Genomic DNA, 57671 nt, shown 5'->3' with positions numbered 1-57671 from the left:
ATTTAGGAATTAAAGAATTTCAAAGAGAGAGAAAAGCTTATAGTTGGTTACTAATTGGGGTATTTTTATTTTCAGTATATGTATCTATTCAAAGTTTGGTATTGTAAATAAAGGAGTGGTTATAGATGGCTACTACCATTACGGATCATGGAAATCAAAGGCTCCGAGGTTATGGGGCGTTGCATCGATGGATATACAATGTCGTTGTATACGATTTACATGGTCAATGGAAAGTTGCCAGAGTACCGTAGAGGCAAGGATTACATGGATGATACGTACCAAAAGCAATTAGCTGCTCGAATCGATGCTTATGTGTGACTTAGGGCTAACTTACGGCAAGCTTTTAACAAAGCTTATAAACAGGTAAAGCTGCCAAGTGTTGCAGTGCCGTTCATTAGTTATGAGGACTGGAGAAAAAAATCTAGTGGAGAGGGAAAAAAGCAAAAGGTGTTAATCTTCCTTTTGCTTAATTTCTAAAAATATTGAGAAACTAACTGCAATAATCATTACTATAGAAAAAATAATTGAAGAAGTGGATTTAAAAGAGACTGATGTAATCAATAAAGCAAGAGAGCAAATGATAATGGCTATACGTAATAAAATATTTGTACTTTTACTAGGTTTAAAAAAATCATCCAATACACCAAGTATAATAAAAAGTCCTATAAATATAAGATATTCATATAGAAGTATGGGTTCTAAATATTCTGGACTGAACCTAGTTAACTGAATCGCAGAAATGAATATAAGAATGTATTTTGTAAATTTAAAAATGCCTGACAAAGTATCACCTCATTTTTAATGATAGGTAACTAAATAATGTAAGTCTAGATGAATTTAGGAAAAATTCGGTCCAAGTCACTACATTATTTTTTTGAGTGACTTTTTTCTTTTTTATCCTTTGCACCTGCCCGGTGTTATATAATTTTATATTTTTTGTACCCAGTGAACCCCAATTTGTACCCCAATTAAGCGGGGTGCAACGGGCAAAAACAGAAACTAACATTTATTACCAAATTAATTTTTAAATAGAACTTCAAGATTTTGTGAAATTAAAATTTTGTTATTTTCTTAATCAATAAAGCAAAAACACCGCCAAATCAATATTTTTACGCTATAATGTAGGACGAGGTGAAGAAAATGTTTGTTAGTGAAAAACAAATCGAAATTCGATATGCTGAGACCGACCAAATGGGCGTGGTGTATCATGCGAACTTTATCATTTGGATGGAGATAGGCCGTTCTCAGTTAGTTAATGATGCAGGCTTTGAGTATGCTGAATTAGAGAAAGACGGTTATGTATCGCCAGTGATGGATTTATCCATTTCTTATAAGGCTGCTATGCATTATGGCCAAGTGGCAACGGTCCGTACATGGGTGGAAAAACACGATCGTTTACGTACAACATATGGCTATGAAATTTTACATGAAGATGGCACGATTGCAGCTACTGCTCAGTCCGTACATATTCTAGCTCAAAAAGATACGTTACGTCCGGTATCCTTAAGTAAAATTGATCCTGCTTGGGATGCGAAATATAAAGAAATCGCACGCGAAACGAAATAGGAGAATCATACATGGAACTTTTATTGGCAATCGGTGCAATTATGGCTTGTCTTGGTGTCGTGCTAGGCGCTTTTGGAGCACATGCATTAAAAGATAAATTTGCGTCACCATACTACGCTACCGTTTGGGAAACTGCGGTGCAATACCATATGTATCATTCAATAGGTTTACTTGTACTTGGTATTTTATCGAGTGAAGCCCTTTTAGGAGCTTCTAGTATGCTTTCTTGGGCAGGCTATTTAATGTTGGCAGGTATTGTGTTTTTCTCAGGTAGTTTATATGTATTAGCTGTTACAGGTGTGAAAAAGCTTGGAGCGATTACCCCAATCGGCGGTCTGTTATTTATCGTTGCCTGGGTGCTTGTGGCTATTACCGCATTATCTTAAGAAACGCTAAGATTCACTAAAAAAACGATATAGTATTTACAATACGATAGAGGTAGTTCCTTTGGAGCTATCTCTTTTTATAGAGAAGTTTAAAAAAAATGAAACAAATTATCCTTTTTATGCGTACTACATAATGATTAGATTAATTTTAACTTCTTTCGGCGAATGTCACTGATTCGGAAAGGAGTTCATATTGGATGATTGCCTAAAATAATCGCGTTCATGAGATAATGGCTAACTGGCCTGCATTGGTAAAAACGCTACACTCCTGTGGCAATACCGAAATGACCGATATCGTGTCAGCCCTCATGCAGGTCTAAGGACAAAGCCGAATCCGGACGTAATTAAGCCGAGGCATAATTGATATGATAAAATAAATCTTAAGTATATAAGTTGAAGGTGGGAATAAATATGGGTTTATTAAAAGCAGGAGTTGGCGCATTAGCAGGTGTTCTAGAAGATCAATGGCGTGAATATTTCTATTGTGAGTCACTGTCAGCGGATGTTCTAGTGGAAAAGGGTCATAAACGTACTTCAAAACGAGGTTCAAATAAAGGCAATGACAACATTATTAGTAATGGTTCTATTATTGCTATTAATGAAGGGCAATGTATGATGATTGTCGAGCAAGGGAAAGTAGTGGAGTTTTCTGCGGAGTCTGGTGAGTATGTTTATGATACATCCACAGAGCCTTCGATAATGTATGACAATGATTTGTCCGAAGGTATAAAGGAAACATTCAAGCAGATTGGTAAACGCTTCACATTTGGCGGAGAACCTGCAAAGGATCAGCGTGTGTACTATTTTAATAAAAAAGAAATCGTAGGCAATAAATATGGGACACCAGCACCGATTCCTTTCCGTGTTATCGACCGTAACATCGGCCTAGATATTGATATTGCTATTCGTTGCCATGGCGAATATTCATATAAAATTGTTGATCCATTACTATTCTATACAAATGTATGTGGAAACGTGGAGCGTGAATTTACAAGAGATGCAATCGATAGCCAATTAAAAACGGAATTAATGACTGCGTTACAGCCGGCTTTCGCACATATTTCAGCAAGCGGGGTACGCTATAGTGAAATTCCTGCACATACGGTTGCTCTAGCAGATGCCCTTAATAAAGTGTTATCGGAGAAATGGCTAGCAACTCGTGGTTTAGCAATTGTATCCTTTGGCATTAGTTCTTTAAAAGCATCAGAAGAAGATGAAGCAATGATTAAACAACTACAACGAAATGCAGTGATGCGTGACCCGGGTATGGCTGCAGCTCATTTAACAGGTGCTCAGGCGGAAGCAATGATTGCAGCAGCCAATAATGATGGCGGAGCAATGGCAGGATTTATGGGCATGAACATGGCGACACAAGCAGGAGGAGTTAATGCAGGACAGCTTTACCAAATGAATGAGCAAAATAAACAGGCAGCTCAGCAAGCTCAAACACCGAATTCAGATACATGGAAATGTGCATGTGGCAATGAAAACACTGGTAAATTCTGCTCAAATTGTGGGACACCAAAACCTGCTGAGGAAGGATGGACTTGTACTTGTGGTGCTGTCAACAAAGGCAAATTCTGTAGCGAATGTGGTGCTAAAAAACCATCAGGAGCATTACAATACGTTTGCGATAAATGTGGTTGGCAGTCAGAAGATCCTGCAAACCCACCAAAATTCTGCCCAGAGTGTGGCGATGTGTTTGACGAGAATGATATTAAGTAAGGAGATGACTAATGATGCCAACGCAAGATGCTGAAAATGCTAAACAAGTAAAGCTTGATTTTGACGCTGAGTGTCCATCATGTAGTGCATCCATTGAATTTAACCCAGCAACTGGAAAGCTGACATGTCCTTATTGTGGCTATGAAACTGAAATTGCAGCCCCAGAGAAGCAAGAGGAAAAAGTTGCCCAGGAAATGGATTTTGCAATGGCTGAAGAACGTGGGAATTTTAACTGGGGTGTTGAGAAAAAAACAGTCATTTGTAAATCCTGTGCGGCAGAAACGATTTATGATGCATTACAGGTAGCTGATAGTTGCCCATACTGTGGTTCTAATCAGGTTATGGAGGCTAGTGCTGAAAATACGCTAGCCCCGAACGGAGTATGCGCATTTGAAATAACAGATAAGCAAGCGGGAGAGAACTTCAAAAGTTGGATTAAGGGAAAATGGTTTACACCGAGAGCAGCAAAGGATAGTGCAAAGCCTGATTCATTTAAAGGGGTTTATCTTCCTTATTGGACCTTTGACACGAAAACAAGCTCAAGGTATTCTGCAAGATACGGTAGACATCGCACAGTTACAGATAAAGATGGAAATACTCGAACTGAAACAGACTGGTATTCTACAAGTGGTTTTTATCAGGAATTTATTGATGATCATTTAATAAGTGCGACAATCCGTTATGATCGTAATATGATGAGAAAAATAGAACCCTTTAATTTACTCAATAATAAAGCCTATAAGCCGGAATATGTATCAGGATTTTTATCAGAACGCTACAGTATTGGTTTACAGGACGGGTGGAGTCAGGCGAAGAGGGAAATTTCTAATCATCTGAATGCACAAATTACCTCAAAAATACGTTGGGAACATAATGCGGATGTAGTATCCAATTTACATTTCTCAACAACTCATGATGATATTACATACAAATATCTAATGTTGCCGATTTGGCTTTCTTCATTCCGTTACAAAGAGAAAATTTATCGATTTATGGTAAATGGACAAACAGGTCGAGTAGGTGGGGATGCCCCAATTTCACCACTTCGTGTAACAATTGCTGTTATTCTATCTTTAATTACAATTGCGATTATTTGGTATTTCTTTATGTCAGAATAGTCATGAGCAGTATTCCTGTAGGGTATAATCCATACTTTGGAATACTGCTTTTTTACTGTAGTGGGTGAACGGCTGAATTATTTTAGGATATAGGATGAAAAACTTTAGTTATCTTGGCTTTCACATTGAATTGTTGCATAAGTTATAATGATAAAGGAATTCTGAGGGAGTTTTTTTACACAGCAATACATGAAAAATTTAGTGAATGCATAAAGAGTGACGCTAAATAAAAATAAGCGTACTTAAGCAACCTATTTTGCGAGAAAATCGTTATTAGTGATGAATTGTCAGAAAAAAATAAATCAGTTAGGTGGAAGTTTGTTAAATTTCAGAACAGATTTATTCCATAAAATAACGCCATGTGAAGTTGCCAATTTTCTTTAAACAAATTATTATACAGACAGAGAGCTTTTTTCATGTAATGAGCTGTGAATGTAATGTTATTCTTGGATAACATCATGTATGGAGGTTTCGACAATGGATGCAATTGAAGTTTTAACAAATTTAGATCAAATACATGGGTATTTTCAACCTATTTTTAGCGCGGATGCGCATACGGTGATTGCCTACGAAATTTCCGGACAGTTACAAATCGAGGATCAACAAATTAATTTAAAAGATTTTGTGAATAATGAGGATATTCCAGAAGAGTATCGTATTGATATGGAACATAAAATTCTACATGCTGCATTAGCCAAAGTAGAAGAAATCGGGCAAGATATTGATATTTATATTCCTAGTAATCCGAACTTATTGATGCAGGATTTTGGTGAAAGTCATTTTAATATTATTCAACAATATATAAGTGAAGAGGATTTACATCGTATTGTATTAGTTGTTTCTGAGCATCGTTTTTTAGGTGATATTCAAAAGCTGCACCATGCAGTACGTTACTTTACGACTTTTGGTGTCAAAATTGCCGTTCAGGAAGTGGGAGCGGAGAGTCATTTAGAGCACATTGCTTTATTATCACCACAAATTTTAAAGGTCAATATTCAAGACTTAAATTATGATTCTTGGTCTGCACAGTCTGATATGATATCAGCAATAGGTAGTCTTGCTTATAAAATTGGCGCAAATCTTTTATTCGAAGGAATCGAAACTGTGTATCAATTGCAGTTTGCTTGGAAGAATGGAGGCCGATTTTATCAGGGGCGATACTTGGCAAACCCTGCAATAACATTCGTAGAGAAGGATATTTTAAAGGAACGTTTTAAGGAAGAGTGCCAGCAGTTTATTACCTCTGAAAAGAAAATTCTAGAGGCGCAATATTTCGAGTTGAAAAAGCTGAGAGAGGAGCTAGAAGCGATTGTCCATCGTGTCAAACCTTCTAGTGACAACACCACACTTTTAGAGCATTTAGCGCAGCTATTGGATAGTTATTCGTTCCGAGTATATATTTGTAATGAAGACGGCTTCCAACTTTCTCCAAACGTAATGCGTATAGATGGACAGTGGGAATTGCAGCCAAGAGCCATCAATAAAAACTGGAGTTGGCGCCCATACTTCCTACAAACAATCATTAAAATGCGCAACGATCAAAGCGGAGAAATCTCAGAGCTATATCGAGATATCGAGACAGGGGAAATTACAAGAACATTTTCTATTGCTATTAACGAGCATGAATATTTGTTTGTCGATCTTTCGTATGATTACCTATACGAACATAATATATTTAGATAGTACTACAAATGCTTATATATCAAGGTTTAATGGGTACAAGATTAACTTGTACCCCACTTTGTACCCGAAATTTGAGTAAAAAGAGAATCACAATGATGAAAGAATTTTAGAACTCTAATCGTTTTGATTTTGTTCAAGAATGGAAGATCAGATATGCAATAGAACATATTATGATAGCAGAACTAGAAAATGTTTTGATTCTTGTTAGTAATAATCGTGTTATTCATATACATACAGATAACGTTAAAAAAAATTAAAGAAAAGCCACTCATTTTAAAAATAATGAGTGGCTTTCTTCTGTTAATTATTGTAAATTAATCATGCCTGTTTCAGTGCCGAAAATACCTGTTTGCACTTGTAGTTGTAGATCTTTCATAATAGAACCATTACTAATAATGTTGTCATTGCCTTTATTTGACCCTCGTTTTGAAGTACGTTTATGACCCTTTTCCACTAGAACATCCGCTGACAGTGACTCACAATAGAAATATTCACGCCATTGATCGACTCGTTTTCTTCTGGAGGCTTTGTTTTTACAAATATATTTAAGGGGTACAAAAATAATTTGTACCCCTGTTTAGTCTCTTATTATTTTAAAGGAATTCCAAGTCCTAAAGCAGAAGCGATAGATACAATAGAGCTAATAACACCTAGTATACTAGTTAATTTCTCTAATGGTTTTTTAGCTTTCTCTTTATCTCCATTTTCTATATGAGTTTGAAGGAGTTCAAAATTAGCTTCTGCAATCTCTCGTTGTTCTTCAGCTAGGTGTTGAATTTCATCGTGAAGCTGTTGTAAAGCATTGATAATGTCATTAGGCAAGCTAGCTATCCCTTGATTGAGTGTACCATTGTTTTCAATAGTTATATTACCTTTGTTTTCTCCAAAAGTTAAACCACCATATTTACTAGAATCACCCATATAACCATCTCCTAAGATAATAGTAACTTTCCCAAGCTTGGATACTTTCTCTAATAATTGATCGGAATTTTCTTCGGCTAAAATATCGATAATTTCTCTTAAACTCTCAGGTTTATTTTGTTTACTTAACCCGACATTTTCCGTTTTGTTATTAATTTTTTTTTTGAAAAACTTTGTCTGAAATCATCACTTAATTCGATTATTGGAATAGCGTTTAAAGGATCGAAGTAATTTTCTGTACCACAATACTTGCAAGGAATGGAATCAATATTTTCAAGTTCAGATTTATTAGCAGTTAAAATACTTCTACTACATTCCTCGCATTGAAATTCTAATTTTATAACGAGCGCTTCTTTTTTTTCTAATTCAGATAATGTATCAATAACTACTCCAAGAGGTAAGTTAGTTATTTTTGCAATATAACTATGGTAAAATTTTTCAATCTTACTGATAGCAATTGCCTCAAGTGCATTATCTATTTTTTGAGAAATTTCCCATGGCTTTAAATTGCTCAATACTTTTACCTCGCAGAATAAATTTGGTAAATCAATTTTTCTCTAATATAATCCAATACAGGTTCAGACGCAAATACATTGAACTTAAATGTTTTTGTATTAACGCCGATTCGAATAGAATATTCTTGTTTGACTCCACCAATACTATGTTCAAATAGTATAGATCCTTTTTGTTTGGATAGGTAAGGTTCTAAATAATTGTATAATGGTAAACCTCGTAGTTCTCTAATACTACCTAATCCTATTGTTTCAAGTCCACTTAAAAGTAACAACGTAAAAGGTGTTGTTTCTAAAATGCCAGTAATATCTTCGCTATTTAAATTTTGCTCTAGAACTGATAATTCACCACTAGTATAGTATTCGTCAATTGCAGAAAGTATACTCACAATTGATTGACCCTGTGTTTCTTCAAATGTATTTACTGATCCTGCTGGTCTTCCTGTAGCATCAATAAGCCTTCCTTGAAGGTTATCAGCTAAAGACTCAAGAGTACCCCCGTATTTCTCTAACAAATCATACTGTTTGAATTCGTATTCATCCTCGACAATTTTAGTTAACAAAGCAATAATTTTTTTGGCAACAGCTGAACTTGCTCGTACTTCAATTATTCCCGTACTTTCATCTATATAAACTGTTGTAATTTCATGCTTAATGTATTCTCTTCGGTTAGTTAAATAGTAATCAACATTAACCCCAGTTCTATGAATAAATCTTAAATAATATGCTTGTGAATCTTGGATTTCAGCTGCAGCAATAATGGTAGGATCAGTAGGAACATTTTTGCTATTTGGTGTAACTACTGTTTCGAAAGGGTTAAATGGCATTTTATTAATTATACTTTGTTTAAATCCTGTTAAATCAGTTTTATTTGTTGCCTGGTACCAAGCTAAAGAAACTGCTCCAGAGAAAATATTATTGCTTATCATTTTAAGAACATCGCCTTCAATATGCTCAAAAGAGTCCCAAACTCTACTTGCTAATTCATTTACATTGCCGGTTGTTTCTAAAGTCATTTTATTACAAATCTCTTTGAGATGAGTTTTGCTTAATTTATGCAAGTCTTGGGGGAAAATTAAAGATTTAATTGTATTCATTTAACACCCTCCAGAATTATATTCTGTGTTCGATGAAATTATGTCATTTTATTAATAAATATAATAGTATATGTATTGAATACCCAAAAAATAACATAAAAGTGTTGATTGACATGGAAGTAAGAATGAAATGGAACTTTTATGCGTCGAAATGAATAAAAACATTATAGTTCTTTATTCTCATTTGTTGTCTGAGGTTTTTAAAAGAAATAACTACTACTGATTAGGGAGTAGTTGGTATTAGTTTTCAATTCATTTTGTACGGCTTCCAAAAAGTGGGTGCTTTTATTAAGTGCTCTCATCTTTTTTTAGGCTGTTTTCGAAATGATTGCGCTATTCAACTACGGGGTAGGTTAGTTTAACAGTGTTGTTTAAGTTGTGTTCAACAATCGGGCCATTTAATTGAATAACTCCTTTGATAAAATTAATGAATTTATGTTAAAATTTAGGTTAAATTATAAACTGATGTACATAAACTAATGACGCAATTTAGTGGAGGAGGGATTATATGTATGAGTGAAATATCTTTTAATGAGTTAGAGAAGAAAGTGAAGAAGATTAAAATTGAAGGTTTTGTCATTTATAAAGGAAATACACGGATCTTTGAATATTTAAAGAATAAAAAAGTCGTAAAAAATCCGACAAAGGTTTATTCCATTACAAAAAGTATTGTGTCTATATTAATTGGAATTATGGTCGATAAAGGGCTAATATAAAACATTCATGAACCTATTTATAACTACTTTCCGGAAATATTAGAGTTCAATGACCCAATGAAAGAGGAAATCACATTATTTCATTTGCTGACTATGACTTCGGGGTTACAAGTAGGAAAATTCCAAAGTTCAAAAAACTGGGTTAAATTCATACTAGAACAACCAGTTATATATAGACCAGGTTCAACCTTTGAATATAATAGTGGAAACTCTCATTTACTAAGCGCGATCATCCAAAAAGTTTCTGGAGGTTCTACCGCCTCATTTGCTGAAGAATTTCTATTCCATCCATTAGGGATAAAAAAATACATATGGGTAAAGGACCCGCAAGGAATTCACGAGGGTGGCTTTAGTATTTCATTAAATTTAGAAGACATGGTGAAGTTTGGATTTTTATTACTTAACGAAGGGCAATTTAAATCAAATCAAGTGATTTCATCTAACTGGATCCACGAGGCAAAAAAACCATATAAACAATTTGAAGCAGAAGAAGACAGAACAGCTGGATATGGTTATGGTTATCAGCTATGGACTTGTGAAATTACTAATAGTAACAACAAAATTGAATATTACTATGCCAATGGCTTATACGGACAATATATATTTATTGTTCCGAAGTTAAATATTATGGCTGTGGCAAAAAGCTATCTACAAGATGACCATTCCTCTGCACCGAAACTCTTTTTCGAAGAACTTTTACGTAGTTGGAAGGATGAATGAGACATTTAAACAAATGAAAAGGAGGAATCACTATCTTGATATTCCACAATCGGGCGCTTTAGTTAAATATTCGATTTACGAAATATCAAACATAAAAACAGAGTTGATTCTACACATTTTGTAGATTAACTCAGTTTTTATGTTTTAATAGCAACAATCTTCAAATATGCTCTAAATTTTTATGTTCCTCAATTTATATCATGTAACTTCATTTTTTCTAATTCTTTTTTTCTTTTATTTTTTAGAGATTCTCTTCCTCTAGCCCAGATTCCTAATAAAACTGCTGGACCAACAACTGCAACCTTAAATAGTGTATAAGTATTGAAATTATCCATTCCGTTATACCACCATCCAAAAATAATAACTAAATACACAACTGGTACAATTGCTCCCCAGTAAACGTTAGTTCTTCTAGATAAATAAAATTGAGTTCCTAATATTACTATGGCTATTAAAATGGCTATTAACCATTTATACATTGGATCCATTATCCTTCATTCCTTTCGTCTTTATATTTATCAATAATCAATTTTGCCGTCTCTAAACTCAACCGTTCATCAATTACCAAATTTTTAATCATATTTACAAACTCGACGTCTTCTGTTTTGCTATTCAGTTCAATTTTTTTAATTAATGTATCTAATTTAGTCCTTACTGTCGGATATGATACACCATAAATTTTAGATATATTCTTTAAAGAACCAGAATTAATTATAAATTTTCTTATAAATTCAACAGATTCTTTATCTAAAGACAAAATCCAAGCTGGTACTTCATCACGGTTCACATTTTCCCCTCCCTTTTTAATAATATTAAATAATGGTTAAATAAAATTCAAGTATACATTAACATTATTCATTTTTTTTAAGGTTATTTTAAGCTAATCGCTTTTTAAGACACGGAAACTTTTCGTTAGGTTAATGTTAGGTTTGTCGTTTATTTTTTTATTAGCAACAAAGGAAGGGATTTCGATAAAAACACCCGTTAGCCATCCATGAAGCACAAAAATCAGCACTTCACCACAGAAAATGAAAGATGATTAAGTTCTTTCATGGGAGTTGAAGAGTGATTGTAAATAGACAAACTATTAGCTGGTTTAGTTGAAGAATATAGCCAAACCATAAGCAACAGCTTTTCTCAAAGATTGTTGCTGTTAATATAAAAAGACGGATTCAATCTACAGAATATGTAGAATTGATCTATTTCTGTTTGTTTTGAGATTTCGCAAATCGAATATTTAAGTCAAGCCATGTTAGTTTAACAAAGTTTAAAATTATCCCTGACGTAATACCTTTTGAAACATTCTTGGTTGATATTTTTCAAAAAAACGTTCCTCTTATTGATAGGAGTTCCTATTCTGGTATAATTAACTGTGAGAGAGGATGATTAATATGAGCAAAAATATCGTTGTTATAACAGGGGCTGGCAGTGGTTTAGGTGCAGCACTTGCTAAAAAATATTCGTCTTTAGGCAATCACATTTGTTTACTCGGTCGAACGAAATCAAAGCTTGAGGTTACGGCTAAAGCTTTAACCAATGGCTATTCTATTTATGAGGTTGATGTTACTTCGAAACAAATGGTCGCTCAAGTAATTCATTCTATCCAAGAGGATTTTGGATCAATTCAGTTATTTATTAATAATGCTGGTGTTGGCTATTTTGATAAAGCTGAAAACTTGAATGAGGATTCAGTTCATCAAATGATTGATATTAACCTAAAAGGAACAATTTTTTGCGCACAAGAAGTGCTAAAAGGTATGAAAGAACGCAATGAAGGAACAATCGTCAATATCGTTTCTACAGCTGGTCTAGAAGGAAAAGTAACGGAATCTGTTTATTGTGCTAGTAAATTTGGTGTACGTGGATTTACAGAGAGTCTAGCACTAGAATTAAGTGAAACATCTATTCATGTATGTGCTGTATACATGGGTGGTATGAGCACAGAATTTTGGGACGGGATATTTACTGAGGAAAAAACTAAGACATTAATGAATCCTAATGACATCGCGGATATTATTATGGAGAATATTAAACCGAGAAAAGCGTTAGCAGTAACTGAGGTTGTTATTAAAAATAAACGATAACGAAATGGATATGACCAGGCACTTCAATTAATGTTGAGCCTGGTCATTTTCCATTTCATTTAATATTTAAATTGCTAAGGTAAAGTATATGTCTTAAAACGCAATCTATATTTCGATGAAAATTGAAATATCTATCTTGTACTATGAAAATTGAAAGTACAGATAGGAGGAGAGAAAATGACTCAAATTGCTAAAACAGAAATGATTAATCCAAAAATTCTATACTACGGGACACCTGTGATATTATTAACTACACTAAATGAAGATGACACAGTAAATATTAGCCCTCTTTCATCATCATGGGTGTTAGGGGATTGTATTATTTTAGGAATTGGGCTTGGGGGAAAGGCTATTGAAAATTTAGAACGACATCCTGAATGTGTCATTAATGTCCCAGATCATTCATTATGGGAGAATGTAGAAAAATTAGCCCCTTTTACAGGGAAAAACCCCGTTCCTGAATATAAGAGAGCGAATGGATTTACATTTGAAAAAGAAAAATATAAAATTAGTAATTTAACGCCAACCGATTCTAAATCAGTAAAGCCTACAAGAATTACAGAGTGTCCAATTCAACTTGAGGCAAGAGTAAAACATATTCGAATTCCTGATTATGCTCCCTTTTTTGCTATTGTTGAGGCACAAGTAATACATGTACATGCTCATAAGGAGATTATAGTTAAAGAAAATTATATTGATCCAAATAAATGGAGCCCACTTATTTATAATTTCCGCCATTATTTTGGACTTGGACATCTGCTGGGGAAAGCTTTTAGGGCAGAAATTTAATTTGCTATCTTTAACAAAGATCAGTTCTCTTTTTAGAATGGGAATCTGGTCTTTTTGTGTTTATTAAGATTCTTAGTTACAAAACTGTCATATTGAGATGTTTTTATTAATGTAAAACGATGGTTGTGGTATTAATTCCTTGTTATAGTTAAATTAAGGAATTTAATAACCTTGTACCAGCTTAAAGGAGAAATGAAAATGAAGCCATCATTAAAAATCTACACGCTTCTAATTGCTATGATTGTTGCCTTTTATAGTTTAACGCCAACAATCGTAAATGCAGACTCAAATGAAAAAATTCAAAAGATTGATCAATTTGTTAAAGAGCAAAAGGAGATTAGTAAAATTCCAGGAATATCGTTAGTAATTGTAGAAAAGGGGAAAACGGTTTATGAAAAAGGCTTTGGATACGCTGATGTTCAGTCAAAAACACCTGTTACCTCTAATACATTATTTGAACTAGGATCTACATCGAAAGCATTCACGGGACTAGCCATTTTAAAATTGGAGCGGGAAGGCTTACTAAAACGTTCGGATGATGTCCAAAAGTATATCCCATGGTTTGAGTTAAAATATAATGGCAAGCCTCAGTCAATTACTATTAATCAGTTACTGTATCATACAAGTGGAATAGCTACTAGCACTATTTCTAATATCCCGAAAAGTAACGAAACGAATGCTCTTAAGTTAACTGTGAAAAAATTGCTTGATCAGCCATTAAATAGACAACCAGGTAGCTCATTTGAATACGCAACAATCAATTATGATGTTTTGGGACTCGTTATTGAAAAGGTTTCAAAACAACCCTTTGATACGTATATCAAACAGCAAATATTAAAGCCAATCTCTATGAATGATACATTTGTTGGAATTCATCAAGTTAAATCTAATGAGATGGCCACGGGATATAAAATAGGACTGATGAGAGTGCAGGAATATACACCACCGATCTACCGTGGAAATGTACCTGCAGGTTATGTAATAAGTAACACAAGCGATATAGCAAAATGGTTAAAGCTACAGTTAGGAACTAGCCAAGTTGATTCGATTGATCATAAAATTATTCAAGAATCGCATATCCCAGATTTATCTGTAGAGACTTTCGATAAGGACACATACTATGCAAGTGGATGGGGAGTTATGGGAAAAGAAGAACAATATATATCCCATGCGGGTGAAAATCCGACATTCTCTTCTTATTTCATCATGCAGCCCGATGAACAATTAGGAGTAGCCGTATTATCCAATATGAACTCGAGCTATACAACTGCGATAGGGCAAGGTGTGATAGATTTATGGGAAGGGAAAACGGTAAATACTATTCATTCTGACATCTATCAGAATTTGGATAAAATTATTTCACTTATATGTGTTATTGTTGTAGGCTTGGGGATGTTTTTAAGTATTCTATTGCTTACAACCTTAAGGGAAATTGTTAAAAAACAACGAATTAGAGTATCTTTAAATATAAAAAGAACTTTTTTATTAATCTTTCATTCTTTAAGTGTTGCAATAATTTTTGCACTTATCATTATGTTCCCGAAACTATTACCAGAGGAATCCAATTGGGAGTTTATTAAAGTATGGGGTCCAACCTCAATCACTGTGTTATTTTATAGTGTTATAGTGTCAGGTGTGATTTATTGTTTATTGGGATTAGTGAAGATATTAACCATAAAGGAAAAAGAAATAAAAATGTAGAGATTTGATTATTTTATGAAAAACATGGTAATATGAAAATAACTTTAGGTGAAAGGGGAGAATCCAAATGAAAAAAAGATCATTACGTTTTTTAAGTATGGGTATTGGGTTCTCAACTGCTGTTTTTTTCTAAAATTAAGTTTATAGGGACGAGTCTGCCCTTTTTTAGAAAAATAAATAAAAACCTAGAGGAGATTAACCATGAACAATAAAATAACACGTAAAAATCCAATCCAAGTACCTAGCCCTGTTGGCAATTATAGCCATCTTACAATACTTCCAAAGGATGCAACAATATACGCATTATCTGGACAAATTGGAGTTGGGGTAAACGGGGAAATGCCATCATCACTAACAGAGCAGGTTAAGAATACTTTAAAAAATATCCAATTAATATTGGAGGCAGAGGGACTTAACGCAGACAATGTGGTGAAAGCCAATATTTGGGCAACTGAAGAAATAGATTGGGATGATTTCTATCAAGAGTGGGAAACGATGTTTGGAAATCCTTATCCTTCTATGACGATAGCTTATATTACTGCTTTAGGATTCCCTGATATTAAATTGGAAATAGATATTTGGGCTGCTAAATAAGCTGAGTAACCGACAAAATCTTAAATGATCTTGTCGGTTTTTTTATAAAGCAAATTTTAGGGTATATGATAAGAAAAAAATGGTCACTTTTCCTAAGCGGAAAGTGACCAAAAAATAAAGATTTAATGATGGGGGTGTGTTTCTTGCTCAAGGTATGAGCAAGCTGGAAGCGAATTGAGTACACTACTATTTTATGAAGGAAAAAAGCTTTTTGTTAGGTATTTGTCATTTTTAAGTTTTTTGGGTTAGGAGCGTTCCTTAGAATTAGTAGAAGCTTTAAGCAATGAAGGTATAGTCCAATAAGTACCCATGCGCCACAACCATTCTAATGGTCCAAATTTAAAGAATTGCAGCCAAATCTTGCTAAACAGTAATTGGAAAATGTAAATACCTATGCAAATCCAAAGAGATTGGATAAAACGAATATTGCCAATAAGGTCAAAGGCATTGCCAATTAGTAAGATTAGCGCTGTTTGCCCTAAATAATTTGTTAATGCCATTCGTCCATAGTCTTTTAATGGTGAAAGCAAGTCCTGGCATAAATGATGTTTGAGTAATAACATTAATAAACCTACATAAAATGCAGATACAAATGGGCTAAATTGAAGCCCGATTAATGAAAATTTTTCAATGTTTGTCACATGTTCTGTAAATTCATCTTTTGTCATATTGTTAACGTTCGCCATTGCCTCTGGGACATAATGCCATTGATACAGCAAGCCCACTATGCTAATAAAGAACATTATCACTGTAAAGATAAATATGTTTTTACGATTGTCATGGATCTTTTCGAAAATTTGATACTGCCCAGCAGCTAATCCTAGTAAAATAAGTGGAAACGGCATAGCAATTTTGATGCCATAATAAGCAGTTACCGCTAATAGTATAAGTCCTATAGTTACGTTTATTTCTTTACGAACTTTGTAAAATGGTAAAGCAATTAGCCCGAAAATTGCATAGACGGTTAATGCTTCTCCAGGTTGGAAATAAAAATGTACAAGCCCGATTAACAATAAAATAATCATTCTTCTAATAAATAAAAGATAGGCGTTATTATTTTTAGCCATTGCACGGGAAATAAAAATATAAAAGCCTACACCGAATAAAAATGAAAAAATCGAGAAAAACTTACCTTCCACAAATAATATTAAAAATCTATTGTATGCAATATCTATAGATGTGTCCGGTGTATTTATCCATAATAATGCCGGAATATTTACTAAAATAATTCCTAATAAAGCAAATCCTCTTAAATAATCTAGTGTATCAATTCGTTTGTTTAATTCAATTGGTTGCATGTTATCTCCTCCTCACTTACAAAGTATAAGAAAATTGTCCATAAAGTAGTAACGATGAATGTTACGCCAATCTTACAAAATCGTCATATAACATTATTCATTTTCTGGATACATAGATAAAATATCTTTTGCCTGCTGTCGTAAAATATTGATTAATTCATTCGGTTCTACAATTTGAGCATGCATACCAAGCCGATAGAAGAGGGGGCTAGTAAAATTTAGTTCACCTTTGTCTATAATGGAATCAATATAACCTGTGCCATCTTCTTTTATGACGACTAAGTCTTCAAGGCTAGGTTCACTTCTGCATTGTCGTACACCTTCCCTTGATAATAGTACATGTAAACGAATGGGTTGTTTAATCTCATAGGTGTTGCCAAACCACTCCTCCAAATTTATAAATTCCTCTTTGTTTTCTTCGCTTTCTACGATAGAAAGAATACGATCTACACGAAACAATAATATTTTTTGTTTAGTGAGATCGAAAGCTGGCATATACCATAATCCATCATGAGCATAAACACCAATAGGGTGAATATATTTTGTTGTTGTACCTGATTTGGATTCATATTGAATATGTAGATTTTTGTTTTCAATAGCTACCTCTAAAACAGCTTTCAATAAAGGTGTTTCAATCGCTCGTTTAGGATTCCAAAACGCGATATAGGATTGAAGTTTATCCACTTTCTGCTTTGCCTCCTCCTGAAGCGAGCTATATAGCTTATGAGAAGCGGACTTCATTTCCGTATTAAAAGGCAAATCGCGGTAATAATGCAGTGATTGGAACGCAAAGAAAATCGAAACCGCCTCATCTTCTGTAAATAAAATAGGGGGAAGAAGTCGGCTCGTTAGGACAGAATAGCCACCGTTTCGTCCTTGTTCAGCGTAAATAGGCAAGCCCATATCACTTAAATCTAAAATATATCGATGAACTGTGCGAATCGAAATATTGAATTCATCAGCAACTTCCTGAGCAGTAAATTTCTTTTTTGCACTAACAAACAGAAGGATATCTAATAAACGTTTTGCTTTTGACATTTTCTCACCTTTTCTTTTAATCATGACAGTAGTTGTCATGTTTTATGTATATTATAAATATTGTTCATGAGTTTTACAAAAGAGAAAAGGAGATGACGTTATGTCACGAGAAATCATTTTATATATTGCGACTAGTTTGGATGGATTTATTGCGAAAGAGAATGATGATTTACAATGGCTAGAAGAAACAGAGGGGGAAGGGGATGCTGGTTATTCCGACATGTATCAATCTATCGATACTATTATTATGGGAAAGAGAACGTATGATTACAGATTTTCGAACGGGAAAGCCCAATCCTTCAGGTGTGGGATGAGAGTGAGGTCGGATACGGAGTGCTACTAAAAAACTGAAAGATTTGTGGTACTTCAAGTATCCGAAAATTCCGCACTTTTTTGTATGTATGTTGCATTTATAAATAAAACTGATAAATTTAAGTTGAGAGAGGAATTTCCTCATCTTCAACATTTGCCAAGCCAATGGACACGTTCCTATTTTGTATCTACCGCAGGAAACATATCGAGTGAAATCATCAAGCATTATGTGGAACAACAAAAAACAAGGGGGGAATACTATGCAAGTTAAATGTAGTAATTGTGGTTTGCGCAATTTTATAAAGACTGAAAATTCGGTAAATTCCACATTTCAGTTCATGGTTGATAATTAGAGAAGCAATTTTAGAAGAGTAAAAAAGCTAGATTAATTAGAGATTGAGGTGAAGAACAATGTCGCAAACAATAACTGTTAAAGTCAAACTGCTTCCAACAAAAGAACAGGCTTCCATTTTGCAGAATATGAGTCAATTGTATGTGTATACAATCAATTCCCTTGTTTCTGAAATGGTTGCAGAAAAGAAAAGTACAAAGAAATCAAGCAAGGATATTTCTGCCGACCTGCCAAGTGCTGTTAAAAACCAAGCGATTAAAGACGCTAAAAGTGTGTTTAAGAAAGTGAAGAAAAATAAATTCAAGGTTGTTCCTGTGTTAAAGAAGCCAGTGTGTATTTGGAATAACCAAAACTATTCTTTTGATTTCACGCACATTTCAATGCCCATCATGATGGAAGGTAAGGCAATTAAAACACCTATTCGTGCTTTGTTGGTCGATAAAGAAAACCGCAATTTTGATTTGTTGAAACACAAATTAGGTACTCTTCGTATCACGAAAAAAGCGAATAAATGGATGGCACAAATATCTGTCACCATTCCTACAAGTGAAAAAACAGGAACAAAGATAATGGGGGTAGATTTGGGTTTGAAAGTCCCTGCTGTTGCAGTGACAGAAGATGGAAGCGCTCGTTTCTTTGGAAAGGGTAGACAAAATAAATCTGTCAGACGTAAGTTTAAATCCAAACGTAAGAAGTTAGGCAAATTAAAGAAATTAAATGCTATTCGCAATCTTGATGATAAAGAACAGCGATACATGAAAAACCAAGACCATAAGGTTAGTCGTGCGATTGTTAATTTCGCTAAAGAAAATAATATTTCTGTCATTCGCTTAGAACAACTAACGAACATCAGGCAGACGGCAAGAACAAGCCGTAAAAACGAAAAGAATCTGCACAACTGGTCATTCTATCGTCTTGCTCAATTCATTGCGTACAAAGCGAACCTAGGAGGTATTAAAGTTGAATTTGTGAATCCTGCGTACACAAGTCAAACATGCCCGAAATGTTCCGAAAAGAATAAGGCACAAGATAGAATATATAAGTGTAAATGTGGATTCGAAAAACATCGTGATTTAGTCGGTGCAATGAATATTCGATATGCACCTGTGATTGATGGTAACAGTCAATCAGCCTAAGATGCTATATGCACTGTCTTAGGAAGGGTAATGAGATCCCCTCATCTTGAAGGCTGTTCAAAACAGAAATGGACTGCGAACGCGTAGTCATTCAAGAATCCCACCCGTCAAACCGTAAGGTATAGGGCTTGCGACTTTAGTCGTGGGAGTCTCAAGTTGTAGACCATATTGATTCTTTTCCATATCTCGATAAGAAATGTTATGTATTCACAACATCACAAAGTGGTGAAAACGAACATGTTGAGTTTGTGAATGAAGATGTAGTAGCGTTTACGAAAAAATTAAGGGAACAGGAAGGCTCTAAAATTTGGATGGTTGGTGGAGCGGCAATTCTCGATGCCTTTATGAAAGCGCAGTTAATAGATGAATTAATTATTACGGTTACACCGCATCTTTTAGGTTCAGGAATTCCATTGTTTAAGGATCATAATCCATATCAAGATTTAAAGTTAATAAATACCCAACGCTATGGGCAAATGGTGCAAATGCATTATAAGGTGATGAAAGAGGCTTGATGTTCCAGCCTCTTTTTCTGCTATTAGTAAAGTGCATGATAGATTTCACCCATGATTCCCTTCATTTGATGCATACCTGTATCAGTATTAGTCATCATAACTATCCCTTTTTCGAGGTATGGATAGGCTACTAGCATACATTGAAATCCAACACCCCAGCCAAGAGAGGAAAATTCGAGCTTCTCGTCCGTGCCATCTAGAAATACGCCTAGGCCCGTCCATTCCTTACATCCTTGTGAACGGAACAGTTCTTTTGCTTGTTTTGTAGTAATACCAATTTTACTTTGCCCTTTGACAGCATTCATAATATCTAGTAATAATTTTGTCAAATCGCTAGGGGTAGTCCATATACCACAAGCAGCAAGATAAGGATAAATAGAATATTTCCCTGGAATTAAAGCTCCATTTTGATCATGGCCACATGCAAAGTTATCCATATTTGATGTTGAAAGAGAGGTAGAAAATGTACTGTTTGCCATGCCCAATGGCTTAAAAATAAAATCATCCATGAGATGAGAAAACGTTTCTTGCGTTATATCTTCTATTAATAACTGAATAAGACAAAAGCCTGCATCAGAATAATGAAATTCACTTTCAGGTTCAACAGTCACTTCAATAGAGGTAGGGCAATAAGGAGGAGTTGTACCACTCATTATTTCTACCATGGATGGCATTTCTTTGAATGATTCTACGGGCATAAAGCTGCCTTCAGGGTCCACAATCCCAGATTGATGACATAGTAAGTTGCGTAATGTAACTTTTTTATGCTTTGTAAATGGATTGTCAGGAACCTTCCATGAAACTAGTTTTTTATTGACATCTTCATCTAAGTCTACAATCCCTTGTACCACCAATTTCATCACTAAAATGCTTGTTAGAAACTTACTGATAGAACAAGCGTTGAAAATGGAGTGCTCATTAATTATTTTATCGGTACCTGCCTCCAGAACTCCAAAAGTATCTGTCTTACTGATTTTTCCCTTTTCGATAGCTACAAGACTTAAACCTGTAATATGGTAATGCTCCATGCGTTCACGAATGTTTTTCATCGATTTAGCTCCTAATTTTTTCTTAATTATAACATAAATAACAGAATATAGAACAAATGTTTGTGTTTTGCGATTTTATTTTTGTAACCGTGCGTGTACAATCATAGATGGACTATTTTTTGTAAAGTCACTTTTGTTCCACGAACCATATATGTGCAACATTTCAAACCCATTTTGTTCTAATAGCCTCTTCATTTCCATTGGATATGTATAGCGAAGTCGAATTGAATCTTCGGAAATAGAGTGTTCTAGTTTATTTTTAGAACGGCAAGTTAAGATTTGTGTGATAGGGTCATATTCGTCACGATGCTGAATAGTTAGTTTTTCACCTTTACTGTTGACTGAACTTTCTTCGTATTCATCCACGGTAGACAGTTCGCTTAGAAGAGCGTTTCTCGTATCAAATACGAATTCTCCACCTGGATTTAAGTGCTTTTTAACGGAATGGAATAAAGCATTTTGACTTTCGTTACTTAGAAAATGTTGAAATGAATTACCTGTCATATAGATAAAATTTGATGTGATCGATAATTGAAGCTGCGTGCAGTCTTGCACTGTAAAATGCACATGGACATTGTGCTTTTTCGCTTTTTCAATTGCCAATTGAAGCATCCCTTCATGGATATCTACTGCATAAACATTGAATCCTTGCTTGGCTAGCGGAATAGCTAAGCGACCTGTGCCACAGGCTAATTCAATTATCGTACCGCTATTCTTCTTGAGATGATTTTCAATAAAATATAAATCCACGTTATAATTTTCATGAAGTACATCATATTCAATAGGGTTTTTATATTTCTCTAAATTTCCACTAAACTCATTTTGATACATACCTCTAACTCCTTCACCTTTATCTTTATTTAAGAAATATTGTATAATAAATCCAATATTCGCACAAATTAGTTTCTCATAATAAATGTGGTGTTGATTCCCGTTCCGTATCACTTTGACTGATAATTTGCGTATATTTAAATTGTTTAATTATGTGAAGAAAAGCTTTTAATATAGAAAGTTGGTGATGCAGTGTTGTTTTAGAAGTATTAAACTGTACACTCATCTCTTGCAGTGATAAAGGTCCCTTTAGAAGCTGATAAAGCAATTTCAATCGAAGTTCATCGCAGGTACGATAGTTTATCGACCTTCTTCTCCCAGCCGTAGTATTCTATAACTGTACTGAGTACATTTTAATCTTCTGTGGTGCGCGCTGGTTTTGCTACATGGGTGCTAACGGTGCAGTTTAGTTGAACAAGCGTGGGCACTTTTGTATTTAAATATCAAATAAAGGAAATTAGTGTTAAAATAAAAATGAAATATCGCCAATAATTTGAATAGTAAAAGAATAAGACTGCTATTAAGGTTTTAAAAGGAGGTATAACTTATGAAATACATTAAAGGCTTATATGTATCTTTTGTACTAATGATGTTAGTTATTTTGGTTAACACAACAATATTTGATGATGAATATTCAGGGATTGCTATGTTCGTTTGTTTAGGTATATTTATAATAGGAACAGCATTTTTTATAAATACCAAACAATTAAAAAATTAGGATACGTAAAGCGAGTTGCTAAACTAACAGGGGGTTTTACTTCAGGCTGGGATTTCACAGTGATTCCAACTTTTTCCTCTCCAACTAACGAAGCAGGATAGTTGAAGTAGGAAATCAGAAAAATGTAAAAAACTACTTGTAATCTCTGTGCTTCTAAAATTTGTGCTCCATTCAAATTTTAAAAAAAGTGCCCATTTTCTGAGCGCCTATTTTTTCTTTGAAAGGTAACTGTTGAATGTAAAACCTCCGAGCAATATAATACAAAAAGCTAAAATAATGTGCTCTATTGAAACAGATTTAATACCATTTAGAAGTAGTATAGCTAGAACAGCTAATACAATGATGATCGACCAGAAAAGTAAAATTTGATTGTACCTATTCCTATTTTGAATTGTGCGTTCGTCTTCAATTATCTCGTTCTCTGTGTCCATTTGTTTTGTTTTCATATTATATCGGATAACTCCAAAAAGCATGATTATACTCATTGGTATATTCCCGTATGAGTATGGGTGTTCAAATAGAGCAACAAACAAATTAATTACAACTAGAGTCGCAACGCTCAACCAAATACTTATCGGTTTTTTCTGTTAGTTTGCACTAGACTCATCCTCCTCCAAAATGAAAATACTCTCTACATTCGTATTGAAAAATTCGGAAATTTTAAGAGCCAACTCTAAACTAGGATTGTAATGGTGATTTTCTATAGCAATAACTGTTTGTCTCGTTATTCTTAGTTTCTTAGCAAATTGTTCTTGTGTTAATCCAGCTTCAGTTCTAAATAATTTGATATTATTTTTAACCATCTTTATTAACTCCTAAAGTAAAATGATTCCAAGCTTCTAAAATTAAAATCATCCTTCCCCTGCGTCTGAAAGTAAAGATATCTTTACATCTATTATATACATTTTAACCAATAAATGTGTAATCGCAGCTACAATAATAAATTAATTTTTAGAATGAGCTCTTTATATAGCACTGAGCAATTTTGAATTGTCTTCTCGACTTCCTAAAGAAAGATTGATAACATCTCCATTAGGATCTATCCAATCAATTGCCAATTTACTGTAATAGGTTGATTGAGGTAGAGGTAGGGCGACCCCATAGGGATTAGCGTCACAGATGAGGGCAAGTAGGGGAACGAAGGCTCAGTGCAAAACAACAGTGATAACGACTTCGTAACCAACATCATGTTGTTGCCACTGCCTTCGCTTTCGCGCAGATAAAACCCTTTTGTTGTCGCTTCGCTTTCGCATAGACAAAACACGTTGCTGCCGCTATGTTAGCACTACGCTTTCGGACAAAAAACATCTGCTGGCCCAGGCTGCTCATCGGACGCCCCTAGGAAAGCGCCCAGCCGGAACGGAAATTAACCCCACGTTATGGTGATGAGCCACAAAATTAACAAGCTATAAAGGAAAGGTGGGTTAATTTGAACAAGAAATTTCCGCGCAAAATACATATCATTGGCTCTGTTGGGAGTGGAAAAACTACTTTAGCGAAAGAGCTATCTACGACATTAAATATTCCTTATTATGAATTAGATAATGTTGTTTGGAAAAGACAAAATTCTGGTGATATTAGAAGAACCGAGCAACAAAAAGTTGATTATTTGAATAATATTATTCTTACGGAAGCGTGGATTATTGAGGGCGTTCATAATGAGGACTGGGTTGCGCAAAGCTTTTTGAATGCCGATTTAATTATTTTCTTAGATACGAATTATTTAATCAGAATCTATCGAATAATAAAGAGATTTACGTTACAAAAAATCGGTTTGGAAAAGTCCAATTACAAACCGACCTTATCAATTTTTATAAAAATGTTTAAATGGAATCGTCATTTTGAGGAGATAGGCAAACCTAATTTTTATCACAAATATGGAATGTATTGTGACAAGCTATTGGTAGTAACAAATAAAAGGGAGATTCTTAAAAAAAGCATATCCAAAAAATAATGGATACGCTTCTTACATGTACTTTTTAAGCATTTTTCTTCGTTTTCGTTGCCCGTTTTCTTGTTGTTGGCTTCTTCGTTTTTTCTAAGGAAGCTTGAAGTGCTGTCATTAAGTCCGTAACGTTATCAGGTACTGGACGTTTATCGCTAGTCGAGATTGTATTTGTAGCTTTTTTCTCCTCTATAAGCTCCATTAAAGCATTGCGATAGTCATCAGTATATTTTTCTGGATTAAATTCTGTTGTTAATTGATCAACTAGCATGAGTGCGGTTTCTAGCTCTTTTGGAACAATGTTTTGTTCACTTGGAATACTTGGAACATCAGCAACACTCCTTACTTCATCGGGGTAATGAATCGTTTCCATTACTAATGCATTTTGATAAACACGGACAATTGCTAATTGTTCTTTTGAACGGATAATAATTTTTGCCACACCTATTTTTCCGGATTGTTCTAATGTTTGACGTAATAGGGCATAAGCCTTTCCGCCAGTCGAATCAGGGGATAAAAAATAAGTACGTTCAAAATAAATAGGATCGATTTCAGTTAATTTTACAAAATCAATGATTTCAACGGCCTTATCTTCATTTTCCTTCCGCAAGTTCTCTAATTCTTCTGGATCTAATACGACAAACTTATTTTTTGCGTATTCATAAGCCTTCACAATGTCCTCATCTTTTACTTCTTGGTTACAGCCTTCACAAACTTTTTTATAGCTAATAGGTGTATGACATTCTTTATGGAGCTGGCGCAATTTAATGTCTTTATTTTCTGTTGCGGCATGAAGTTTTACTGGTATATTGACTAGACCAAATGAGATACTGCCTTTCCAAACTGTATGCATTTGTATCACCTCGTTTTTCTTACTATGATATATTTTGCTTATTTTTATGTATCTTAAAGTGAAATCATCAAAAACTGAAGGTAAAAAGCAAAGTAGGTATTTAAAATGAAACCAATGCTATTAACAGAAGTGCTCGAGACGCCTATAGGTGAGGAGTGGTTGTACGAAACAAAATATGATGGATTTAGATGTATGTTAGTTTGGGACGAACAGCCATTGTTAATAAGCAGAAATGGCAATAATTTAACTCACCTGTTTCCGGAGATACTTGATTTTTGTAACAGCATATTTAATAAAATTAAAAAGTTTTTACCATTAACGTTGGATGGTGAATTAGTTTGTTTAACGAATAACTTTAAAAGTGATTTTTCACTTGTTCAAAAAAGAGGGCGGATGCAAAACAAAGAAGTTATTGCTACTCATGCAAAAGATTTTCCTTGTCATTATATTGCGTTTGATTTACTGAGCTATAAAGGGGAGTCGCTGACAAATAAATATTTAAAAACACGCAAACAGCAACTTTCTAAGCTTTTTACAAATTTAAAGCTCCCGGCGACTGTCAATTATGAGGATCAATGTCCTTTGCAAGTGATTAACTGTGTGGAGCATAGTGAGCCTCTTTGGCAGGCTATAAAAGTTTACAATGGAGAGGGAATGGTTGCAAAGAAGATAACGAGTAAATGGATAGGAGATACACGCTCGACACATTGGTTAAAAATAAAAAATTGGAGATATGTTACGGTAATAGTGACGAAATATGATCATGGTAATGGTTATTTTCATGGTAGTATTTATCAACAGGGAGAGCTAGTTGAAGTAGTTATATTTAAACATGGAATGTCAGAGGAAGAACGGAAAACGCTCATTGCTTTTTTTCAAACAAATGGACAGAGGAATAATGAAACATGGGAGCTGGAGCCATCCATTTGTCTTGATATCGCCTGTATTGATTTCGATGGGAGTAAATGTCGAGAACCGCGTTTCCATGCATTTCGACTGGAGATGTTGCCAGAGGATTGTCATTGGCAGCATATGCAACGTCAACTTTTTCCTATTCCAGATATTGTTCAGATTACGCATCCTGATAAGCCTGTTTGGCCTGAAATCGGTATTACGAAGGATGGTTATTTGCACTATTTGCAAATGATTTCTCCGTATTTGCTACCTTTTTTACGAGATCGACCACTAACGCTAATTCGATTTCCTCATGGAGTCCCGGGTGAAAGCTTTTATCAAAAAAGTAGTCCTGAGAAAATACCTGAATTTGTTGCAACAGGATGGATGGACGATATTCATTATCTAGTATGTAACAATCTTGAAGCATTATTGTGGCTAGGCAATCAGCTTGCACTAGAGCTGCATATTCCATTCCAAACGTTACAAACAGAGCGTCCAACTGAGATTGTTTTCGATCTAGATCCTCCTTCCGTTGAGCAATTTTCACTTGCTGTTACTGGAGCCCTGGATTTAAAGGGAATTATCGATTATTTTAAGCTGCAATCTTTTGTTAAAACGTCGGGAGGTAAGGGAATACAGCTATATATACCGTTACCTGAAAATGCCTTTACTTATGAAGAGGTGCGAGTATTTACTGAATTTGTCTGTCGTTTTTTATGTGAGCAAAAACCGGAATTGTATACGATCGAGCGTTTAAAGAAGAATAGACATCAAAAATTATATTTAGATTATGTGCAGCATGCAGAAGGCAAGACGATTATTGCTCCATATTCAACTCGTGGCAACGAAAAGGGCTTAGTGGCAACGCCATTACATTGGGAAGAGGTCAATGAGCATTTAACACCAGATCTCTTTACTATTCCTGCTGTACTGGAGCGAATGAAAAATGTGAGCAACCCTTTTAAAGATTTCCGTCAGGTAGGGAAGAGCCAGGATTTTCAATCAGCTTTAGAGAGGTTAAAAGAGCAATGACTTGCTATCTAAGTTTGAAAAGGAAGAAAATGGGATCTGTGTAGAAGCGGCATCCCTTTATCATCATGTACCAAATAAAGAAGCACTTATACAACAGGTTATCGATGCTGTGAGTATAAAAGCTGTTGTTGACGAAGCAACTGTGCTGCCATGGACGCAGACGTTCCATTCTTTTGCAACTAATTTCAGAAACATATTGAAAGCGCATCCGGGGGTGGTTCCATTAGTGGCCATTCACTCCGTTTCTGAAAAGACGGGCGCTAAATTGGCTGTCCCATTAATTGCTGTAATGGAAAAGACAAAGGCAAGTCCCGAAGAAGTTCTTTTCATCATCCAGTCGATCGCCGTCTTTGTTATTGGTCATGCACTTGCGGAGGTAGGTAATTGGCCTGATCGTCCCACAGCGCCAGCGGAATACTATAATCAATGGTTCGAAGTAGGTCTCACTGCATTGATCAATGGATTCGAACAAAAGTATGAGTAACAATGACAGGAGGAACAATCATGTTTTTTTATTTATTGCTATTGCAAGTTGCAACGTTGCTTTATCATCAACTTACAACATGGATTGATTTTTATCCTTTTAACGGAGTACGTCATTACTCAGCCAAAGAGCGCCGCAATGAGGCGTTGGTGAACGGCATAATTATGATGATCCCTATCTTGCTTTCTTTAAGCCGCGAGTCCGTATGGTTCGGCATTAGTGGATTTGTATGGACCCTTGTTTTGATTGGGGCAATTTTTAACTGGTGGATTCCTTATTTGACAGGTGTGATGGTTTATAAAATGCCGAATAACGAGACATGGCAGCAAGTATACGAAAGGATTTTTTCGAACACCATTACCATACTCCCTCGTATAAAAAATAATCCGCGTCCCAACCTGGAGCATATGATTCTCCACGCCCTTATTCTAGGGTCGGCGATTACTGCTTGGACGTTTGCTTTCTATTTCAAAATCGGCTAAAAGTTATTATTAAAGTTCGATTTTTATCAAAACACCATTATTAAAAAGCACTTAAAAGAATGTTCTTATACTTGCGAAACCACTGCCTATTGATTTAATAATAGTAAGTGAATTTTAGAGAAAATTAATAAGAATGGTGGGATAACTCTTATGGTTTATCATGCAAAAACAAATATTAATTTAGCAATAATGATTTTTTTATTGATTTGGATATTTGGCGCTATATCACTTCTTCCGATCATCACATCTTTATTAACGGTTATTATTATGTCAACGGCCTTTATTGTTTCACTAGTTTTTATTTGGTGGTACGCAAATTCTATCAAGTTTGTTTTCTGTGAAAAGTATCTCTTAGTTAAAGGTGGTCCATTCAAAAGTAAGATTCCGTATCAAAGTATAACAAGGGTTTCTCCAACGACAGATAAGTATACTGGTTATCAAATTTCATCATCTGAAAAGGGACTGGAAATATTTTACGAAACAGCAGCTCATGGTAGTATAAAAATTTTACCAAAAGATAAAATGAAGTTTATTTTAGAGTTAAAAAAACGATGTCCTAATGCACAAATTCCACAAAATCAACAATTCGAGTAAATGGTTAAATTTGTTTTATCTGTAATCCTTTTTTGATAGGGAGGAGCAGGCTTTTCAATCTGTCTTGGCTCATATATAAGACTAAGAGAGGACAAAATACTACGCCCTCTCTTTAATTGGTTGACAATGCTTTTAGTTGTTCTATATTTTGCTGGTAAATCTCAGGTGAACGCCAATCTTTATAGATTTCAGGAATTTCAATATCCTCATTCTGCTTGCTCTTTTCTGCAATAGTAGTTAATTCAGAAATATAATTGATTATTTTTGAGATATCTTCTTTTGTACCTATTGGACCGTGTCCGGGTACTGCCACGTCAATTTCTAGTCGTCCAACTTTTTTTAAAATATTGCTCCATTTCACAGGATCAGACTCTTCAAAAAACGTTGGGTGACAATTCACAAATAATAAATCACCCATAAATATTACTTTCTCATCAGGAATATAAAGCATTGCATCACAAAATGAATGGCCTCCTCCTAACGTGAAAAGCTTTGCACAACGTTGTGTTCCCTGAAAGGTTATTTCATTTATAAATGTTTGGTTCGGTAAAACTAATTCCAAAGTTGGTAAAGAATCTTTTAATTCATTTAGAGAATTTATTTGGTATTGTATTTGGGGATCATTAGTTTGATTTAGTTGGTCTTTTAAGGATAGAATATAGCCTTTTAAACCTTGAATATCATTTTTCTGTTTACTGAATCTTGAGGGATGGACATCTCTTATTTTTGAGTATGTAATTTGACTTGAAATAATAATTGAATCTTTAAATGTTTGGTTGCCTCGAATATGATCGCCATGCCAATGGCTGTTAATAACCCATGTAACAGGTCGGTTTGTTATTTTTTCAGCAACGAACTTTAAGTCTTCAGATGCTTGTTGAGTGTTAAATGTATCAAAAATAATAATTTTATCGCCTAGATCCACAAAACCGGCATTTCCTACAGCTCCACCACCATCTTTAGCTATTGCTGCATATATACCTTTACCAATTCGGTCTAGCTGAAAGTGTTTACTATAAAACGTATCGTTCATTTATCTCACCTCTTATTTTATTTAGTTTCCTATATTTTCTATATTCGATTTTGATTAAAACAATTCCTTTAAGATTTAAAAGTGGCTACATCTGTATACGTATTCGTCTGGCCCTATAATACAAAGTTTTTAATTGAAGTAATCTATGCTTATTTATCAGGGAGAGAGGGCAGCTTGCTCTAGTTTTGAATCTTTATATCTTGTGGTAAGCAAATCAAGTTTAAATAGAAACAGATATGAAAACTGTTATAAATATTCCCACAGCCATTACAAAGAGGGAAATTTTCTGTAATAATGAATAGTCTCGAAATTTTTTATTTTGAAAAGCAAAATCAGAAATTATGGAAAATAGAAAAGCTACTAAAATATCCACCAAGATTCTATTAAGAAATGAAATATTGTATATAGCAATTGCTATAATTGCTATATGCGAAAAGATAAAAAACCTAATATATTTGTTTTTTAATATCATTTTATCACCTCTTAATTCCTGTATATTACAAAATATGTATTGACAGGATGATTATGACGTTTAATATATATGTCAATAAAATTATTATTTTTATGTTGTTTTCGTTAGTTTTTATTTTGTATTGGCCAGTTTAGTTCCAATGCTAATGCTACTATACCGATGTTGCTGATATAAGTACCGATAATGGTCAAATCTTGTTACTTGTACAGTATGGATATCATGTCGAGGAGGAAACGCTTTAACTTGTTTAATACTCTACCTTGAGTAGAAGGAATTAACTTTGAATGATACGACAGAAACGTCTTGCCACCAAAACTTGTGCGGTTTTTCTCGTTATTAGATTAATAGAATTCCTATAGCCTTTGCTCTTTCTTTCATTCGATTTAACATTTCACTTCGCAACAAATCAATTTAGTCTTGTTCTTATGGTGACTGCAAATAAATACGGTTATGACTGTAAGCATCCAGCAATTCTATATTGACCATTTCGTTTGGAGTCTGTTCATGTATGCAATATCGAGAAAAGGTAGCGATATAACGTGATAGATTTAACTTTTGAAAGGTAGGAGATTCTGATGGATAAAGAAAAACATGATATCACATTCCCAACTAAAGATGGTGTGTTCAATATGAGGGTGGGTGCAATCATTCTCCGAGATGATAAAGTGCTGATGGTTAGAAATAATCGCGACTCTTATTACTACTCCGTTGGGGGAAGAGTGAAATTACAGGAAACGTTAGAAGAAGCCATTATCCGCGAATGCTTTGAAGAAACCAAAGTGCATTTTGAAGTTGATCGTTTAGTGTATATTCATGAAAATTTTTTTCCTGTTCAAAGTGGTACATATGGAGAAACCCAATTTCATGAAATAGCATTCTTTTATTTAATGAAATCAAATGAAGTCGAAGTAGAGTGTGAAAGCTACACCAGTGATGGTATTGAAGAAAGGTTAGAATGGTTACCTATTTCGAATCTTCAGGATGCCTTTCTATTCCCAGAGTTCTTTAAATCAGAACTCGCTTGCTTGCCTGCTGAAATCAAACATATCGTAACAGTTGAAGAAAAAAGAACATAAAAGAAACAGAGAGGATTACTCCTCTCCAGTTAAGTTTGCTTTAATTTTGGGAATTCTTTTTCTCTAAGTAATCCAGAATCCCCATTGACGAAACAATAGTATCGAATGGGATTGTTTGATAAACCGGATGATTTTCTGCGATGCCATTTTCCTGTAAATAGTTGTACAAAAGAGCCTTTAAGCGGGTATCTAAAAATTGTACTTGTTCTTTAAAATCACTAGATACCAATAACGCTTTTTTCCCTTCAGCTAGAAATAATGGTGTCCAGTAGCGTACTTGTCTGTAAGCTTCAGTTGGATTTTTATAAGCACCGAAATGGCCGAAATACAATTCTGTAGCATTTAACTTTTCATAAAGTTGGATAGATTGCTCCATTGTATCTGGGTCATACTGATTCGGTGAAGTGGAGGGAATAATTAAATCAATTGATTCGCTCTCCATTTCTGGATAACGTACACCAGTTGTATCTCCAACAAACAATCCATTCGTAGCAGAATAAAGCATCGAAACATGATGCTTTGCATGACCTTCTGTATGATAAAACGTTAGCTGATGTTGACCTAAAGATAGTACTTCCTCATGTCCGATCTCTATAATGCGTTCAGCATCGATAGGGACAATCGGATCAAAAAGACGATCGAACTCCGCCCCGTAAACACTCTTTGCACTGGCAATTAGACGACTAGGATCCACCATATGAGATACACCTCGTGGATGTACAACGAATTTGGCATTTGGACAGCTTTGTAAAAACAAGCCTGCACCGCCAGCATGGTCTAAATGGATATGTGTAACAATTACATATTGAATATCCTCTAGATCAATATGTAACTCATCTAAACCTTCTATTATATATGGCATAGAAGGACTAGCAGAAGTCTCGATTAATGTAATTTTTTCATCGATAAGCAAATAAGAGCTTGTACGCTGTTCACGATTTAAATCATGTGTATCAATACAATAAAAATTTGGTGCAAGTTGTTGGACTCTCCCCATTAAAAAAAACCCCCTTGGTTTCTGAAATGCGCTAAAATTTCTCTGATATTCATTTTTTATCTACAAAAAGTAGTAGTTGTACTTTATGATAATAGAAAAACATACTGAGTGTCTATTCATTTATTAGAGGGAAATATGAATGGAGAAAAAGTTACACTAGTGTGTGCTAATTGATGGACCGGTGATAATTTTCAAAGGGCAAAAGCTATAGTTGTTGTCGCAATTGATACATCTACAGCTGGTATTTAATTTGGTTACTAAGAAACAATCTAGTAAATTGCTATACCGATTTTGAGAAGGAGCTAGGATGAAATTAAATTAATGGAAATTATTAATGTTTCAGACAAAAGGTTGATGTAAATGGTTTGTGCTTTAATATACTATTTCATAAATAGTGATGAAATAGGAGAATATTGACATGATAAAAGGTTTATACGAAGCACATTTACTAGTTAGTAATTTAGAAAACTCAATTGTATTTTATAAAAAATTAGGGTTGGAACTAGCCTATAAAAAAGGAAAAGTTGCTTTCTTTTGGATCGTTAAAGGAGAAAGCTGGTTAGGTTTATGGGAAAATGATAGTGTTCATGTAAACTACCATCCATCGATCCGACATTTGGCGTTTAAAATTGAAGAAGAAGATCTTGATCATGTAAAAGAGTGGTTGTCTTCAATTGGCATTGAAGTTCGAACTGAATTTGGCCTTGCTTCCGAACATCAACCTTTAGTACTGTCAAATATTCCACATGCACATGCTGCAATTTACTTTTCAGATCCAGATGGTAATTCATTAGAATTAATTACACCGCTGAGACTAGATGATGTTGAGAGTTTTAATGAGATGTCTCTTGAAGAGTGGAGAAAACGTCAATCCATCTAACCTAACCATTCATGAGGACAAACTTTAAAAGTACAGTAAAAGAGCCATCACCAAAGGTAAGGCTCTTTCTGAATTTCCTTTTAAATCACTGTTTCACAGTGTTTTTCATTGCACTGCTGTCATGATTATATTTAAAAATTATTGCAAAAATGATTGCCAAAACGAGGGTATACGCTCCAAAGAACAACCAAATATATTGCCAATTCCTGACTCCATCAACTGTAAAATAATCAACTACTTTTCCACTAATAACAGCTCCTAAATAGGCGCCTATGCCATTGACCATTGTACTAAATAATCCTTGAGCACTACCACGAATGCGGTGGTCGACTTCTTTTTCCATAAAAATGGCTCCCGAAATATTAAAGAAATCAAAGGCGCAGCCGTAAACAATCATTGATAATAATAATAGGAAAAATCCTCCGCCAACAGGGCTCCCATACCCAAAGAAAACAAAACGTAATGTCCATCCCACCATACTGATCAGTATTACTTTTTTAATGCCATACTTACCTAAGAAAAATGGAATGGTCAGAATAAAGAATACCTCTGAAATTTGTGACACTGATAATAAAATAGCTGGATATTTTACCGCAAAGCTATTTTTATAATCAGGGTTCAAGGCAAAGTCGTGTAAAAATGGATCACCAAATGTATTAGTAATTTGAAGCGCAACACCTAATAGCATTGCAAAAATTAAAAACAACGCCATTTTTTTATCTTTAAAAAGAACAAAAGCGTCTAGTCCCAAAAGGCTTACCAGCGACTTGTCCTTAATTGCATTAGAAGGTGGGCAGGCAGGAAGAGAAATTGTATATAGTGCAAGTAGCAACGAAGAGCCGCTAGCTATAAATAGCTGAATATTACTTAATTCAATTTTGGCAAGACTAATAATCCACATCGCAAGAATAAAACCAATTGTCCCATAGACACGAATAGGTGGGAAGTCCTTTACAACATCAAATCCTTTATTTTCCAAGTAATAATAAGAAATTGTATTCGATAATGCAAGTGTTGGCATATAAAAGATTGAGTTAAAGAGCATTACCCAAAACATCATTGTAGGATCTGAAATTTCAGCAGCGGTAAATAAGGTAATGGCACCGAGGAAATGTAATATTCCGTATAACACATTTGCTTTTACCCACCGATCTGCAATAATACCGATTAAACTTGGCATAATAATGGCTGCAAGACCGTTAGAACTATACACAATTCCAACTTGCGCGCCAGTAAAATTCAACGTATTGATCATATAAGAGCCAAATGTAACAAGCCAAGATCCCCAAATAAAAAACTGTAGAAAAATCATTATTTTAAGCCGTAATTTTATATTCATTTTTTTCCTCCTATAGAAGGTGATGGAGTTTTTTTCTTTGTGATGTTCTGAGCTAATGCTGCCATTGTGTATTTATTTGAAGCAGTAAGAGAAGTTGCTGTTTTAGACTTTAGAACATACCTACAGCATTTGCTCCTAATGTCAGATTCATACGAACTTTATTGGAGTTTCTTATGTTGATTCTTGAATTGTTTTGTGTAAATTGCGGCAATGTATACGATTTTTACGAAGATGCCAAAAACGTGGAGAGATACTGTAAGAAGGATATTAATTTTACTGAACAATGTATCATCTGTATATGTCGATTCTAGAACGTAATTGTAGACTAGCTCTTGAATTTTCTAATGTGCAATCTAGTTGCTAAATAATATAATTATTAAGTGACGTAAAAACTTAAAGTTTAGGAGTAGGTACAATGTTTATTATGGCAATATTGGTTACTTTAATTTTCGGCAGTTTTTCTTACATGTTGTTGAAGTTTCCTGAAGATTTCTTAAAAATGAGTTCCTTTTCAGATAAATTTACTGAGAAACCATTTTTAAAAAAGTTCGTAAAGTTTACGGGCTGGTGGTTTTTAATACTTGTGATAGGTATATGGATTATAGCATTCATCTCTTTATTTGAATGAAATTATAAGAAGTAGTTGAAAATCACGGCTGATCGTAATATTAAGCTATAAGCTACAGCTCAGAATTATTTGAAAATGAGGATGTCATAATAATTCATAGGTGGGGGAAAATAAGGGATAACGTTTCTATACATATCTTTTCCAAAGCTTAATTATAGTGTTTGGAAAACAGTTTTTAAAATGCTTAAAGAAAATGGTACTGCAGTTTTTCAAAAGCGTAGAACATAAGTCATCAATTTTTTTACTTCGTATATAGTAATGTTAGAAATAGACAAGCGTATGAAGCTTTTAAGTACAACTTAGAGTGAGAAACAATACTTTAGTTCAAATGATAAAGATACATTTCAATATTCCTTGATGGGAATATTCCGATTGAGTTATATTTGTGACTAACAGGATCATAAAACCTGTGCTGAGGTAGATGATAATTTACCGGCGACCATCATTTTACGAGGTGAGTGACATGTCAGGGAAAGTTCCAGGAGTAAACATAACGATGTTGAGCGCTTTGTCTGAACCAAATCGTTTGAATATCGTCGAACTCCTGCGCCAGGGTCCTCTAACTGTGGGTGAGATTGCCGACCAACTGGGATTGAGGCAGCCTCAAACTTCAAAGCATTTAAAAGTACTTAGCGACAACGGGATCGTGGAAGTGCAGGCTGAAGCTAACCGTCGAATCTACAAGCTACGGCCCGAGCCATTCCAAGCGCTGGATTCTTGGGTACAGTCCTTCCAGAGTGTAATGCAAGAAAGATTCGATAATTTAGATGAATATTTGAAGGAATTGCAGAAAAAAGAAAAATCATAAAACCATTTCATCATCAAGGAGGAATTACAATGTCAAACAATTCAATGGTATCAAGAGTAGAAAACGATCGTGTACTTATACTGGAGCGCGTTTTCGATGCCCCACGAGATTTATTATTCGAGATGTTTAAAGAGCCAGAACATCTGAAACGTTGGTGGGGACCGAGAGGATGGGAAATTCCAGTGTGCACAGTTGATTTCCGTCCGGGAGGCGTTTGGCACTACTGTATGAAGTGCGTCGATGAAAATTTAGGTGACTTTTTTGGAATGGAAGCGTGGGGAAAAGGGGTTTATAAGGAGATAATTGAGCCTGAGAGAATCAGCTATATAGATTATTTTTCGGATGCTGAAGGTAATTCGGATGACTCCATGCCGTCGACCGAGATTACATTGGAATTCGTTGATTTGGGAGGAAAGACTAAGCTGATAAACCGTGCTGAATATGTATCTGAAGAGGCTCTTAAGACTGTTATGGATATGGGCATGCTACAGGGCATCACAGAAACTTGGGACCGTTTGAATGAGCATGTGCAGTCGCTGTAGTAATAGAAAAGTTTTTTAGGTAAGAAAATCAGACATTTTATGGGAGTGTAAAAAGCAATGATTAATAAAGTCGGTCAAATCATGTTGTATGTTAATAACCAAAATGAAGCAAAAGAGTTTTGGACAGAAAAAGTAGGATTTAGTGTAATTTCAGAGGAAGATAACGGCCAAGGAATGAAATGGATTGAAATTGCTCCAACTAAAGAAGCAGCGACAAGAATTATTCTCCACAATAAGGAATTAATCGCTAAAATGCAACCTGAAATGAATCTTGGTACACCTTCTTTAATGTTCTTCTCGGAAGATATCGATAAATTATATAACGACTTATTAAACAAAAACGTTATTGTCGGAGAAATTGTAAATATGCCTTCAGGTAGGGTGTTTAACTTTGCGGATAATGAAAACAATTACTTTGCAGTAATGGAAGCAAAATAATTTTTTAATCAATTCATGAGTGCGGTGCTTGAATAAAAGCATCGCATTTTACTATGTTGGTCGATTTATAATAGAGCTTTTTAATGAACAATTACGGTGACAATTCCGCAGATGATATAATGGTATATCTTAGAATAAGATAAGGAGTAAAACTATGAACAAATTTAATAAGACGTTAGCATATGTAAATGAATTACTTTATGAACCTAATAATTTAACTATAAAAAACATCCGAGAAGAAACTCAAAATTCAGATTATGGAGCTGGGATATTTCAGTTAAATTCTAAATCGGTTAGATTTAGAGTCGCAAAAATAACACCTACTAAGATAGGGCAGTTTGTTTCCTTTTGGGAAAAGAATGAAACTAGTAAAAACCAGGCATTCTCATTTGATAATGCCACTGATTTATTGGTAATAAATACTTTTAATGATAATGGTGAATTTGGCCAGTTCGTTTTTCCAAAAGAGATTCTTTTACAACAAAACATCCTTAGAACCTCTAGTACAAAGGGGAAAATGGCAATCAGAGTATATCCTAAATGGGATACTCCCACTAGCAAACAAGCGATAGCAACACAAAAGTGGCAATTACCATATTTTATAAATTTGGACGATAATAATAGTTTAGCAATACATGAACTATTAAAATTATACACTAACTAAAATTGATATCTTTACGTTTGTCATTCAAATATTTACTACACACTTTGAGGAAAGAAACTATAAAAGGGTCACTGAGTTGAAAGTGACCCCTAGTAACAAATGAGGGAGGATGTGGCGGTCAACCAACGCCACAACCTAATAAGTGCGTGCGATACACTCAACATTAATTTGTGCAAATTGAGGTTACCTATACAATAAAAAAGCCGTAGTGTCGTCCCACACTACAGCTAAGAATTGGTTTATGTCCTTTTATAGGTTCGCATTAACAAAATCAAAGATGAATTGTTTATGGTTTAAAATCCAACAGGTAAGATATTTGGTGACAGCGAACAGGAACAGGAAGTACTTTTCTGGTTGCTAGAGGGCATCGTTTTGGTTGGGTTGCGTATTTCGAGCCAGACGGTAAGCTATGGCGAGTTAAAACCGGTACATTTACTGGTGCTGAAGCAGCAAAAGCAGGATCTAATAAAATAAAAACAGCTAAACTTGCGCAAGTTGCAAATGTTGTAGCTGCATAATAGGAGATGACCAGCAAAGCTAATTTAGCCGAGCTGGTCTTTTTAATTTGCTTAGTCATAATCAACCATAAGTCTTAAGCCCGATATGCTATCAGTCTATCACTGTATTTACGAGTAAATAAAACTTTGATATTCTATTTATGGAAAATATTTCTTAGAGAAGGGGGATCAAGGTGTTAAAGTAGACAAAAAAATTTTATTTGTAGGGGCATGTTTTAGGAAGTGTATATCTAGAAATCAAGGAGGCGATTCTTTTATGAAAAATAAACTATCTGCGGTGTTAGCCGCTACATTAGCGTTAACGATGAGCCTACCAACAGGGGCTATGGCGCTTTCTAGCAGTCAGGCTACGGTTGTAGCTAGCCAAGAAGTAGCTAGTCAAGAACTAAAAAAGATTGCGGCAGAGAAGGCTACTTTACTCACGGAATCCTATGAAACGACTAGCGTGCAGTATGCGCTAATTGATAATGGTAAACTAATTTTGTCGGGTCAGACAGGCAAGAACGATATGAAAGGGAAACAGCCGCTGACCAAAGATACCCTATACGGGATTGGTTCAGTCAGTAAAATGTATGCAACGGCGGCTGTGATGAAATTGGTCGACGAAGGAAAAGTCGATTTGGATACTCCTGTTGTCCACTATGTTCCTGATTTCAAGATGAAAGACGAGCGTTACAAAAGCATTACGCCACGTATGCTGTTGAACCACTCCTCCGGCTTGCAAGGTAGTACGCTTAGTAATTCATTTTTATTTAATGATAATGATACCTATGCCCATGATAACTTGTTGCAGCAATTGTCCAGCCAGCAATTGAAGGCGAATCCTGGCGCGTTCTCGGTATACTGCAACGACGGCTTTACGCTTGCCGAGATTATGGTGGAAAGAGTCAGCGGTATGAGCTTTACCGAATTTATACATCAACGGTTTACAAAACCCTTAAAGCTAAATCATACGAAAACGCCACAGGACAAATGGGAAGACGATAAGCGAGCTGGACTTTATTTTCCAATGTTCCAAGGGCAGCTTCCTACTGAATCGGTGAATGTAATTGGTACGGGAGGGATCTCTTCCACAGCAGAAGATATGGTACGATTCTCACAAATATTTATGGGACAGGATAAAGGAATTCTCTCTGATAAGGCAGTCAAGGCGATGGAGCAGGAGGAATATAAAAAAGGAATGTGGCCAGGGGATGGTGATAATATTGTCAACTATGGTCTTGGCTGGGATAGTGTGAAACTATATCCATTCAGTGAATATGGGATAAAGGGCTTGGCTAAAGGCGGCGATACTGGACTGCAACATGCTTCACTGGTTGTACTTCCTGAACAGAAGATGGCAGTGGCTGTGTTGTCATCCGGCGGTAGCAGCACTACAAATCAACTGATGGCGACTGAATTACTGCTCACTGCGCTTAAAGAGAAGGGCACAATTAAGGATATCAAGCCGAACAAATCCTTTGACAAACCGGTCAAGGCCAAGATGCCTCAAGACGTAGTGAAGAAAGCGGGTTTTTATGGCAATAGTTTCAGTCAATTCAAAATAGATATTACGAGGAATGGAGAATTGATCTTACCATCTAATCCAGAAGAAAAATATGTATATACTGCGAATGGAAGCTTTATTAATGCGGAAGGTACCTCCAAGTTCAATTTCGTCACAGAGAAGAATAGACGAACATATTTGAAGGAGAGCACATTTATATCGATGCCAGGCTTAGGGCAAGTAGTGATTACTCAATATGTAGCCGAGAAACTAGAAGACAATGTGCTATCGAAGGGAACCACTGCCGCATGGGCAAAGCGGGAAGGCGTCAAGTTCTATCTTGTGAACGAGAAATTTAGTTCTATGCAATATTTAATGATGCCTACCCAACAAATTAATAGCAAGGAAGGCATGGAGGGCTATTGGGAAAGCAGAAAAATTACAGGCCCTAACACGGCGATGCATCAGCTCCAAATACCTGTGATGGGTGGCCGTGATACGTCGGAAGCCCGTTTCTTTACAGAAGGCGGCGATGAATATATGGAGATGTCCGGATCTTTATACGTAAGTGAATCCAACGTAAAACCGCTGGATGTAAGCCAATCATCCAAATTTACGCTGCAAGCAAATGGGCATGCGAAATGGTTTACGATCCCGCAAGAGGTAGCAGGGAAAACGATGACCGTGGCGTTGCCATCAAAGAGTTCGTTCGCGGTGTATGATGAGAAGGGAGTATGCGTCAACTTTACCGTTGTGAGCGGCAATAACAAAATAAAACTGCCGAAAAGCGGAACGGTTGTATTTGCTGGCGCGCCGAACTCGGAATTTGCAATCACGTTGAACTAACTATAATTCAAAGTACAGAGAATCCAGAAGAAATAAATGCAGATAAAGTTTGATGAATAATATTTTAACAACAACTGGACCAAGATAGCTAAATGCCATCTTGGTCCAGTTTCATTTCATTTAACATTTGCTTACGCTCCAATATCAATCCCATAAACTCATCTAAATCTTCCTCTAAAGCATGATTTTTAATAAAACTACGTGCCCTAGATCGAGCACTAATGTACTTTGCACGCTCTTTATTCTTTTCTTGCCAGCGTTTATTTGCTTCGGTCTGAGAATTTTTTCCAACTTCATCACGTTCCTTCAATAATCTTTTTTGTTCACGTTTTAAAAAATATCCCTGGATGTATAACGCAAGCAGAGCAACCAGTGAGACAATGAGTAGGATACTTAAAATTTTCATATGCATGTAGTATACTTAGTAATGAGGGAGGGGATAAACCCCCTCGTCTCATTTTTCTTATTTCTAGCTCTAGCTTCTTGTTTTCTAACTTCTTCTTCCGGTTGTCGAGCCATTTTGAATGAAGTTGTAAAGCAATGAATGCTAGGGCTATTATTGTTCCTAAGTATTCCACATATTCACCTACTTTCTATACTTTAATTATACTAATACTAGTATACAACGTCGATACTTTCCTTCAATTATTTCCATTAAAATCAAACATTTTTTATTGAATAAAAACGAACATTAGTTCTATGATGTGCACAAACAAACGGGCAAACGATGTGATTCAATTTATAAAATAAATCATCGTTCATATGATTGGTTAAAATATAAACATTTTAAAGTTTATATTTACTGCTCAGGGCGTATTCAACAAAAGACAGCAAACTTAGTATAGATAATCCTTTATAAATAAGAATTTATAGGGGGTTTTTTATTTGCCTTAAAATAAAAAAAAGGGTGTATTTGTATAAAATATTCGAGCAGTTAAATCATAAGCAGACCCCTCAATGAACTCATTCGCAACCATGACAACACAAAAAAGTTAATAATTTACAGAAATGATATTGATATGCTAAACTTTTCCTAAAAAACAATGTTTGTATTTTGGATAGTAACACTAATCGTCTGATTTATTATGAAGTTTGAATGTACCAATATTAAAAAAATTCAAAGGGGATAATAGTATGAAAACTTTTTATCATTGTTTAATAATGTGGATACCCTTTGGATTGCTGTTTTCCTTAGAAAGATTGTTGCTCTTCAACTCCCATGAAAGAACTTAATCATCTTTCATTTTCTGTGGTGTAGCGCTGGTTTTTGCGCTACATGGATGGCTAAAGGGGTAGTTTAGTTGAAGAGTGTTGTTTAACTTATTGTTCATCAATCGGGCCAGATTGTGGAATAACAACTTTTTATGAAAGATTACCAAACGACGCTTGGAACTTTTTTTAAAAGTATAATCTAAAAATGGCTGAATAATTTTTGTATATATTTTACAATAAAAGAAATCAAGAAGGAGGTTTATATTTTATGGGAGTTTCATTATGTAAAGCAAATATAGATGATGCCGTGACGATTCATGAAATGCAAGTCAAAGCATTTATGCCCTTACTAGAAAAATATCAAGATTATGATACAAACCCTGCCAACGAATCCTTAGAAAAAATTAATACTCGGTTTAACCAACCTTTTACAGATTATTATTTAATCAAATATTTCGAAGATACAATTGGTGGTATTAGAGTTGTAAAGATGGGCAATAAATCTTATCGTGTCAGTCCTATATTTATATTGCCAGAACATCAAGGAAAAGGAATAGCCCAAAAAGTCTTTGCAAAAATAGAACAGATACACCATGATGCAAAATTATGGGAGTTGGACACCATAATACAAGAAGAAGGACTCTGTTACCTGTATGAAAAGTTAGGTTATAAAAAAACAGGTGAAACAAAGAGAATAAACGACAAAATAACAGTAGTGTTTTATGAAAAATCCCATTCTATTTAAGAACACTTTAGTTCATTGGAGATTCATAAAGTATACATTATAACTTCAAGAAACGTTCCCAAATGGAAGTTTGGAAACACACCAAAAAGGCACGAATGTTGTTAAATCAATGTTCGTGCCTTTTTACGAGTGTGTGCAGAAATAATAAAGTTGTTTAATTTACAATAAAGTCATTTAATAAATAATATAGTTGTTTAAAAATCCTTATTCCGAACGAACAAGTTAGTGGAAGTAATAGTAATTAGGTTTGGCTGGGAAAATTGTCGATGATATTAAAAAAGACACCGAAGTGTCTTATGTTTTTCAAATTAAGCATACCGATAAATTGAAATTTAATTACTTAACATTATGCTTATCTTGGGAGCAAGGTATTTTATCGGTGAGTGTATACAAACCATGTAATGCTGGCTGTTAATAATGCTGACGAAATCAAAGCTGTAAGAACACTATATGTTCGCCAAATAAGTATCGTTGACCAATCTAAAGCACAGCACAGTATACCCAGGGCAATCGTAGCGATCAGGAAAATAATTGTTACGATTATTCTCTTTTTTGTCATTGGCTGCCGCTCATTCGTTTTCCTTCTGCGTAATCCTAAAAGAAATAACAAAACGGCCAATAGGCAAAGAATAATTGTGATAGACGACAAAGTGATATCCAAAAGCTGTGTGCCGCTTATTTCATATGACTGAGTTAGATTGCCGTCTAATATATCTTTAACTTTTAGTACCAGGTTTATATTGGTATTTGCACCGTTGCTCAGCAAGCAGACAGCTGTTCGTTCATTTAGCAGTATGGCTACTTTGGTTCTGAAATTTGGATTGCCCCCAGTGTGTTCTATAATCGTTTGGTCGGCGTTTACCGACCAACCTGCCGCATAATACATATCGTTGACAGCCGAAACAGACATATCACCCTTATGTGATTTTTCGATAACCGTGTGAAATATTTCGGGTATGTCTTGCACGATACCCATCTGTATGCCCATCCAACGCGCCATATCTTTTGTATTAGAAATGATGTAGCCTGCGGGTTTATTCCCAGCATAATCCGGAGCTTTAAATGGAGTTGTCATAAAAAAGGAAGAACGGTAGCCCTGCGCTAACTGTCCAGTGGCTTGAGCATTTTCTTTATAAACATACGTCTGGTGAAGACCTAATGGCTGAAATACCTGTTCCCTCATAAAGTCTTCATAGCTTTGTCGCGACACAATCTCAATAACCAAACCCAATACGTCATAATTAACAGTTCCATAGTTATACTGTTCACCGGGAGGGAACGCCAATTCAGCATCCACGAGCATTTCCACAGTCTTTTGCAACATATCTGGTGTATTGCCTTGAGGAATATTTTGAGTATGCCTAATATTTGTTAGACCACTGGTATGGTGAAGAAAGTTATTTAGTGTAAGGCTTTGCATATCAACAGGTTTCCCTTGATACTTTAACGTAAACCAAGGTAAATATTTTTGGACAGGGTCAGTCATTGAGAGCAGCCCTTGCTCTTCCAACAGCATAATACCCATACCGGTAAAAGCTTTACTGACCGAGGCTAACTCATAGAGTGTATTTTCACTTGCAGACAACCCCCTTTCACGGTTTGCATACCCTGAAGAAAAGTAGAACACTTCATCATCAGCAAGTATTGAGATTGACATTCCCGGCACACCTGATATACGACGGGCATCATCTAGCAACGCTTGAATTGCCGCAGATTTCGAATCTGACAACGCATAACTTTGTGTTGCGAATCCTGAGAATAATATAAATATCGTTAATACAAAAACAATAATCTTATTCATAAACTCTCCTTTTTGAAAAATTAGGTACCGTCAATAATTTTGTGTAAATAAGTTTTTCCTTTTCTTGTAGACGCTCTTTTATTCTTTCGTTTTGAACAGATTTTCAAGTTCTGCTCGAGCTTTGTCAAAACCTATATGGTACCTGGTGGCGAACCGTTGATTATATTCTTCAAACTGTGAAACTAGAACGCGTTCTAACGATTCTTCGTTGGGGAATTCCTCCTTACGCTTGCTATATTTCTTGATTTGTTTATTGAATGATTCAATCAAGTTGGTGGAGTAAATACTACGCCAAATGGATTTTGGAAAGCTATAGAACGTGAGTATATAAGGATTGGCAGCTAACGGTTTTGTGACTTTGGGATAGAGTGTTTTCCACTTTTCAATGAAATCTTGGAGCGCTTTCTGTGCATTTTCCAAGTTATCTGCACGGTAAACCTTTTTGAAATCGTCACAGATTTTTTGGCGATCAGAAATTCGTACTTTATGAGAAATATTTCGTTGTAGGTGGACACAACACGTTTGGTATTTTGCATCTGGATAAATGGAGAGAATGGCATCTGCGATACCTTTTAACCATCTGATACAAATAATAAGATTTCTTCCGCACCACGGTCTTGAATGTCTTGAAGAACCTCTTTCCATACGCTCGCTGATTCAGTCGGTGCAATGGTATATCCTAGTACATCTTTTGAGCCATCTTCACTGATTCCAACGGCAATAAAAACAGCCTCTTTTGCGACTGTTTCTCGTTTTAAAGCAATATAGGTCGCATCTAAATAAACACACGCATACCGTGCAGAAAGGGGACGAACTTGAAACGCCTCAACTTGTTCAGACATCACCTTTGTGAGGTTCGAAATCGTTTGTGGTGTGTAATGGTGACCATACATCCGCTCGATGAGATCAGCAATTTCAGCGTTTGTCACGCCTTTTTGAAACATATGAATCACGAACGCTTCTAGTGTATTGTATCGTTTGAACGGCGATAGGGCGCTACGGTTTGTTGTTTAAATTCTCCATTACGATCTCGAGGGATAGCAAGTTGAAGATCACCAAACTCAGTATGTAGCATACGCGTATAGGAACCATTTCTAGAATTACCAGAGTACCTTTATAGTACCGGGAGGTGCTGCGTGTTTATATGCGTTATTTGAATACGGGCTTACGAATAAAGTGACGACTTTATTATCATTATACAGTATTTATGTATAATGTATACTAAGTATATATTATACTTAGGGGGTCTTTTATAAAAAATACATAATTTATAATGAAATTTAAACGATTTTACTTTTATGCATTATATACTTAGTATATAATAATTTCGAAAGGATAGGAGGAATTAAAACATGATTAAAGTTAGAAATTTGAAAAAGGAATTTATACAGGGGCAAGAAAGAACACAAGTCTTGAAGGGTTTTGATTTGAACGTTGAAGAAGGCGAATTTGTGGCTGTAATGGGCCCAAGTGGTTCTGGAAAGAGCACATTACTACAACTTTTAGGGGGTCTTGATGTCCCTACTGAAGGAGATATAGTGATAAATCAAAGTAATTTAAGTAATATGACGGAAAAAGAAAGAACGATATTTCGTAGAAAGTATATCGGTTTTATTTTTCAGAATTACCAGCTACTCCCTACATTAAGTGTAGAAGAAAATATAGCTTTCCCTCTTCATGCAGATGGTAGTTTAACTAAAAAGAAGAACCAAATTATTATAGAACTACTTGATTCTGTCGGATTGAAAGGACTTGGTCGGAAACGTGCTAATTTGCTGAGTGGCGGTCAACAACAACGAGTTGCTATAGCCAGGGCGTTAGTTAATAATCCTTCTGTTCTATTAGCCGATGAACCAACAGGAAATTTAGATAGAGGTAAAGCCGAAGAAATACTCGGATTAATATCAAGATTCAATCGAGAGAATAATCAAACAATCATCATGGTAACGCATGATATTTTCGCAGCTGGGTTTGCTGATCGAATTATTCTTTTTAAGGATGGTGTTATTGATCAAGTGATTTCTAGAAAGGATGATGATTATGCTAAATATGTGGCGAATTTCATGGCGTAATATCACACAAAATAAAAAAAGGTTTTTCATTTCCCTACTTGGGATAATCTTAGGTATAGCTTTTGTAACATCTATGCTTATTGCAGATAAAACAACAAATGATGTTTTCGATTATTATGAAGAAATGTATGTGGCAAATGCGGATTATTGGGTTCTAAGCGATGAACATACTTACTCTGAGGATGTGGTTTCGTCAGTTTTAACTAGCCCAATTGTGACGGAAACCATGCTTGCACTTGATAAACAAGCCTTTTTTGGGCTGGAGGGTGATCAATCTTTAAATCAAAGATCTGTCCGAATTACAGGCGTGAATGATCAAAGCAGTTCTTTACTGAAACTTCCCGTTATCGAAGGGAGTTTGGATAATGAAGGTTTGGTGATACCAAAAGCTGTTGCAAATCTGTTAAATAAAAAAGTAGGAGATACAATTAGGTTTACCGATTTGGGAGAAGCTAAGGTTTCCGCCATTGTTGAATATACGCAGTTGCTTGCAAGTCCGAGTAACTGGGAGCGTGCTGAATCAACCAGCTTCCGAATCATGGCTCCACTTGAATTGCTACAAGAATGGACTGGTATGGAGGACAAACTTTCCTATGTAAGATTTCAAACAACTGAAGAAGGAGAGAAACTTTTTCAATCTCTCCAGGAAGAATTTCGTAATTCAAATGTATATGTACAACCAGTTGTCGCGGATGATCGACAAAGTAACGATATAGGGGGACTATATACGTTCTTTTACTTAATTGCTGGGTTATCTATGTTTATTAGCGGATTCATTGTTTTTAATATGATTTATACAAGTGTTATGGAGCGAAAAAAGGAATTTGCAATCATGAAAAGTTTCGGATATCTACAAAGTTCTGTTTCCAGACTTATTCTTATTGAAGTACTACTGTTGGGGCTAATAGGTACAGCTGTTGGGGTGCCTATGGGAATTTGGCTTGGGGATATGTTCATGCAAACTTTACTAAGCGTATTTGAATTTGACATGGTTTACACATTAAATTGGAAAATACCTGCATTAATAGCTGTAGTAGTTGGAATTTTATTTCCTGTTGTATCTTCATTATTTCCTATTTACAATGCGGGGAAAACCTCTGTGTTATTGACATTAAAAATGGCAAATCAAACCCAATCATCGAGAAGCCTGTACATAGTTAGGGCAGTTCTAGGTGTTGGCTTGCTTGCTTTTGTATTTATCAATCATCCCATCTCTTATTTAGCGATTTTAGTAAGCATCATTTTGTTGTTTCCATTATTGTTACTTGGTGTGAGCAGGATATTTAAACCTATTTTAAAATTAATCTTCGGCTACTCTGGTAGTCTGGCAACGCAAACCCTTACAAAACAATTAAATCGAAATGCTAATACTGCTGCTATTCTTGCTGTGGGGATTGCAGTGATATTATTACTAAGTGCTGTTATTGAATCCGCACCTGAAGGTTATGAAAATGAAATCAGGAATACGTATGGAGGAGACCTGAGAGTTTCATCAGAAGCACCTTGGTCTAATCAGGATATAGAAAAGTTACTATCATATGATGCTGTTGTAAATGTTGATCCTTTAACGGAAGCTACGCCAATTACATGGGTAACCACTGATGGGGAGAAGAGACAGTTTTCCATTTTTGCTGTAGATGAAGAAGGCCCCACCTTATTTGAAAGTTCTAATAAAGACAATTTATATTATGAGCTGGCAAAGGAACCTTCTGTTATCCTCGGCGAAAGAGCTTTTGATGAATGGGGTGGAAATATAGGAGAATATATTTACATTAATACACCCTCAGGTAAACAACAACTTGAAGTCCTTGATGTAGTGAAAACATCGAATTACTCAGGCTATGTTGCATTTATGGATGAGAATCATTTAAATAATAAATTTGGTTGGGCGAATCATTTCGACATATTATTAACTTTAAATGACGGATATACTGGTGAACAATTACGTAATGAGTTATGGTTGGATTTCAGCACTCATCTCTCAAAAGTAGAAACAGTAGAAGATAAAATTAAATCAACTACTTCAGCATTAACCGGTATGAATGAGTTGATTTTAATCATGTTAGTTTTAATCATTGGACTAGCTAGTATCGGTACAGCAAACACTTTATTAATGAATACGTTGGAACGCACCACCGAGATAGGGACAATGCGAGCGTTTGGTTTTACGAAACAGCAAGTTAAAAAGATGATCATTGGAGAAGGTTTACTTATTGGATTGTCGGGGTTTATTGGTGGTATAATTTCGGGTGTAGTTTTACTTTATACAACTAGCCAATCCGAACTATTGGGAGGGTTGATATCTTTTCAATTACCTTTAGAGAATATTATTCTGGCACTGATTGCTGGTGTTTCTCTAAGTCTCCTTGCTTCTTGGATTTCCAGTACTACAGCTAGTAAAATAAATATTATATCATCACTCAAAGAAGGTTAAGTAATTATGTCGGTTAAGTACGGAATATTAACTCTGCTATTTCTACAAAAAAATCACGGGTATGAATTAAAACTAGAGCTAGAATCCCATCTGGGAGTTAAAGGAAAAATTAATCCTGGTCAAATTTATACGACTCTAGACCGTCTAATACGTGATCACCTTGTCTTATCTGTAGGAATGGATGACCAAGAAAGAAAACTTTATGAAATCACTACGGAAGGTAAAAAAGAGTTGGAAAATTGGTTGCTGGAACCTGTACCCTATCATTCTACTAAAGAAGACTTTCATTTTAAATGGAGCTGTGCTCGTAAGATTGATTTCGAACAAGAAAAGAAAATGCTTGATCAACAAAAAGCGATGATAATGAAAGATGTCATGGAATTGACTAAATTTAAAACGGAATTTCTTCTTCAAGGTGACGAGAATAGGTATTTATTAATCACTGGTACCCTCTTGCATTTAGAAGCAGATTTAAACTGGATAAATCAAGTTGAAAATCGAAATAGACCATAATTCTAGGTAAAGGTTTTCTCTTTTAAAAACCTTTGCCGTTATTCAATCTTTTGAAGGGGAGTGAAAATTTTTTGGATGTTATCCTTGATTACAATTGGGAATTGTTTATCTCTATAGAGGTATTGTCATTGGGATCCCTGATCTTATTCGGTATATTTCGCTATTTTTTTAAAAAAACTCGATATAGCCTAATGTTTATTTTTTTATTTCTGTTTTTGTTGATAATTGAGGGATTACTCGGACTGTATGTCTATCGTCAAACAGGAGAAATATCAACTTTTCAAATCGTTATTATCATCTTTATCATTTATGCTTTTACATTTGGTATACTTGATTTTATCAAATTGGATCGTTGGATGCGTAAAAAAATTGGAAAGTTACGTGGCGTTGAATTATTGACTGATAAAGATTATGAGATTATTGAAAAAAATAATAATCCTAAATATATTGCAAAGAAATATCGTGTATCATCCTATATTCATTTAGTTTTGTTCATTACAGTTCAAGCTATTCTATGGGTAATTGGTACAGAAAGTTTGGCAGAAATAAAGATGTACTTAAGTGATTTTTCGTGGCTAGGAAATGAAAATGCTAAAGGATCACCTTATCCAAATGATGCTGCGTTTGCAATAGGTGTAATTTGGGGAATTGTATTTATTGCTGACTTTATTAATTCATGGTCTTATACATTGTTTCCCAAAAAATAGGCAGAAGTAAGTTTGAACTTCAAAATTCGCACAATTATGGCATATACAGGTTATAATCGCCTTTTAATAATTAGTGGAAACAAGATATTAATCTATTCTTTGAATACATGTCCACAGTGAAATAGTGTTGTTTAATTACACTTTTTTATAAAAAGGTATTGATAAAGTGTAAGCCCGAATTATAAAAAAATAGGCGCACTTTTTCGGTACGCATCACGAATAGCCGTATATCATTGATTTTTTTATCAGATATACGGCTATTTTATTTTCCACATGCAGCTTGGATGTTTTTTGACCAAGGCATGTAGTGATTTAAAATTTCTAGGTTTCGGTGGATATCCAGATTCGGTGGATCCGTCATTAACTTCAACAGGTATTGATAGAAGTCCACTAAATGCGCCCTTATTTTTAGTATATATAACAAAATTATGGATACAGTTATCTTGGGTTACAGCGAAAATCCTTTTTCATTATTAGTGGGCACAATGATAAACAAAAAATATAAGGCTCTAGCTAATGTTGAGTTTGGATTTAAAACAGAAGAAAAGAGCCTTTCGTCAAATCGCCAAACATATTGCAACAAAAGTAGATCGCGATATGATTTGGCTGGAGCCGAGATTGTATTGTAAAGTCCAGTATTTAGAGAAAACTAATTCTGGATTGTTAAGAACAGTATCGTTTAAAGGATTTTGTTTTGATAAAGAACCTGAAGAATGTATCTATTGAAATAATAGTTCATGAAAAGTCCTCATTATTTATTTATAAAATGAGTGACTTTTTTAAATTTTTTTAATATGATTTATCTATATAAAAAATATGTTTCTTTGTAAGATTTCTACTATATAAAGTACCTGTCCGAACGATTGTTATAAATTATTCAATATTATAGGTGGGGTACCATTAAAAAAACTACGAGTGCCCCAAAAAATGCCCCAGTTAAATACACTTCATATAAAAGGTATAAAAACTTCTTTTTAGCGAAACCTTCATATTATGCACATCAAAAAATTAAAAACATTAGGCTACAAACCAGGGTCATAAGGATTACTTATTGAAAAAGATAATATTAATGTAATTTACTTATGAATATAAATACGCTATTATGGGTATTGGAGAAAAGATGCTTTAAAAATTTATATAGCCTTTTCAAAAAGAAATTTAGGGGGATCCGCAAATGGCACAAGGTAATTTACACAACAGCCGCGCATCATTCGAAGTTAATGGTAAAACTTATAATTACTATGACTTAGCTGCGATTGAAAAAGCTGGCGTTGCAAAAGTTTCAAACCTTCCTTACTCAATCAAAGTATTATTAGAATCAGTTTTACGTCAATATGATGCATATGTTATCAAAGAAGAGCACGTAAACGAATTATCAAAATGGGGTAACGGTGCAGATCCAGAAGCAGAAGTACCATTCAAACCTTCACGCGTAGTATTACAAGACTTCACTGGTGTACCAGTAGTAGTTGACCTTGCTTCTCTACGTTCTGCTATGAAAGAAATGGGCGGCGACCCAAGCAAAATCAACCCTGCTATTCCAGTTGACCTTGTAATTGACCACTCAGTACAAGTTGACAAATACGGTAATGCATCTGCATTAGCAGCAAACATGGACCTAGAATTTGAACGTAACGCTGAGCGTTATAACTTCTTAAAATGGGCTCAAACTGCTTACAATAACTTCCGTGCTGTACCACCAGCAACTGGTATCGTTCACCAAGTAAACTTAGAGTATCTAGCTCCAGTTGTACACGTAAACGAAAATGCTGACGGTACATTCGAAACTTTCCCAGATTCAGTAGTAGGTACTGACTCACATACAACAATGATCAACGGTATCGGCGTTCTTGGATGGGGCGTTGGTGGTATCGAAGCTGAAGCAGGTATGCTTGGTCAACCTTCATACTTCCCAATCCCAGAAGTTATCGGTGTTAAATTAGTTGGCGATCTTCCAAACGGAACTACTGCTACTGACTTAGCATTAAAAGTAACTCAAGTATTACGTCAACGTGGCGTAGTTGGTAAATTCGTTGAGTTCTTCGGACCTGGCGTAACTAAATTACCACTAGCTGACCGTGCGACAATCTCTAACATGGCTCCTGAATATGGTGCTACATGTGGTTTCTTCGCAATTGACGAAGAATCATTAAACTACATGCGTTTAACTGGTCGTGACGAAGAGCACATCGCGGTTGTAGAATCTTACTTAAAAGCTAACCACATGTTCTTCGATCCAACTTTAGAGCCAGTTTACACTGACGTATTAGAAGTAAACTTAGCTGAAATCGAACCAAACCTTTCTGGTCCAAAACGTCCACAAGACTTAATTCCACTATCTCAAATGCGTACTCGTTACAAAGAAGCAGTAGTGGCACCACAAGGTACACAAGGTTTCGGTTTAACTGAAGATGAATTCGCAAAAACTTCTGTAGCTAAATTCGCTGAAGGTGATGTAGAAATCCCAACAGGTGCTGTAGCAATCGCTGCTATCACTTCTTGTACAAATACATCTAACCCATACGTATTAATCGCTGCGGGCTTAGTTGCGAAGAAAGCTGTAGAAAAAGGTCTAACTGTGCCTAAATGGGTAAAAACTTCTTTAGCACCAGGTTCTAAAGTAGTAACTGGTTACCTTGAAGATTCAGGTTTACAAACTTACCTTGACCAAATCGGTTTCAACACTGTAGGTTACGGTTGTACAACATGTATCGGTAACTCAGGTCCATTACTTCCTGAAATCGAAGACGCTATCAAAGAGAACGACTTATTCGTAACTTCAGTTCTTTCTGGTAACCGTAACTTTGAAGGTCGTGTACACCCACTTGTAAAAGCTAACTACTTAGCTTCACCACCACTTGTTGTTGCTTATGCACTTGCTGGTACTGTGGATGTTGACCTACAAAAAGATTCATTCGGTAAAGACAAAGATGGCAACGAAGTATTCTTCGCTGATATCTGGCCTACAACTGAAGAAGTTAACGCAGTATTAGGTACTGTAGTTAACCGTGAATTATTCCAAAAAGAATACGAAACTGTATTCACAGCGAACGAAAAATGGAATGCAATTGAAACATCAACTGAGTCTCTATACACATTTGATGACAAATCAACTTACATCCAAAACCCACCATTCTTCCAAGGTCTTGCAAAAGAGCCAGAAGCTATCAAAGGCTTAGAAGGCTTACGCATTATGGCGAAGTTCGGTGACTCAATTACAACTGACCATATTTCTCCAGCTGGTGCAATCGGTAAAGATACACCTGCAGGTAAATATTTAATCGAAAACGGTGTTGCAATTCGTGACTTCAACTCATACGGTTCTCGTCGTGGTAACCACGAAGTTATGATGCGTGGTACATTTGCAAACATCCGTATCCGTAACCAAGTTGCTCCAGGTACAGAAGGTGGTTTCACTACTTACTGGCCAACAGGTGAAGTAGAGTACATCTATGACGCATGTATGAAATACCAAGAGCAAGGTACTGGCTTAGTAGTACTTGCTGGTAACGACTACGGTATGGGTTCTTCTCGTGACTGGGCTGCTAAAGGTACTAATTTACTTGGTATCAAAACAGTTATCGCACAATCTTACGAGCGTATCCACCGTTCTAACTTAGTAATGATGGGTGTTCTTCCACTTCAATTCATGCCAGGTGAATCAGCTGATACATTAGGCTTAACTGGTAAAGAAGAAATCTCTGTTAACATTACTGACAACGTGAAACCACGTGAAATCTTAACAGTAACTGCTAAATCTGAAGACGGATCAGTTAAAACTTTCCAAGCTTTAGCTCGTTTCGACTCAGAAGTAGAAGTAGACTACTACCGTCACGGTGGTATCCTACAAATGGTTCTTCGCGCGAAAGCTGCTCAATAATCATTTAACTAAAAAACCGATCTCTTAGGAGATCGGTTTTTGTCTATACATAAAAATAATTGTCATGGGGGTTTTGATTTTGCAAAAAGATAAACTAAAAGAACGGGCTCTATCAATTGTTCCATTACCAAGTCACTATAAACTAATCATAGAAGAGTATTCTGAAGACGAAAGAGTGATGTTCTCATGGGCAACTGAACAACAAGATGAAAGTATGACTGTTGAGTTAGACTGCTCTGGAAACCTCATATACTTATCAATTGAAAAAAATGATTCTGTTTCTGAGGCAAATTCTTTATCTATTGATGAAAAAAGAAGATGTGCTGAACAATTTTTACTTAGTCATTATCCATCTGCACTGGAAGATTTAACGTTTTCAAAAGCTAAACAACTATCTAGTGCGGATCGTTTTTATTTTGAACAAATTGTCATGGATTTACCGTTAGAACATGCTGGTTGTTTTATAGATGTCGATGCTTTGGGAAATATTGTTGGATTTAGATATGACGGAGTGAAAACGAGTCCTGAAATTCCTTCAAGGCTAGTTTCAAAGAAAGCTCTAATGGAACATGTGCGGAATGAATTGGTGTTACAACTAGTAATAACAACATTATCTCGTGATGTTTATAATGTGAAGAAAGATGGACTCCATCTCGTGTATCAAGTAAATTCATTTTTACACTTTAAAGCAGATTCTTTAGAACCAAAATTAACGAGTATTCATGATGAAAATGAGCCTGAAAGTTATGCTACACTTCCTCCTTTACCAACTAACTTAATTGCCAATGAATTTACGAATGAATCAATCATCGGCATAACAGATGAACTGGAGCTTATTCGAGAAGTAGACAGAGGTCCAGAGATAGGAATCGTGTGGCGTATACGGGATTGGGAGATGAGAGAAAAAGATTTATCGTTGAACAGTTTTTTTAAAATGCAGTCAGAAGATACAGTAAAAGCTATTATTTCAAAGAAGACTGGTAAAGTTCAAAGCTTTATATGGATGTATGAACGCTCAGGGAATCTACAGCTTAGTCAAGCAGCCTGTTATCAAAAAGCATTAGATTTTTTACTGAAAATAATTCCTGATTACTATCCTTATATCCAACGATTAATTCGAGAAGATGAGGAAGAAGATAATACGTCACAAAGAGAATCGTTTATATTCCAGGCCTATAATAGCCAAGGTATACTTATTCATGATATGGTTGGCGTTGTTGTTAATCGTATGACTGGTCAGATTGATAATTATGCTGGACCAAACTTTGATTTGATTGAGCTTAGCCAAGTTCCAACAGGACCACGTATTTCTATGGAAGAAGCGTATCGTCGATTTCTAGAGAATGTCGATTTTCAATTGGTTTGGGACAAAAATTACGATGACGAAATAGAATCTTATCAACTTGTCTATCAAGCGTGTGATCGATATACTAGATCACCTATCCGGTATATTGACGCAATAACTGGCGAAATTATTGTCAGTAATGTTTAACTTTTTTCAGTGAATTGTTAATTGAAGCGACAGCTATAGAAGTCTCCAACCTCTTTAAGTGGTGAGATGAATGAGGATAAAGTTATCAAAACATCCGTATCCAGTTGCTCTTGGTGCAGAAACCGATTTCATGGGAAGTCGGTTTTTTCATGCACCTCTATTATGATGGATAGAACTTCAATAAAGAGGTCTTTAGTTTTAAAATCTTTACTCTTCTACAATTTCCAACTGTTTGTAATAGTTTTCTACAATAGGATAAATATCCGGGTTTGAATCATAGTAGGTATTATCAATTTCGCTTAGTGTAAAATAAAATTTTCTTTCACTATCAAAAAGAGTAATACCATATCTCCAACCAACACGTTTTTCTTGATTGTCTTGCGGAGTAAATTTTATATCTTTAATCAGAGAAATGAATTCATTGATTTGGTCTTGCTTAGTTATCGTTTTTGAAGCACCCGTTGAACCATCTTGGATAATCACTTTATCGATACTTTCAATTTTTGCATCCTTATAAAAAGCTTCTAATGATTGCGTTTTTCCATTTGTACAAGCAGACACCAAAAACAGACTTACCAATAAAATTAGAAACAAAAATCTTTTCATTAGACTGCCTCCAAAAAGTTTATTCTATTGCCAATTAGACGGGCTAAATTACAAATAGTTACAAATTGCAAGAGTGTTTATTTAATGCAGCTGACAGCTTTTTCAAATGCCATTGCCTCGATAATGGTTGTAATATATCGTATAACACTTAGTGACGGATAGAACCTCTGAAATCGTGGATAGAAACGTCAAAATCGTGGATAGAACTTCCGGAATCGTGGATAGAATGGTCAAAATTGCGGATAGAACCTCTGGAATCGTGGATAGAAACGTCAAAATCGTGGATAGAGCCTCCGAAATCGTGGATAGGGTGGTCAAAATTGCGGATAGAACCTCAAAACAATGGATTGAAATGTCAAAGCGATAGATAGAACCTCCGAAATGATGGATAGAATCGTCAAAGTGACGGGAAGAACGGCCAAAGTGACGGAAGTTCCCGCCAAAGTGACGGAAAGAATCGCCATAGCGACGGATAGAACCATCGAAACGACGGAAAGAACGGCCAAAGCGACGGAAAGAATCTCCGACGACGGAAGTTCCCGCCAAAGTGACGGAAAGAATCGCCATAGCGACGGATAGAACCATCGAAACGACGGAAAGAACGGTCAGAGCGACGGAAAGAATCTCCGACGACGGAAGGTCCCGCCGAAGTGACGGAAAGAATCGCCATAGCGACGGATGGAACCATCGAAACGACGGAAAGAACAGCCAAAGCGACGGAAAGAATCTCCGACGACGGAAGGATCCGCCGAAGAGACGGAAAGAATCGCCACAGCGACGGATGGAACCATCGAAACGACGGAAAGAACGGCCAAAGCGACGGAAAGAATCTCCGACGACGGAAGGATCCGCCAAAGAGACGGAAAGAATCGCCATAGCGACGGATGGAACCATCGAAACGACAGAAGGTCCCGCCGAAGTGACGGAAAGAATCGCCACAGCGACGGATGGAACCATCGAAACGACGGAAAGAACGGCCAAAACGACGGAAAGAACGGCCAAAGCGACGGAAAGAATCTCCAACGACGGAAGTTCCCGCCAAAGTGACGGAAAGAATCGCCATAGCGACGGATAGAACTATCGAAACGACGGAAAGAACGGTCAGAGCGACGGAAAGAATCTCCGACGACGGAAGGTCCCGCCAAAGTGACGGAAAGAATCGCCACAGCGACGGATGGAACCATCGAAGCGACGGAAAGAACGGTCAAAGCGACGGAAAGAATCTCCGACGACGGAAGGTCCCGCCAAAGTGACGGAAAGAATCGCCATAGCGACGGATAGAACTATCGAAACGACGGAAAGAACGGTCAGAGCGACGGAAAGAATCTCCGACG

58 protein-coding genes and 3 pseudogenes (1 of these 61 running past the window's edge) are annotated in these 57671 nt (G+C 35.5%); 37 read left to right on the top strand and 24 right to left on the bottom strand.

Annotation, left to right across the window (positions count from 1 at the left end):
* Both ABH966_RS16530 and ABH966_RS16525 read left to right on the top strand, forming a co-directional pair.
* Positions 1-107, top strand: the 3' end of a protein-coding gene (locus ABH966_RS16530) for a DUF3953 domain-containing protein (protein ID WP_370080217.1). It extends 124 nt beyond the left edge of the window; only the last 107 of its 231 coding nucleotides appear in the window; its start codon lies off the left edge, out of view; it ends in the stop codon at positions 105-107.
* An 18-nt stretch (positions 108-125) separates the two neighbouring features.
* On the top strand, positions 126-251 hold the full coding sequence (locus tag ABH966_RS16525; RefSeq protein WP_370080215.1) for a hypothetical protein: 126 nt from the start codon (positions 126-128) through the stop codon (positions 249-251).
* Between the two features lie 199 nt (positions 252-450).
* On the opposite strand, the gene ABH966_RS16520 is transcribed toward ABH966_RS16525, so the two are convergent.
* Positions 451-783 carry a hypothetical protein gene (locus ABH966_RS16520; protein WP_370080213.1) on the bottom strand — a complete coding sequence of 111 codons (333 nt, stop codon included), beginning with the start codon at positions 781-783 and terminating at the stop codon, positions 451-453.
* 357 nt (positions 784-1140) lie between these two features.
* Here ABH966_RS16520 and ABH966_RS16515 point away from each other — a divergent pair, with 357 nt between their 5' ends.
* The 5 genes from ABH966_RS16515 (at position 1141) to ABH966_RS16495 (ending at position 6478) form a co-directional block, all read left to right on the top strand.
* On the top strand, positions 1141-1566 hold the full coding sequence (locus tag ABH966_RS16515) for an acyl-CoA thioesterase (protein ID WP_370080211.1): 426 nt from the start codon (positions 1141-1143) through the stop codon (positions 1564-1566).
* Between the two features lie 11 nt (positions 1567-1577).
* Complete coding sequence (locus ABH966_RS16510; RefSeq protein WP_370080209.1) at positions 1578-1952, top strand: DUF423 domain-containing protein; 375 nt, start codon at positions 1578-1580, stop codon at positions 1950-1952.
* Between the two features lie 411 nt (positions 1953-2363).
* On the top strand, positions 2364-3677 hold the full coding sequence (locus ABH966_RS16505; protein WP_370080207.1) for an SPFH domain-containing protein: 1314 nt from the start codon (positions 2364-2366) through the stop codon (positions 3675-3677).
* A gap of 14 nt (positions 3678-3691) precedes the next feature.
* Complete coding sequence (locus ABH966_RS16500) at positions 3692-4795, top strand: TFIIB-type zinc ribbon-containing protein (protein ID WP_370080316.1); 1104 nt, start codon at positions 3692-3694, stop codon at positions 4793-4795.
* A 477-nt stretch (positions 4796-5272) separates the two neighbouring features.
* Positions 5273-6478 carry an EAL domain-containing protein gene (locus tag ABH966_RS16495; protein WP_370080205.1) on the top strand — a complete coding sequence of 402 codons (1206 nt, stop codon included), beginning with the start codon at positions 5273-5275 and terminating at the stop codon, positions 6476-6478.
* Positions 6479-6782: 304 nt separating this feature from the next.
* On the opposite strand, the gene ABH966_RS16490 is transcribed toward ABH966_RS16495, so the two are convergent.
* From ABH966_RS16490 to ABH966_RS16475, 4 genes are all read right to left on the bottom strand, one after another.
* On the bottom strand, positions 6783-6932 hold the full coding sequence (locus ABH966_RS16490) for a hypothetical protein (RefSeq protein WP_370080203.1): 150 nt from the start codon (positions 6930-6932) through the stop codon (positions 6783-6785).
* 134 nt (positions 6933-7066) lie between these two features.
* Positions 7067-7399, bottom strand: coding sequence for a hypothetical protein (locus tag ABH966_RS16485; RefSeq protein WP_370080201.1), 333 nt, complete (start codon positions 7397-7399; stop codon positions 7067-7069).
* 125 nt (positions 7400-7524) lie between these two features.
* The gene (locus tag ABH966_RS16480; RefSeq protein ID WP_370080199.1) at positions 7525-7914 is read right to left on the bottom strand and encodes a hypothetical protein; all 390 of its coding nucleotides are present in this window, start codon (positions 7912-7914) and stop codon (positions 7525-7527) included.
* A 5-nt stretch (positions 7915-7919) separates the two neighbouring features.
* Positions 7920-9008, bottom strand: a complete 1089-nt coding sequence (locus ABH966_RS16475; RefSeq protein WP_370080197.1) for a hypothetical protein — start codon at positions 9006-9008, stop codon at positions 7920-7922.
* Between the two features lie 512 nt (positions 9009-9520).
* Here ABH966_RS16475 and ABH966_RS16470 point away from each other — a divergent pair.
* Both ABH966_RS16470 and ABH966_RS16465 read left to right on the top strand, forming a co-directional pair.
* Positions 9521-9724 (top strand): hypothetical protein, encoded by a 204-nt coding sequence (locus tag ABH966_RS16470; RefSeq protein ID WP_370080195.1) that lies wholly within the window; start codon positions 9521-9523, stop codon positions 9722-9724.
* A 3-nt stretch (positions 9725-9727) separates the two neighbouring features.
* Positions 9728-10444 carry a serine hydrolase domain-containing protein gene (locus ABH966_RS16465; RefSeq protein WP_370080314.1) on the top strand — a complete coding sequence of 239 codons (717 nt, stop codon included), beginning with the start codon at positions 9728-9730 and terminating at the stop codon, positions 10442-10444.
* A gap of 188 nt (positions 10445-10632) precedes the next feature.
* Here ABH966_RS16465 and ABH966_RS16460 read toward each other — a convergent pair whose 3' ends face one another.
* Both ABH966_RS16460 and ABH966_RS16455 read right to left on the bottom strand, forming a co-directional pair.
* Positions 10633-10932, bottom strand: a complete 300-nt coding sequence (locus ABH966_RS16460; RefSeq protein ID WP_370080193.1) for a hypothetical protein — start codon at positions 10930-10932, stop codon at positions 10633-10635.
* Positions 10932-11231 carry a DUF2089 family protein gene (locus tag ABH966_RS16455; protein WP_370080191.1) on the bottom strand — a complete coding sequence of 100 codons (300 nt, stop codon included), beginning with the start codon at positions 11229-11231 and terminating at the stop codon, positions 10932-10934. Before ABH966_RS16455 ends, ABH966_RS16460 begins: the two co-directional genes overlap by 1 nt.
* Positions 11232-11835: 604 nt before the next feature.
* On the opposite strand from ABH966_RS16455, the gene ABH966_RS16450 reads away from it, so the two are divergent.
* The 4 genes from ABH966_RS16450 to ABH966_RS16435 all read left to right on the top strand — a co-directional run bounded on the left by ABH966_RS16450 (position 11836) and on the right by ABH966_RS16435 (position 15612).
* Positions 11836-12528: an SDR family oxidoreductase gene (locus tag ABH966_RS16450; protein WP_370080189.1), complete on the top strand. Its 693-nt coding sequence runs from the start codon at positions 11836-11838 to the stop codon at positions 12526-12528.
* A gap of 177 nt (positions 12529-12705) precedes the next feature.
* Positions 12706-13317, top strand: coding sequence for a flavin reductase family protein (locus ABH966_RS16445; protein WP_370080187.1), 612 nt, complete (start codon positions 12706-12708; stop codon positions 13315-13317).
* A gap of 198 nt (positions 13318-13515) precedes the next feature.
* Positions 13516-15018: a serine hydrolase domain-containing protein gene (locus ABH966_RS16440; protein WP_370080185.1), complete on the top strand. Its 1503-nt coding sequence runs from the start codon at positions 13516-13518 to the stop codon at positions 15016-15018.
* Positions 15019-15219: 201 nt separating this feature from the next.
* Positions 15220-15612 carry a RidA family protein gene (locus tag ABH966_RS16435; RefSeq protein WP_370080183.1) on the top strand — a complete coding sequence of 131 codons (393 nt, stop codon included), beginning with the start codon at positions 15220-15222 and terminating at the stop codon, positions 15610-15612.
* A 245-nt stretch (positions 15613-15857) separates the two neighbouring features.
* On the opposite strand, the gene ABH966_RS16430 is transcribed toward ABH966_RS16435, so the two are convergent.
* Together ABH966_RS16430 and ABH966_RS16425 are read right to left on the bottom strand one after the other, a co-directional pair.
* Positions 15858-16910, bottom strand: a complete 1053-nt coding sequence (locus ABH966_RS16430) for a DUF418 domain-containing protein (protein ID WP_370080181.1) — start codon at positions 16908-16910, stop codon at positions 15858-15860.
* 93 nt (positions 16911-17003) lie between these two features.
* On the bottom strand, positions 17004-17948 hold the full coding sequence (locus ABH966_RS16425) for a helix-turn-helix transcriptional regulator (RefSeq protein WP_370080179.1): 945 nt from the start codon (positions 17946-17948) through the stop codon (positions 17004-17006).
* A gap of 100 nt (positions 17949-18048) precedes the next feature.
* On the opposite strand from ABH966_RS16425, the pseudogene ABH966_RS16420 reads away from it, so the two are divergent.
* The 4 genes and pseudogenes from ABH966_RS16420 to ABH966_RS16405 all read left to right on the top strand — a co-directional run.
* Positions 18049-18219 (top strand): annotated as a pseudogene (locus ABH966_RS16420) (dihydrofolate reductase family protein); the annotation flags it as partial.
* 126 nt (positions 18220-18345) lie between these two features.
* Positions 18346-18531, top strand: a complete 186-nt coding sequence (locus ABH966_RS16415) for a transposase (RefSeq protein WP_370080312.1) — start codon at positions 18346-18348, stop codon at positions 18529-18531.
* 140 nt (positions 18532-18671) lie between these two features.
* The gene (locus ABH966_RS16410) at positions 18672-19748 is read left to right on the top strand and encodes an RNA-guided endonuclease TnpB family protein (RefSeq protein ID WP_370080177.1); all 1077 of its coding nucleotides are present in this window, start codon (positions 18672-18674) and stop codon (positions 19746-19748) included.
* A 155-nt stretch (positions 19749-19903) separates the two neighbouring features.
* Positions 19904-20263, top strand: a pseudogene (locus ABH966_RS16405) (dihydrofolate reductase family protein); the annotation flags it as partial.
* A gap of 23 nt (positions 20264-20286) precedes the next feature.
* Here the strand turns inward: ABH966_RS16405 and ABH966_RS16400 are convergent.
* The 3 genes from ABH966_RS16400 to ABH966_RS16390 all read right to left on the bottom strand — a co-directional run bounded on the left by ABH966_RS16400 (position 20287) and on the right by ABH966_RS16390 (position 22417).
* On the bottom strand, positions 20287-21312 hold the full coding sequence (locus tag ABH966_RS16400; RefSeq protein ID WP_370080175.1) for a serine hydrolase domain-containing protein: 1026 nt from the start codon (positions 21310-21312) through the stop codon (positions 20287-20289).
* 75 nt (positions 21313-21387) lie between these two features.
* On the bottom strand, positions 21388-22143 hold the full coding sequence (locus ABH966_RS16395; protein ID WP_370080173.1) for a class I SAM-dependent methyltransferase: 756 nt from the start codon (positions 22141-22143) through the stop codon (positions 21388-21390).
* Between the two features lie 76 nt (positions 22144-22219).
* Positions 22220-22417, bottom strand: a complete 198-nt coding sequence (locus tag ABH966_RS16390) for an HTH domain-containing protein (protein WP_370080171.1) — start codon at positions 22415-22417, stop codon at positions 22220-22222.
* A 273-nt stretch (positions 22418-22690) separates the two neighbouring features.
* Here ABH966_RS16390 and ABH966_RS16385 point away from each other — a divergent pair, with 273 nt between their 5' ends.
* The gene (locus ABH966_RS16385) at positions 22691-22861 is read left to right on the top strand and encodes a hypothetical protein (protein WP_370080169.1); all 171 of its coding nucleotides are present in this window, start codon (positions 22691-22693) and stop codon (positions 22859-22861) included.
* Positions 22862-23448: 587 nt separating this feature from the next.
* On the opposite strand, the gene ABH966_RS16380 is transcribed toward ABH966_RS16385, so the two are convergent.
* Positions 23449-23664, bottom strand: a complete 216-nt coding sequence (locus ABH966_RS16380) for a helix-turn-helix transcriptional regulator (protein ID WP_370080167.1) — start codon at positions 23662-23664, stop codon at positions 23449-23451.
* A 626-nt stretch (positions 23665-24290) separates the two neighbouring features.
* Here ABH966_RS16380 and ABH966_RS16375 point away from each other — a divergent pair.
* The gene (locus ABH966_RS16375; RefSeq protein WP_370080165.1) at positions 24291-24815 is read left to right on the top strand and encodes an AAA family ATPase; all 525 of its coding nucleotides are present in this window, start codon (positions 24291-24293) and stop codon (positions 24813-24815) included.
* Between the two features lie 25 nt (positions 24816-24840).
* On the opposite strand, the gene ku is transcribed toward ABH966_RS16375, so the two are convergent.
* Positions 24841-25659, bottom strand: a complete 819-nt coding sequence (ku, locus tag ABH966_RS16370) for a non-homologous end joining protein Ku (RefSeq protein ID WP_370080163.1) — start codon at positions 25657-25659, stop codon at positions 24841-24843.
* A 105-nt stretch (positions 25660-25764) separates the two neighbouring features.
* Here ku and ABH966_RS16365 point away from each other — a divergent pair, with 105 nt between their 5' ends.
* The 4 genes from ABH966_RS16365 to ABH966_RS16350 all read left to right on the top strand — a co-directional run bounded on the left by ABH966_RS16365 (position 25765) and on the right by ABH966_RS16350 (position 29148).
* Positions 25765-27588, top strand: a complete 1824-nt coding sequence (locus tag ABH966_RS16365) for a DNA ligase D (protein WP_370080161.1) — start codon at positions 25765-25767, stop codon at positions 27586-27588.
* Between the two features lies 1 nt (position 27589).
* Positions 27590-28072, top strand: a complete 483-nt coding sequence (locus ABH966_RS16360) for a TetR/AcrR family transcriptional regulator C-terminal domain-containing protein (RefSeq protein WP_370080159.1) — start codon at positions 27590-27592, stop codon at positions 28070-28072.
* Positions 28073-28092: 20 nt separating this feature from the next.
* Positions 28093-28554, top strand: a complete 462-nt coding sequence (locus ABH966_RS16355; RefSeq protein ID WP_370080157.1) for a hypothetical protein — start codon at positions 28093-28095, stop codon at positions 28552-28554.
* 150 nt (positions 28555-28704) lie between these two features.
* Complete coding sequence (locus ABH966_RS16350; RefSeq protein ID WP_370080155.1) at positions 28705-29148, top strand: PH domain-containing protein; 444 nt, start codon at positions 28705-28707, stop codon at positions 29146-29148.
* A gap of 112 nt (positions 29149-29260) precedes the next feature.
* Here the strand turns inward: ABH966_RS16350 and ABH966_RS16345 are convergent, their stop codons facing one another.
* Positions 29261-30181 carry an MBL fold metallo-hydrolase gene (locus tag ABH966_RS16345; RefSeq protein ID WP_370080153.1) on the bottom strand — a complete coding sequence of 307 codons (921 nt, stop codon included), beginning with the start codon at positions 30179-30181 and terminating at the stop codon, positions 29261-29263.
* Between the two features lie 1047 nt (positions 30182-31228).
* Between ABH966_RS16345 and ABH966_RS16340 the strand changes: the two genes are divergently transcribed.
* Positions 31229-31729, top strand: a complete 501-nt coding sequence (locus tag ABH966_RS16340) for an NUDIX hydrolase (RefSeq protein ID WP_370080151.1) — start codon at positions 31229-31231, stop codon at positions 31727-31729.
* 40 nt (positions 31730-31769) lie between these two features.
* Here ABH966_RS16340 and ABH966_RS16335 read toward each other — a convergent pair whose 3' ends face one another.
* The gene (locus tag ABH966_RS16335; RefSeq protein WP_370080149.1) at positions 31770-32726 is read right to left on the bottom strand and encodes an MBL fold metallo-hydrolase; all 957 of its coding nucleotides are present in this window, start codon (positions 32724-32726) and stop codon (positions 31770-31772) included.
* 418 nt (positions 32727-33144) lie between these two features.
* Between ABH966_RS16335 and ABH966_RS16330 the strand changes: the two genes are divergently transcribed.
* Positions 33145-33606, top strand: coding sequence for a VOC family protein (locus ABH966_RS16330; protein ID WP_370080147.1), 462 nt, complete (start codon positions 33145-33147; stop codon positions 33604-33606).
* Between the two features lie 85 nt (positions 33607-33691).
* Here ABH966_RS16330 and ABH966_RS16325 read toward each other — a convergent pair whose 3' ends face one another.
* The gene (locus ABH966_RS16325) at positions 33692-34945 is read right to left on the bottom strand and encodes a nucleoside permease (RefSeq protein WP_370080145.1); all 1254 of its coding nucleotides are present in this window, start codon (positions 34943-34945) and stop codon (positions 33692-33694) included.
* Positions 34946-36036: 1091 nt separating this feature from the next.
* Between ABH966_RS16325 and ABH966_RS16320 the strand changes: the two genes are divergently transcribed.
* The 4 genes from ABH966_RS16320 (at position 36037) to ABH966_RS16305 (ending at position 38025) form a co-directional block, all read left to right on the top strand.
* A complete protein-coding gene (locus ABH966_RS16320) occupies positions 36037-36381 on the top strand; it encodes an ArsR/SmtB family transcription factor (RefSeq protein ID WP_370080143.1) in 345 nt (114 codons plus the stop codon).
* A gap of 29 nt (positions 36382-36410) precedes the next feature.
* Positions 36411-36923: an SRPBCC domain-containing protein gene (locus ABH966_RS16315; RefSeq protein ID WP_370080141.1), complete on the top strand. Its 513-nt coding sequence runs from the start codon at positions 36411-36413 to the stop codon at positions 36921-36923.
* Between the two features lie 57 nt (positions 36924-36980).
* Positions 36981-37361 (top strand): VOC family protein, encoded by a 381-nt coding sequence (locus ABH966_RS16310; protein ID WP_370080139.1) that lies wholly within the window; start codon positions 36981-36983, stop codon positions 37359-37361.
* 154 nt (positions 37362-37515) lie between these two features.
* Positions 37516-38025, top strand: coding sequence for a MepB family protein (locus ABH966_RS16305; RefSeq protein ID WP_370080137.1), 510 nt, complete (start codon positions 37516-37518; stop codon positions 38023-38025).
* 286 nt (positions 38026-38311) lie between these two features.
* Here ABH966_RS16305 and ABH966_RS16300 read toward each other — a convergent pair whose 3' ends face one another.
* Positions 38312-38602: a hypothetical protein gene (locus ABH966_RS16300; protein ID WP_370080135.1), complete on the bottom strand. Its 291-nt coding sequence runs from the start codon at positions 38600-38602 to the stop codon at positions 38312-38314.
* Positions 38603-38799: 197 nt separating this feature from the next.
* Here ABH966_RS16300 and ABH966_RS16295 point away from each other — a divergent pair, with 197 nt between their 5' ends.
* Positions 38800-40875, top strand: coding sequence for a serine hydrolase domain-containing protein (locus ABH966_RS16295; protein ID WP_370080133.1), 2076 nt, complete (start codon positions 38800-38802; stop codon positions 40873-40875).
* A gap of 88 nt (positions 40876-40963) precedes the next feature.
* Here ABH966_RS16295 and ABH966_RS16290 read toward each other — a convergent pair whose 3' ends face one another.
* Positions 40964-41281: a hypothetical protein gene (locus tag ABH966_RS16290; RefSeq protein WP_370080132.1), complete on the bottom strand. Its 318-nt coding sequence runs from the start codon at positions 41279-41281 to the stop codon at positions 40964-40966.
* 1074 nt (positions 41282-42355) lie between these two features.
* On the opposite strand from ABH966_RS16290, the gene ABH966_RS16285 reads away from it, so the two are divergent.
* On the top strand, positions 42356-42832 hold the full coding sequence (locus ABH966_RS16285) for a GNAT family N-acetyltransferase (RefSeq protein ID WP_370080130.1): 477 nt from the start codon (positions 42356-42358) through the stop codon (positions 42830-42832).
* A 373-nt stretch (positions 42833-43205) separates the two neighbouring features.
* Here the strand turns inward: ABH966_RS16285 and ABH966_RS16280 are convergent, their stop codons facing one another.
* Entirely contained in the window at positions 43206-44633 is a 1428-nt protein-coding gene (locus ABH966_RS16280; protein ID WP_370080128.1) for a serine hydrolase domain-containing protein, read from the bottom strand.
* A gap of 78 nt (positions 44634-44711) precedes the next feature.
* Positions 44712-45741: pseudogene (locus ABH966_RS16275) on the bottom strand (IS256 family transposase); the annotation flags it as partial.
* 244 nt (positions 45742-45985) lie between these two features.
* On the opposite strand from ABH966_RS16275, the gene ABH966_RS16270 reads away from it, so the two are divergent.
* The 6 genes from ABH966_RS16270 to ABH966_RS16245 all read left to right on the top strand — a co-directional run bounded on the left by ABH966_RS16270 (position 45986) and on the right by ABH966_RS16245 (position 55731).
* Positions 45986-46705 (top strand): ABC transporter ATP-binding protein, encoded by a 720-nt coding sequence (locus ABH966_RS16270; protein WP_370080126.1) that lies wholly within the window; start codon positions 45986-45988, stop codon positions 46703-46705.
* A complete protein-coding gene (locus ABH966_RS16265) occupies positions 46674-49139 on the top strand; it encodes an FtsX-like permease family protein (protein ID WP_370080124.1) in 2466 nt (821 codons plus the stop codon). The genes ABH966_RS16270 and ABH966_RS16265 overlap by 32 nt, the downstream gene beginning before the upstream one ends.
* 6 nt (positions 49140-49145) lie before the next feature.
* Positions 49146-49652 carry a PadR family transcriptional regulator gene (locus ABH966_RS16260; RefSeq protein ID WP_370080122.1) on the top strand — a complete coding sequence of 169 codons (507 nt, stop codon included), beginning with the start codon at positions 49146-49148 and terminating at the stop codon, positions 49650-49652.
* Positions 49653-49723: 71 nt separating this feature from the next.
* A complete protein-coding gene (locus tag ABH966_RS16255) occupies positions 49724-50359 on the top strand; it encodes a hypothetical protein (protein WP_370080120.1) in 636 nt (211 codons plus the stop codon).
* Between the two features lie 1174 nt (positions 50360-51533).
* Entirely contained in the window at positions 51534-54239 is a 2706-nt protein-coding gene (acnA, locus tag ABH966_RS16250; RefSeq protein ID WP_370080118.1) for an aconitate hydratase AcnA, read from the top strand.
* Between the two features lie 79 nt (positions 54240-54318).
* Positions 54319-55731 carry a YcdB/YcdC domain-containing protein gene (locus ABH966_RS16245; RefSeq protein ID WP_370080116.1) on the top strand — a complete coding sequence of 471 codons (1413 nt, stop codon included), beginning with the start codon at positions 54319-54321 and terminating at the stop codon, positions 55729-55731.
* 207 nt (positions 55732-55938) lie between these two features.
* Here the strand turns inward: ABH966_RS16245 and ABH966_RS16240 are convergent, their stop codons facing one another.
* The 3 genes from ABH966_RS16240 to ABH966_RS16230 form a co-directional block, all read right to left on the bottom strand.
* Positions 55939-56337 (bottom strand): hypothetical protein, encoded by a 399-nt coding sequence (locus tag ABH966_RS16240; protein ID WP_370080114.1) that lies wholly within the window; start codon positions 56335-56337, stop codon positions 55939-55941.
* A gap of 102 nt (positions 56338-56439) precedes the next feature.
* Positions 56440-57192: a hypothetical protein gene (locus ABH966_RS16235; RefSeq protein ID WP_370080112.1), complete on the bottom strand. Its 753-nt coding sequence runs from the start codon at positions 57190-57192 to the stop codon at positions 56440-56442.
* 246 nt (positions 57193-57438) lie between these two features.
* Positions 57439-57671, bottom strand: a 233-nt coding sequence (locus ABH966_RS16230; RefSeq protein WP_370080110.1) for a hypothetical protein, incomplete at its 5' end; no start/stop codon positions are given.

The organism is Lysinibacillus sp. RC46 (assembly GCF_041262385.1).
Classification (GTDB): domain Bacteria; phylum Bacillota; class Bacilli; order Bacillales_A; family Planococcaceae; genus Lysinibacillus.
Note: the sequence above shows the minus strand (reverse complement) of the source record. Positions and strands in the feature narration are given on the sequence as shown.

What these genes read in the sequence shown, in the direction of transcription:
- ABH966_RS16525 (WP_370080215.1), top strand. Translation starts at nt 126, where the DNA reads ATGGCTACTACCATTACGGATCATGGAAATCAAAGGCTCCGAGGTTAT.
- ABH966_RS16515 (WP_370080211.1), top strand. Translation starts at nt 1,141, where the DNA reads ATGTTTGTTAGTGAAAAACAAATCGAAATTCGATATGCTGAGACCGAC.
- ABH966_RS16510 (WP_370080209.1), top strand. Translation starts at nt 1,578, where the DNA reads ATGGAACTTTTATTGGCAATCGGTGCAATTATGGCTTGTCTTGGTGTC.
- ABH966_RS16505 (WP_370080207.1), top strand. Translation starts at nt 2,364, where the DNA reads ATGGGTTTATTAAAAGCAGGAGTTGGCGCATTAGCAGGTGTTCTAGAA.
- ABH966_RS16500 (WP_370080316.1), top strand. Translation starts at nt 3,692, where the DNA reads ATGCCAACGCAAGATGCTGAAAATGCTAAACAAGTAAAGCTTGATTTT.
- ABH966_RS16495 (WP_370080205.1), top strand. Translation starts at nt 5,273, where the DNA reads ATGGATGCAATTGAAGTTTTAACAAATTTAGATCAAATACATGGGTAT.
- ABH966_RS16485 (WP_370080201.1), bottom strand. Translation starts at nt 7,399, where the DNA reads ATGGGTGATTCTAGTAAATATGGTGGTTTAACTTTTGGAGAAAACAAA.
- ABH966_RS16475 (WP_370080197.1), bottom strand. Translation starts at nt 9,008, where the DNA reads ATGAATACAATTAAATCTTTAATTTTCCCCCAAGACTTGCATAAATTA.
- ABH966_RS16470 (WP_370080195.1), top strand. Translation starts at nt 9,521, where the DNA reads ATGAGTGAAATATCTTTTAATGAGTTAGAGAAGAAAGTGAAGAAGATT.
- ABH966_RS16460 (WP_370080193.1), bottom strand. Translation starts at nt 10,932, where the DNA reads ATGGATCCAATGTATAAATGGTTAATAGCCATTTTAATAGCCATAGTA.
- ABH966_RS16450 (WP_370080189.1), top strand. Translation starts at nt 11,836, where the DNA reads ATGAGCAAAAATATCGTTGTTATAACAGGGGCTGGCAGTGGTTTAGGT.
- ABH966_RS16445 (WP_370080187.1), top strand. Translation starts at nt 12,706, where the DNA reads ATGACTCAAATTGCTAAAACAGAAATGATTAATCCAAAAATTCTATAC.
- ABH966_RS16440 (WP_370080185.1), top strand. Translation starts at nt 13,516, where the DNA reads ATGAAGCCATCATTAAAAATCTACACGCTTCTAATTGCTATGATTGTT.
- ABH966_RS16435 (WP_370080183.1), top strand. Translation starts at nt 15,220, where the DNA reads ATGAACAATAAAATAACACGTAAAAATCCAATCCAAGTACCTAGCCCT.
- ABH966_RS16430 (WP_370080181.1), bottom strand. Translation starts at nt 16,910, where the DNA reads ATGCAACCAATTGAATTAAACAAACGAATTGATACACTAGATTATTTA.
- ABH966_RS16425 (WP_370080179.1), bottom strand. Translation starts at nt 17,948, where the DNA reads ATGTCAAAAGCAAAACGTTTATTAGATATCCTTCTGTTTGTTAGTGCA.
- ABH966_RS16415 (WP_370080312.1), top strand. Translation starts at nt 18,346, where the DNA reads ATGTATGTTGCATTTATAAATAAAACTGATAAATTTAAGTTGAGAGAG.
- ABH966_RS16410 (WP_370080177.1), top strand. Translation starts at nt 18,672, where the DNA reads ATGTCGCAAACAATAACTGTTAAAGTCAAACTGCTTCCAACAAAAGAA.
- ABH966_RS16400 (WP_370080175.1), bottom strand. Translation starts at nt 21,312, where the DNA reads ATGAAAAACATTCGTGAACGCATGGAGCATTACCATATTACAGGTTTA.
- ABH966_RS16395 (WP_370080173.1), bottom strand. Translation starts at nt 22,143, where the DNA reads ATGTATCAAAATGAGTTTAGTGGAAATTTAGAGAAATATAAAAACCCT.
- ABH966_RS16385 (WP_370080169.1), top strand. Translation starts at nt 22,691, where the DNA reads ATGAAATACATTAAAGGCTTATATGTATCTTTTGTACTAATGATGTTA.
- ABH966_RS16380 (WP_370080167.1), bottom strand. Translation starts at nt 23,664, where the DNA reads ATGGTTAAAAATAATATCAAATTATTTAGAACTGAAGCTGGATTAACA.
- ku (WP_370080163.1), bottom strand. Translation starts at nt 25,659, where the DNA reads ATGCATACAGTTTGGAAAGGCAGTATCTCATTTGGTCTAGTCAATATA.
- ABH966_RS16365 (WP_370080161.1), top strand. Translation starts at nt 25,765, where the DNA reads ATGAAACCAATGCTATTAACAGAAGTGCTCGAGACGCCTATAGGTGAG.
- ABH966_RS16355 (WP_370080157.1), top strand. Translation starts at nt 28,093, where the DNA reads ATGTTTTTTTATTTATTGCTATTGCAAGTTGCAACGTTGCTTTATCAT.
- ABH966_RS16350 (WP_370080155.1), top strand. Translation starts at nt 28,705, where the DNA reads ATGGTTTATCATGCAAAAACAAATATTAATTTAGCAATAATGATTTTT.
- ABH966_RS16345 (WP_370080153.1), bottom strand. Translation starts at nt 30,181, where the DNA reads ATGAACGATACGTTTTATAGTAAACACTTTCAGCTAGACCGAATTGGT.
- ABH966_RS16340 (WP_370080151.1), top strand. Translation starts at nt 31,229, where the DNA reads ATGGATAAAGAAAAACATGATATCACATTCCCAACTAAAGATGGTGTG.
- ABH966_RS16335 (WP_370080149.1), bottom strand. Translation starts at nt 32,726, where the DNA reads ATGGGGAGAGTCCAACAACTTGCACCAAATTTTTATTGTATTGATACA.
- ABH966_RS16330 (WP_370080147.1), top strand. Translation starts at nt 33,145, where the DNA reads ATGATAAAAGGTTTATACGAAGCACATTTACTAGTTAGTAATTTAGAA.
- ABH966_RS16325 (WP_370080145.1), bottom strand. Translation starts at nt 34,945, where the DNA reads ATGAATATAAAATTACGGCTTAAAATAATGATTTTTCTACAGTTTTTT.
- ABH966_RS16320 (WP_370080143.1), top strand. Translation starts at nt 36,037, where the DNA reads ATGTCAGGGAAAGTTCCAGGAGTAAACATAACGATGTTGAGCGCTTTG.
- ABH966_RS16315 (WP_370080141.1), top strand. Translation starts at nt 36,411, where the DNA reads ATGTCAAACAATTCAATGGTATCAAGAGTAGAAAACGATCGTGTACTT.
- ABH966_RS16310 (WP_370080139.1), top strand. Translation starts at nt 36,981, where the DNA reads ATGATTAATAAAGTCGGTCAAATCATGTTGTATGTTAATAACCAAAAT.
- ABH966_RS16305 (WP_370080137.1), top strand. Translation starts at nt 37,516, where the DNA reads ATGAACAAATTTAATAAGACGTTAGCATATGTAAATGAATTACTTTAT.
- ABH966_RS16300 (WP_370080135.1), bottom strand. Translation starts at nt 38,602, where the DNA reads ATGACTAAGCAAATTAAAAAGACCAGCTCGGCTAAATTAGCTTTGCTG.
- ABH966_RS16295 (WP_370080133.1), top strand. Translation starts at nt 38,800, where the DNA reads ATGAAAAATAAACTATCTGCGGTGTTAGCCGCTACATTAGCGTTAACG.
- ABH966_RS16290 (WP_370080132.1), bottom strand. Translation starts at nt 41,281, where the DNA reads ATGAAAATTTTAAGTATCCTACTCATTGTCTCACTGGTTGCTCTGCTT.
- ABH966_RS16285 (WP_370080130.1), top strand. Translation starts at nt 42,356, where the DNA reads ATGGGAGTTTCATTATGTAAAGCAAATATAGATGATGCCGTGACGATT.
- ABH966_RS16280 (WP_370080128.1), bottom strand. Translation starts at nt 44,633, where the DNA reads ATGAATAAGATTATTGTTTTTGTATTAACGATATTTATATTATTCTCA.
- ABH966_RS16270 (WP_370080126.1), top strand. Translation starts at nt 45,986, where the DNA reads ATGATTAAAGTTAGAAATTTGAAAAAGGAATTTATACAGGGGCAAGAA.
- ABH966_RS16265 (WP_370080124.1), top strand. Translation starts at nt 46,674, where the DNA reads ATGCTAAATATGTGGCGAATTTCATGGCGTAATATCACACAAAATAAA.
- ABH966_RS16260 (WP_370080122.1), top strand. Translation starts at nt 49,146, where the DNA reads ATGTCGGTTAAGTACGGAATATTAACTCTGCTATTTCTACAAAAAAAT.
- acnA (WP_370080118.1), top strand. Translation starts at nt 51,534, where the DNA reads ATGGCACAAGGTAATTTACACAACAGCCGCGCATCATTCGAAGTTAAT.
- ABH966_RS16240 (WP_370080114.1), bottom strand. Translation starts at nt 56,337, where the DNA reads ATGAAAAGATTTTTGTTTCTAATTTTATTGGTAAGTCTGTTTTTGGTG.